Here is a 54,461-nt window from a genome sequence, read left to right as displayed (position 1 = left end):
ATTGTGGTGACTTCACCTTCGGCTAAGCTAATTGGATTACTTGCACGCTCACTCGCCACCTCTATGCTATCTACCGTGATAGTTGCATTGGCATTATTTGCCGTCGGTGTCACAGTTATCGTTTGTGTCGCATTGACTACCGACACACTATAAATCACCTCATTACTCCTAAAGGGTGGTGTTAATTCTCCTTCCGACACCGCTAAGTTAGCTAAGGTCGCATCACTGCTTGGTGCTCGGCTCACCGCTATCGTATAGGTATTGGTCGTGGTGTCTTGGGCGGTCACCACTATCGTTATTGTGGTGACTTCACCTTCGGCTAACGGAATGGCACTACTTGTGCTACCACTCACTACTGTCTCATTATCCACTGTGATAGTTGCATTGGCATTAGACGCTGTTGGCGTCACGGTTAGACTCGTAACATTATTTTCAACTGATACCGTATAGGTCGTTGTCGTGCTCATAAAGGGCTCGCTTAATTCTCCTTCCGACACCGCCAAGTTAGCTAAGGTCGCATCACTGCTCGGCGCTCGGCTCACTGCTATCGTATAGGTATTGGTCGTGGTGTCTTGAGCGGTGACGACTATCGTTATTGTGGTGACTTCACCTTCGGCTAAGCTAATTGGATTACTTGCACGCGCACTCGCCACCTCTATGCTATCCAATACGATAGTTGCATTGGCATTAGACGCCGTCGGCGTCACGGTTAGACTCGCAACATCATTTTCAACCGATACCGTATAGGTCCTTATCGTGCTCATAAAGGGCTCGCTTAATTCTCCCTCCGACACCGCCAAGTTAGCTAAGGTCGCATCACTACTCGGTGCTCGGCGCACTGCTATCGTATAGGTATTGGTCGTGCTGTCTTGGGCGGTCACCACTATCGTAATTGTGGTGACTTCACCTTCGGCTAATTCAATGGGTTGACTTGCACGCGCACTCGCCACCTCTATGCTATCCACTGCGATAGTTGCATTGGCATTAGACGCCGTCGGCGTCACGGTTAGTGCGTCAATGGCATTAACAACCGATACTGTATAGTTCAGTGTTGTGCTACCAAAGGTCTCGCTTAGTGTGCCTGGCGTTAGCATTAAATTACTCAAACTCGCATCGACACTTGGGTCACGGCTCACTGCTATCGTATAGGTATTGGTCGTGGTGTCTTGAGCGGTCACTACTATCGTAATTGTGGTGACTTCACCTTCGGCTAAGCTAATGGCACTACTTGCGCTACCACTCACTACTGTCTCATCATCTACTGTGATAGTTGCATTGGCATTATTTGCCGTCGGCGTCACGGTCATCGTTGCTGTCGCATTGACTACCGACACACTATAAATCACCTCATTACTCCTAAAGGGTGGTGTTAATTCTCCTTCCGACACCGCCAAGTTAGCTAAGGTTGCATCACTGCTTGGCGCACGGGGCACAACCACTGTGTAAGTCTCTGTCGTTTCTCTGTCTTGTGCAGTGACGACTATCGTAATTGTTGTCACTCCACCTTCGGTTAGCGTAATATCTCTACTCGGAGTACCACTGCTCTCTGTATTGCCATCCACTGTGATAGTCGCATTAGGGTGAGCCGCTGTTGGTATCACTCGCACTTGCGCTATCATATTAGCTACATTCGCTGTATAGGTCGTCGTTGTCGGCGCAAACATCTCATCCAGCTCAATTGGTGTGCTATCCGTTTGCGTTAGCACTAAATCACGCAAGCTCGCATCACTACTCGGCGCACGGGTCACAGCCACTGTGTAAGTCTCCGTCGTCTCTCTGTCTTGTGCAGTGACAGCAATCGTAATCATTGTCACTCCGTCTTCGGTTAGATCAATCTCTCCACTAGTCCCACCACTAGCTACTGTTTCACTACCTACTCGGATAGTTGCATTCTCATTCGTCACTGTGGGTATCACTCGCACTTGCACTACTCTATTCTCTACACGCGCGGTATAGGTCGTTGTTGTCGATGCAAAAGTCTCATCGAGCTGAATTGTTGTCCCATCGCTTTGCGTTAGCACTAAATCACGCAAGGTCGGATCACTACTCGGCGCACGGCTCACAGCCACTGTGTAAGTCTCTGTCGTCTCTCTGTCTTGTGCGGTGACGACAACCGTAATCGTTGTCACGCCACCTTCGGTTAGATCAATCTCTCTACTCTGACTATCGCTAGCCACCCTATCTTCACCTACTCGGATAGTCGCATTAGAGTTATTCAATGTGGGTATCACGCGCACTTGCGCTACTCTATTCTCGACACGCACCGTATAGGTCGTCGTTGTCGGCGCAAAATCCTCAGCCAGTGGAATAATCTCTATTCCATCTACTTGCGTTAGCACTAAATTACGCAAGCTCGCATCACTGCTGGGTTCGCGAGACACGGCTATTGCGTAAGTTTTATTCGTTCTGCCGTTTTGTGCGGTGACGACAATCGTAATCGTTGTCACGCCGCCTTCAGTTAGCATAATCTCTGTACTGCTCTCACCGCTAGCCACTGTTTCACTACCCACTCGGATAGTCGCACTGCGACGAGCCGCCGTTGGCATCACGCGCACTTGCGCTACCTCGTTTTCCACCTCCACCGTATAGGTCGTCGTTGTCGGGTCAAAATTCTCATCCAGCTCAATTGTTGTTCGATCTGCTTGCGTTAGCACTAAATCACCCAAGTTCGCATCACTACTCGGCGCACGGGTCACAGCCACTGTGTAAGTCTCTGTCGTCTCTCGGTCTTGTGCAGTGACGACAATCGTAATCGTTGTCACCGCGTTTTCGGTTAGCTCAATCTCGCCACTCGGATCACCACGCATCATCGTGTTACTATCCACTGCCAGCGCAATAGTCGCATTTGCGTTATTCGCGGTTGGCATCACTCGCACTTGCTCTATACTGTTCACTACCTGCGCGGTATAGGTCGTCGTTGTCGGTGCAAAAGTCTCAGTCAGTGGAATAATCGTTATTCGATCGCTTTGCGTTAGCACTAAATTACTTAAGCTCGCATCACTGCTCGGCGCGCGGCGAACAGTCACTGTATAGGTCTCAGTCGTAATCCGGTCTTCTGCGGTCACCTCAATGGTAATCGGCGTGAAACCGCCTTCGATTAAATCAATATCTCTACTACTATCCACTGGAACTAGAAAACCATTCACTCGGATAGTCGCACTCGGATCAGTCGCTGTCGGAATCACCCTCACTTGCGCGACCGTGTTGGCTACTTCTGCCGTATATATAGTCGTTATTGATGCAAAATTCTCAGCCAATCGAATTGGTGTGGTGTCGTCGGTTTGCCTCAGCACTAAATTACTTAAGCTCGCGTCATTGTTCGTAGCACTCCCTACACGAATCAAAAATACGCGATAAGTTATCTGCGTTATTTCATTCGGTGCCGTCACCACTATAGTTATCGTAGTTTGCTCACCGACTGCCTCTAGCGGCACAAACTCGGCAGTTGCCGAACCACTCGCTACGGTCTCTGTGTCAAAGTTCTCGGCACTCACCGTAATCGTTGACAGAACACCTTCGCTCGCCGTGGGCTTCACCCTCGTTTGCGTTAACCCATTTGGCACAGTTACTGTGTAGGTCGTCCTTGACTGTTGAAATATATTTATCACGGTCTGTTCATTATCATCTATCACATCTACCAGTTCCAAACCACTCAAGCTCGCATCACTGCTCGGCGGACGGGTCACAGCTATCGTGTAGTTCCTAGTGGTGACTTCGTCCTGCGCAGTGACTTCGATCATAATCGTTGTCACCGCGCCTGCAGTGAGCATAATATCCCCACTGCTCCCGCCACTCGCCACTGTTTGATTAGCCACTCGGATAGTCGCACCGCGATGAGCCGCGGTTGGCATCACTTGCAGTTGCGCTACTCCTTCATCAACACGCGCGGTATAAGCAGTCACCAGCGGCGCAAAAGTCTGATCCAGTGGCAGCGGTGTGCGGTCGGTTTGGGTTAGCTGCAAATTGCTTAAACGCGCATCACTACTGGGCGGCACTACGGTCAACCTATAGATCCCGGTCGACCTGCCATCTGCTTCAGACACCTCTATCGTAATCATAGTGCGGGCAGCGGCGGTTACAGGAATCTCCTGACTGAGGGTATTCGTGGTAACTTGCTCTCCTATGTCATCATTACGAATGGTAATAGTCTTATCGATCGCCATTGCTTGCAGTGTTATTAAAGTAACCCGGTTAGCAATCTCGACATCGTAGACCAATGTCTCTAGATTAAACTCAGGTGTCAATACACCACCGAACACTGTGAGATTATCTAAAAGACTCGGATATTGATTGGGCAATAAACTATCGCAGCTCGGTTGCCCAGCGATGCCGCAAGCCGGGTTTTCAGGATCGGAGCCGCTGGTATATTTCAGTGCTGGGTATTGTTGCGTATTACCGAAGTCCCAGTCTGCAGTATCCCAACTGCTATATATACCAGTTGCCGTAGTGGGTGACAGCAGTGCTTCAATGGACAGATAAAGACCGTTTGTAATAGTACCTCCTCTATTCTCGCCGACTAAACCACTTACAGGCCCCGCAGGTCTCTGCCCATTGACATTACCGGTTGCATGGCTGTTTGTTATGGTAGCGTTACCTGGACCAGCTCGAAATCTACCATTGAAGCCGACTAAAGCACCTACGAATCTATCTCCCACCACATCACCGGTCGCATAGCTGTTCGTTATATTAGCGTTAATTGTGCCAGATATCATGCCATTGAAACCGACTAAACCGCCTACACCAGTTGATCCCATCACACGCCCGGTCGCATAGCTGTTCGTTATACTACCTGTATTTTGGCCGACTAAACCGCCGACTCGTAAATTCCCATGCACATCACCCGTCACATAGCTGTTCGTTATACTACCCCTATTTTCGCCGACTAAACCGCCTACACTATTATTCCCATCAACATCACCCATCGCATAGTTGTTCGTTATACTACCCGTATTTCTACCGACTAAACCGCCTATACCGCCTCCGCCCATACCGCCTACCTCAATGAGCCCATCCACATTACCTGTCGCATAGCTGTTCGTTATACTACCCGTATTGTTGCCGACTAAACCGCCTATACCGCCTATACTGTTTACCACAATGACCCCATCCACATTACCTGTCGCATAGCTGTTTGTTATACTACCTCTATTGTCGCCGACTAAACTGCCCACATTATTATTTCCGGTGTTATCTACATTGAGCAGACCCACATTAGTTATATCAGAATTGGTGCCGGTTGCACCGAATAGACCTATCCTCTCACCATCAGATCTATCTATCCTTAAGTTAGATATCGTATGACCGTTGCCTTCAAATACTACATCAAATGGTTGCGTGCTAGTGCCGATCGGCAGCCATCCTGCATCCATCGTCCAGGTTGTATTGATGCGCCCAATGTCATAACTGCGAGCTTGTTCAAAATCTAAACTGCGAACCAACTCGTAGCCACGACAGCGATCCTCAGGACAACCTGTCGTTATAATGTCGGCATCTCTATCTGCGCGATAGCCACGCCCGTCGAGCTGATGGCGTATTGCATCCAATCCCTCTAAGCTACACAGTTCTATTAGACCATCCCCATCTTTATCTATATCTATCGCTGCTGGCACACCGTCGTCATCGGTGTCTGCTATGCTCTGAATACAAACGGGTAGATTTACTCGCTCAACGGTCAACCGGTAGATGTGGCCGTTTGCTGTTCTTGCATCAGACACTTCAATCGTAATCAGGATGTCACTATCTCTGCTTAGCAGAACCTCTTGACTCAGCGTATCAGCGGTTGTTTCGTCTATGCCATCACCACGAATGGTAATAACACTACCTGTAGCCATTGCTTGCAATGTTATTGAATTGACCGTCTCACTAACCACCAAATCGTAGACCAATCTCTGCGCATCGAACTCAGGCAACAATAAACTATTGAACACCGCAAGACTATCCAAAAAACTAGGAAATTGATCGGTTAATAACTGATCACAACTAGGTTGCCCAGCATCACCGCAGGTCGGGTTGTTAGGATCAGCTCCGCTGGTATATCTCAGTGCCGGGAATTGCGACTGCGTACCGAAATCCCAGTCTGCCGTATCCCATTGTTCATAGATATCAGTTGCCATAGTAGGTCTCTGCAGGTCTGCAATGGACAGATGCTTACTATTTGCCATACTCCCCTCATTGAAGCCGAGTAAAGTGCCTAACTGTCCATTGACATCACCGGTCGCATAGCTGTTCGTTACACTACTCCTATTGTTGCCGACTAAACTGCCTACTCTATCATTCCCCGTCACATTACCGGTCGCATAGCTGTTCGTTATACTACTCCTATTTTCAGCGACTAAACCGCCTACTCTATCATTCCCCGTCACATCACCAGTCGCATAGCTGTTCGTTATACGATTCCTGTTTACAGCGACTAAACCGCCTACTCTATTCGTCCCACTCACATCAACCGCCGCATAGCTGTTCGTTATACTACCTCTACTGACGCCGACTAAACCGCCTACATTATCATCCCCGGTCACCTCACCGGTCGCATAGCTGTTCGTTATACGACTCCTATTGTTGCCGACTAAACTACCTACCCGCCGATCTCCAGCGATATCTACATTGAACAGACCGACATTCGTTATTTTAGAATTGTTAGCGGTCGCACCGAATAAACCTATGTTATCAGCAAGTCTATCTATCATTAAGTTAGATATCGTATGGCCGTTGCCTTCAAATACCGCAGCGAATGGTTGATCACTAGTGCCGATTGGCAACCATCCTTCACCCATCGTCCAGGTCGTATCGATGCGCCCACTGTCATAGCTGTCGGCTGCTTCAAAGTCTATACTGCGCACCAACTCGTAGCCACGACAGCCATCGTCAGGACAACCTAATGTTATAGTGTCGATACTGCTACCTGCGCGATAGCCACGCCCGTCGAGCTGATAGCGTATCGCATCCAATCCTTCTACATCGCAGATTTCTATTAGACCATCATTATCCTTGTCTATATCTAGAACCGCTGGGAAACCGTCATCATCAGTATCCGCTAGGTCGCGAAGACAAGCAGATAAATTGATTGCTTCAACGGTCAACAGGTAGTCTGCTGTCCTTCTGCTATTGGGGGTAGACACGACAATCGTAATCGTGGTGACACCGCCTGCGGTAATAGGAACAACTTGACTGATGGTATTAAAGGTCGTTTGCTCTCCTATGCCAGCACTACGAATGGTAATAAACTGATCGTCAGCCATGGCTTGCAGTGTTATTGAATCGACAGTCCTACCAACGAACATCGTGTAGTCCGATGTCTGTGGATTAAACTCAGGTGTCAATAGACCGTTGGACACCGTGAGACTATCTAACAGATTAAATTGATCCGCCAATCGACTGCCGCAGCTGGGTTGCCCAGCGACACCGCATGCCGGGTTTTCGCTATCGGGACCTCTAGCATATCTCAGTATTGGAGCTTGTGTTTCAGTACCAAAATCCCAATCTGCCGTACTCCATTCTTCATATATACCCTCTGCCGTAGTGGGCATTTGCAGTTCTCTAATCGACAAAGCGCGACTGTTTGGAGTACTACTACCCTCATCGGTGCCGACTAAATCGCCTACATTATCACCAGTCCCGGTCACCTCACCGGCCGCATAGCTGTTCGTTATACTCCCATCATTGAAGCCGACTAAACCGCCTACCTCACTCGTTCCACGCACAGCACCGGTCGCATAGCTGTTCGTTATACTACGAATATTGAAGCCGACTAAACCACCTACCTGTGCACTCCCACGCACCTCACCGGTCGCATAGCTGTTCGTTATACTACCAGAAGAACTATTTTCGCCGACTAAACCGCCTACACTATCATCTCCATCTACATCACCGGTCGCATAGCTGTTCGTTATGGTACCCCCTTCACTCAAGCCGACTAAACCGCCTACCCTATCACCAGCACCAGTCACACCAGTCACATCACCGGTCGCATAGCTGTTTGTTATACGACCACTACTGCTATTGTTGCCGACTAAACCGCCTACCTGAAATGACCCTCTCACATCACCCATCGCATCGCTGTTCGTGACATTCCCATCATTGATGCCGACTAAACCGCCTACAATATCATTCCCACGCACCTCACCGGTCGCATAGCTGTTCGTTATATTAGGGTTATTTTGGCTGGCAAAACTGCCGTTGATGCCGACTAAACCGCCTATCCAAGTACTATCCCCAGTCACATCAACCATCGCATAGCTGTTCGCTATACTCCCATCATTCTCGCCAACTAAACCGCCTATCCGTGCATTCCCACGCACCTCACCAGTCGCATAGCTCGTTATACTACCGGTATTTTCGCCAACTAAACTGCCCACAAAATTCCCTCCTTTGATATCTACATTGAGCAGCCCGATATTCGTCATTATAGAATTGTTGCCTGTCGCACTGAATAGACCTATGCTATCCGTAGCAGGTCTATCTATCATTAGGTTAGATATCGTATGACCGTTGCCTTCAAATATTGCAGCGAATGGTTGCGCGCTCGTGCCGATCGGCAGCCATCCTTCCCCCGTCGTCCAGGTCGTATTGATGTTTCCACTGTCATAGCTGTCAGTCTCTGCAAAGTCTAAACTCTGCACCAACTCGTAGCCACGGCAGCTACGCTCAGTACAACCTACCGTTATCATGTCCGCACCGCTATCGGCGCGATAGCCACTACCGTCGAGCTGATGGCGTATCGCATCCAATCCCTCTAAGCTACACAGTTCTATTAGACCATCACCATCTTTATCTATATCTATCGCTGCTGGCACACGGTCGTCATCGGTGTCTGCTAGGTCTTGCGTACAAGCGGGTAGATTGATTCGCGCAACGGTCAACCTGTAGTTTCCTGTCCTTCTGCTATCTGGGGTAGACAATTCAATCGTAATCAGGGTGTCACTATCGCTGGCTAGAGGCACATCTTGACTAATCGTATCAGTGGTTGTTTGCTCGTCTATGCCATCACTACGAATGGTAATAACACTATTTGTAGTAGCCGTTGCTTGCAGTGTGATTGAATTGACCGTCTCACTAACTGCCACCTCGTAGACCAATCTCTGCGGATCAAACTCAGGCAACAATAGACCATTGAACACCACAAGACTATTCAAAAAACTAGGAAATTGATCGGTTAATAACTGACCGCAGCTAGGTTGCCCTGCGACACCGCAGGCCGGGTTGTCAGGATCGGCTCCACTGGTATATCTCAGCGCCGGGGATTGCGATTGATTACCGAAATCCCAGTCTGCCGTACTCCATTCGCTATATATGCCGGTTGCTGTCGTGGGCATCTGCAGTTCCATAATGGACAGATGCTTACTATTATCTGTTATACTACCCATATTGTTGCCGACTAAAGTGCCTGACTGTCCATTCACAGCACCGGTCGCATAGCTGTTCGTTATATTTACTCTATTGTCGCCGACTAAACCACCTACCTGTAAATTCCCAGTCACAGCACCGGTCGCATAGCTGTTCGTTATACTACCACCAGTATTATTTAAACCGACTAAGCCACCTACATCTCTAATCCCCGTCACATCACCGGTCGCATAGCTGTTCGTTATACGACCTCTATTCTCGCCGACTAAACCGCCTATATTATTCCGCACTCCCACATCAACTGCCGCATAGCTGTTCGTTATACTACCATCCTCATTGCGGCCGACTAAACCACCTGCAGACGTAACCCCATTCACAGCACCGGTCGCATAGCTGTTCGTTATAATAGAGTTATTGAAACCAACTAAACTGCCCACATGAGTACTTCCTATGTTATCTACATCTAGCATGCCGACATTCGTTATTCTAGAATTATTAGCTGTCTCACCGAATAAACCTATTTCATTACCAGTAGCAGGTCTATCTATCATTAAGTTAGATATCGTATGGCTGTTGCCTTCAAATACTGCAGCGAATGGTTGCGCGCTCGTGCCGATCGGTAGCCATCCCGCATCTGTCGTCCATGCCGTATTGATGTCTCCACTGTCATAGCTGTCCGCTTGTTCAAAGTCTATACTGCGCACCAACTCGTAGCCACGACAGCCCTCGTCAGGACAACCTACCGTTATCAGGTCGATACTGCTACCTGCGCGATAGCCACGCCCGTCGAGCTGATAGCGTATCGCATCCAATCCTTCTAAATCGCAGATCTCTATCAGACCATCATTATCCTTGTCTATATCTATCACCGCTAGGAAACGGTCGTCATCGGTATCCGCTAGGTCGCGAATACAAGCAGATAGATTGATTGATTCAACGGTCAACAGGTAGTTGCTTGTCCTTCTGCCATCTGCGGCAGACACGACAATCGTAATCGTGGTGCCACCGCCTGCAGTAATAGGAACAACTTGACTGATGGTATTAAAGGTGGTTTGCTCTCCTATGCCATCACTACGAATGGTAATAAACTGATTGTCAGCCATGGCTTGCAGTGTTATTGAATCGACAGTCCCTGAAGCCAACACAGTGTAGTCCGATGTCTGTGGATTAAACTCCGGTGTCAACAGACCATCGGACACCGTGAGACTATCCAATAGATTCAATTGATCCGCCAATGGGCTACCGCAGCTGGGTTGTCCAGCGACACCGCAGGCTGGGTTATCGGGATCGGGACCTCTAGCATATCTCAGTATTGGGGCTTGTGTTGCAGTACCAAAATCCCAGTCTGCCGTACTCCATTGTTCATAGATACCAGTTGCCGTAGTGGGCATCTGCAGTTCTGTAATCGACAAAGCGCGACTGTTTAGAGTAATACTACCCTCATTGGTGCCGACTAAAGTGCCTAACTGTCCATTCACAGCACCGCTCGCATAGCTGTTCGTTATACTACCAGCAGAACTATTTTCACCGACTAAACCGCCTAAGCTACCATCCCCATCCATATCACCAGTCCCTGTCACCGCACCGGTCGCATAGCTGTTCGTTATACTACCCGCATTGTTGCCGACTAAACCGCCTACCAGTTCATCCCCATCCACATTACCGGTCGCATAGCTGTTCGTTATACTACCCGCATTGTCGCCGACTAAACCGCCCACTTGATCATTGTTGCCAGTCACTGCACCGATCGCATAGCTGTTCGTTATACGACCATCATCACTATTTTCGCCGACTAAACCGCCTACACTATCATCTCCATCCATATCACCGGTCGCATAGCTGTTCGTTATGTCACCCCCTCTACTCCAGCCGACTAAACCGCCTACCCTAGTACGCCCAGTCACAGCACCCATCGCATAGCTGTTCGTTATACCACCGGTGTTTTCGCCGACTAAACTGCCCACATTATCATTTCCTATGTTATCTACATTGAGCAGCCCGACATTCGTCATACTAGAATGGATGCCTGTTGCACCGAATAGACCTATGCTATCCGTAGCAGGTCTATCTATCATTAAGTTAGATATCGTATGACCGTTGCCGTCAAATATTGCAGCGAATCGTTGCGCGCTCGTGCCGATTGGTAGCCATCCTGCAGCCATCGTCCAGGTCGTATTGATGCGCCCACTGTCATAACTGTCAGTCTCTGCAAAATCCAAACTGCGCACCAACTCGTAGCCACGACAGCCATCTACCGGACAACCTACCGTTATAAGGTCTGCATCGCTATCGGCGCGATAGCCAAGCCCGTCGAGCTGACGGCGTGTCGCATCCAACCCCTCTAAGCTACACAGTTCTATCAAACCATCACCATCTTTATCTATATCTATCGCTGCTGGCACACGGTCGTCATCGGTGTCTGCTAGGTCTTGCGTACAGGCGGGTAGAATTATTCGCTCAACGGTCAACCTGTAGATGTCGCCGTTTGCCGTTCTTAAATCAGACACTTCAATCGTAATCAGGGTGTCACTATCGCCGCTTAGAGGCACATCCTGACTGATAGTATCTGTGGTTGTTTGCTGGTCTATGCCATCACTACGAAGGGTAATCACACTATCTGGAGTAGCCGTTGCTTGCAGTGTTATTGAATCAACCGTCTCATCAACCGCCACAGTGTAGACCAATGTCTGCGGATCAAACTCAGGCAACAATAGACCGTCGGACACCACAAGACTATTCAAGAAACTAGGGAATTGATCAGTTAATAAACTGCCACAGTTAGGTTGTCCAGCATTACCACAGGTCGGATTATCAGGATCGGCGCCGCTGGTATATCTCAGCGCCGGGAATTGCGACTGATTACCGAAATCCCAGTCTGCAGTATCCCATTGTGCATATATATCGGTTGCCATGGTAGGTGACTGTAGTAGCTCTGCAATGGACAGATGCCGACTGTTTGTAATGCCATCACCATTCTCATTTGCGCCGACCAAAGCACCTAACCGTCCATTCACATCACCGGTCGCATAGCTGTTGATAATACGACCAGATGAGAAATTACGGCCGACTAAGCTACCTAAGTCTGCACTTCCACTCACATCACCGGTCGCATAGCTGTTCGTTATCTCCCTATTATTTCCGCCGACTAAACCGCCTACTCTGCGACCATCGCTGGTCACATCACCGGTCGCATAGCTGTTCGTTATACGACCCTCATTGAAGCCGGCTAAACCGCCTACATTATTCCCCTGCCCTGAAACATCATTCGTCGCATAGCTGTTCGTAATGCTACCGCCATTGGAACCGACTAAACTGCCTACAATATTCCGTCCACTCACCTCACCGGTCGCATAGCTGTTCGTTATACTACCACTGTTGATGGCGACTAAACTGCCTACCCACTGCTGTCCGATGATCACCACATTGAACAGACCCACATTAGTCATTTTAGCATCAGTGCCTGTTGCACCGAATAGACCTATTCTATCCGTAGCAGGTCTATCTATCATTAAGTTAGATATCGTATGACCGTTGCCTTCAAATACTGCAGCGAATGGTTGCGTACTCGTGCCAATCGGCAGCCATCCTTCACCTGTTGTCCATGCCGTATTGATGCGCCCACTGTCATAGCTGCCCGCTTGTTCAAAGTCTAAACTGCGCACCAACTCGTAGCCACGACAGCCTGTCATAGGACAACCTGTCGTTATCAAGGTTGCAGTGCTATTTGCTCGATAGCCACGCCCGTCGAGCTGATAGCGTATCGCATCCAATCCTTCTAAATCGCAGATTTCTATGAGACCATCATTATCCTTGTCTATATCTATTACCGCTGGGAAACGGTCATCATCGGTATCCGCTAGGTCGCGAATGCACGCAGATAAATTGATTGATTCAACGGTCAACATATAGTTGCTTGTCCTTCTGCCATCTGGGGCAGACACTTCAATCGTAATCGTGGTGCCACCGCCTGCAGTAATAGGAACAACTTGCGTGATGGTATCAGTGCTCACTTGCTCGTCTATGCCATCACTACGAATAGTAATAGAGCGGTTGTCAGCCGTTGCTTGCAGTGTTATTGAATCGACAATCCCATCAACCAGCACAGTGTAGTCCGATGTCCGCAGATTAAACTCGGGTGTCAATAAACCATCGGACACCGTGAGACTATCCAACAGATTAAATTGATCGGTCAATGGACTATCGCAGCTGGGTTGTCCAGCGACACCGCAGAACGGGTTGTTGGGATCGGAACCTGCCGTATATCTGAGTATCGGGGATTGAAATTGATTACCAAAGTCCCAATCTGCCGCACTCCATTGTTCATAGATATCAGTTGCCATAGTGGGTATCTGCAGTTCTCTAATCGACAAAGCGCGACTGCTTGGAGTACTAACCTCACTGGTGCCGACTAAATCGCCTACATTATCACCAGTCCCAGTCACCGCACCGGTCGCATAGCTGTTCGTTATACTACCAGAAGCACTATTTTCGCCAACTAAACCGCCTACAATATCATTCCCAGTCACCGCACCAGTCGCATAGCTGTTCGTTATACTACCCACATTGTCGCCGACTAAACCGCCTACATTACTCCCTCTCCCTTGTCCTGCCACATCACCGGTCGCATAGCTGTTCGTTATCATTGAGTTATTCAAGCCGACTAAACCGCCTAGCTGTTCATTCCCAGTCACTCCACCGGTCGCATAGCTGTTCCTTATATTAAAGTTATTTTCGCCAACTAAACCGCCTACCCGTTCATTCCCAGTCACCGCACCAGTCGCATAGCTGTTCGTTATACTAGATCTAGACCCTCCTTCGCCAACTAAACCGCCTACCTCAGATGATCCTCTCACATCAACCATCGCATAGCTGTTCGTTATAACAGCGTTATTCAAGCCGACTAAACCGCCTACCCAAGTATCATTCCCAGTCACCTCACCGATCGCATAGCTGTTCGTTATACGACCCTGATTGCTGCCGACTAAACCACCTACCCAACTACCATTCCCAGTCACATCAACCATCGCATAGCTGTTCGTTATACTACCGGTATTTAAGCCGACTAAACCACCTACCCAGCTACTATTCCTCGCCACATCACCCGTCACCTCACCGGTCACATAGCTGTTCGTTATTGTACCCCTATCATTGCTGCCGACTAAACCGCCGATTAAACTATTTCCTGTGTTATCTAAATCTAGCAGCCCGACATTAGCCATTGTAGAATTGTTGCCTGTCGCACCGAATAAACCTATCTCACTATCAGGTCTATCTATCATTAAGTTAGATATCGTATGACCGTTGCCTTCAAATACTGCAGCGAATCGTTGTGCGCTCGTGCCGATCGGCGTCCATCCTGCACCCGCCGTCCATTCCATATCAATGTTTCCACTGTCATAGCTGTCAGCATCGTCAAAGTCTAAACTTTGAACCAATTCGTAGCCACGACAGCCATCTACCGGACAACCTATCGTTATCATGTCCGCACCGCTATCTGCGCGATAGCCACGCCCGTCAAGCTGATGGCGTGTTGCATCCAGCCCCTCTAAGCTACACAGCTCTATCAGACCATCGCCATCTTTATCTATATCGACAATCGCTGGTGTAGCGTCGTCATCGGTATCCGCTAGGTCCTGCGTGCAGGCGGGTAAATCTATTGACACAACGGCCAACCTGTAGATGTAGTCGCTCACCGTTCTTCCATCAGAAACTTCTATCGTAATCAGGATGTCACTATCTCCAGTTAAAGGAACATCTTGACTGATAGTACCCGTGGTTGCTTGCTCGCCTATGCCATCACTACGAATGGTGATAACACTATCTGGAGTAGCTGTTGCTTGCAGTGTGATTGAATCAACCGTCTCACTAACCGCCAAATCGTAGATCAATCTCTGCGGATTAAACTCAGGCAACAATAGACCATTGAACACCACAAGACTATTCAAAAAACCGGGAAATTGATTGGTTAATAACTGACCACAGTTAGGTTGTCCAGCATTACCACAGGTCGGATTATCAGGATCGGCTCCGCTGGTATATCTCAGCGCCGGGAATTGCGACTGATTACCGAAATCCCAGTTGGCAGTACTCCATTCGCTATATATGCCGGTTGCTGCCGTGGGCATCTGTAGTTGTGCAATCGACCGATGCAGACTGTTTGGCAAACTACCGTCATTGCCGCCGACTAAAGTGCCTAACTGTCCATTCACCTCACCGGTCGCATAGCTGTTCATAATACTAGCAGATGAGAAATTGAAGCCGACTAGGCTACCTAAGTCTGCACTTCCAGTCACATCACCGGTCGCATAGCTGTTCGTTATATTTCTAATATTTCCGCCGACTAAACCGCCTACACTATCATTCCCACGCACATCACCGGTCGCATAACTGTTCGTTATACGACCCTCATTGAATCCGACTAAACCGCCTACATTACTGCTCTGCCCTGGCACATCACTGGTCGCATAGCTGTTCGTAATGCTACCGCCATTGGAACCGACTAAACCGCCTACACTATTATTCCCACTGACCTCACCGGTCGTATAGCTGTTCGTTATACTACCCGTATTGATGCCGACTAAACTGCCTACCTGCTGCTGTCCAGTTATATCTACATTGAACAGACCCACATTAGTCATTTTAGCATTGGTGCCTGTTGCACCGAATAAACCTATCCTATCATCAGCAAGTCTATTTATCATTAAGTTAGATATCGTATGGCCGTTGCCGTCAAATACTGCATCAAATGGTTGCGCACTAGTGCCAATCGGCAGCCATCCTGCACCCATCGTCCATTCCGTATTGATACGCCCACTGTCATAGCTGTCAGCGTCATAGCTGTCAGCCTCGGCAAAGTCTAAACTGCGCACCAACTCGTAGCCACGACAGCCATCTACCGGACAACCTACCGTTATCAGGTCGATACTCCTACCTGCTCGATAGCCACGCCCGTCGAGCTGATAGCGTATCGCATCCAATCCTTCTAAATCGCAGATTTCTATTAGACCATCATTATCCTTGTCTATATCTATCACCGCTGGAAAACGGTCGTCATCAGTATCCGCTAGGTCGCGAATACAAGCAGATAAATTGATTGATTCAACGGTCAACAGGTAGTTGCTTGCCCTTCTGCCATCTGGGGCAGACACGACAATCGTAATCGTGGTGACACCGCCTGCAGTAATAGGAACAACTTGCGTGATGGTATCAGTGCTCACTTGCTCGTCTATGCCAGTACTACGAATGATAATAGACCGGTCGTCAGCGATGGCTTGCAGTGTTATTGAGTCAACAGTCGCAGCCACCAACACAGTGTAGTCCGATGTCTGTGCGTTAAACTCAGATGTCAATAGACCGTTGGATACCGTGAGGCTATCCAACAGATTAAATTGATCCGTCAATGGACTACCGCAGCTGGGTTGTCCAGCGACACCGCAGGCTGGGTTGGCAGGATCGGAACCTCTAGCATATCTCAGTATTGGGGCTTGTGTTGCAGTACCGAAGTCCCAGTTGTCAGGACTCCATTGTTCGTATATATCAGTTGCCGTAGTGGGCATCTGCAGTTGCCTAATCGACAAAGCGCGACTGCTTGGAGTACTAACCTCATTGGTGCCGACTAAAGTGCCTAACTGTCCATTCACCTCACCGGTCGCATAGCTGTTCGTTATACTACCCTGATTCAAGCCGACTAAACCGCCTACTTCGAAACCTCTCGCCTCACCGGTCGCATAGCTGTTCGTTATACTACCAGAAGAACTATTTTGGCCGACTAAACCGCCTATCCATTGAACCCCAGCCACATCACCTCTAGCATAGCTGCTCGTTATCGTTCCATTATTTGAGCCGGCTAACCCCCCTGCAAAAGTGCTCCCACCCACACTACGCACATCACCGGTCGCATAGCTGTTCGTTATACTCCCTTCATTGAAGCCGACTAAACCGCCTGGATTCGTAGTTCCTAACACATTACCGGTCGCATAGCTATTTGTAATAGTACCCTCACTGCCATTGACACCCACTAAACCGCCTAGTAGATCATCACCGTTCATACGCTCAGTTACATTACCGGTCGCATGGCTGTTCGTTATACGCCCATCATTTCTGCCGACTAAACCACCTACTCGCCGATTCCCATTCACAGCACTCGTCGCATGGCTGCTCGTTATACTACCTGCATTTTCGCCGACTAAACCGCCTACCCGTATATTTCCCATCACATCACCGGTCGCATGGCTGTTCGTGACATTCCCATCATTTCTGCCGACTAAACTGCCGACAAAATCATTTCCTGTATTATCTACATTGAGCAGCCCGACATTCGTCATGTTAGAATTGGTGCCTGTTGCACCGAATAGACCTATCCTTTCATCATCAGGTCTATCTATCATTAAGTTAGATATCGTATGGCTGTTGCCGTCAAATACCGCATCAAATGGTTGCGCGCTCGTGCCGATCGGCAGCCATCCTGCATCCATCGTCCAGGTCGTATTGATGCTTCCACTGTCATAGCTAGCAGCTTCTGCAAAGTCTAAACTGCGAACCAACTCGTAGCCACGGCAGCCACCGTCAGGACAACCTACCGTTATAAGGTCCGCATCGCTATCTGCACGATAGCCACGCCCGTCGAGCTGATGGCGTATCGCATCCAATCCCTCTAAGCTACACAGTTCGATTAGACCATCCCCATCTTTATCTATATCTATCGCTGCTGATGCAGCGTCGTCATCGGTGTCTGCTAGGTCTTGCGTGCAGGCGGGTAGAATTATTCGCCTAACGGTCAACCGGTAGATGCCGTTTGCTGTTCTTCTATCAGACACTTCAATCGTAATCAGGGTGTCACTGTCTTCGCTTAGAGAGACATCTTGACTGATAGTACCCGTGGTGGTTTGCTCGTCTATGCCATCACTACGAATGGTAATAGATTTGTCCTCAGCCATTGCTTGCAGTGTTATTGAATCGACCGTCTCATCAACCGCCACATCGTAGACCAGTGTCTGCGGATCAAACTCAGGCAACAATAGACCATTGAACACCGCAAGACTATTCAAAAGACTGGGATATTGATCAGATAATAAACTGCCGCAGCTAGGTTGCCCAGCGACACCGCATGCCCTGCCATCGACGTCGCTGGTATATCTCAGCGCCGGGGATTGCGACTGATTACCGAAATCCCAGTTGGCAGTACTCCATTGGCTATATATGCCGATTGCTGCCGTGGGCATCTGCAGTTCTGCAATAGACAGATCGCGACTGTTTGTAGGACTACCGCCTTCATTCAAACCGACTAAATCGCCTACCCTTTCATTCCCTGTCACCTCACCGGTCGCATAGCTGTTCATAATACTAGCAGATGAGGAATTTCTGCCAACTAAACCGCCTACATTATTACCATTGTCACGCACAGCACTGGTCGCATAGCTGTTCGTTATACTCCCAACACTATTAAAGCCGACTAAACCACCCGCATTCAATTGCCCAGTCACAGCACCGGTCGCATAGCTGTTCGTTATACTACCTATACCTACACCACTATCACTCATGCGGCTATCACCATTGCGGCCGATTAAGCCACCTACCTGATTATGCCCGGTAACATCAACCGTCGCATAGCTGTTCGTAATGGTACCCCTTGTATTCCAGCCGACTAAACCGCCTATACTGCCACTTTGCGTGCCACTGCCGGTCACCGCACCGGTCGCATAGCTGTTCGTTATACGACCCTCATTGTCGCCGACTAAACCACCTACCCGCTGCTGTCCGATGATATCCACATTGAGCAGACCAATATTAGCAATTTTAGCATCGGTGTTTGTGCCACCGAATAAACCTACCCTACTACCAACAGGTTGATCTATCATTAAGTTAGATATCGTATGTCCGTTACCTTCAAATACTGCAGCGAATGGTTGTGTGCGAGTGCCGATCGGCAGCCATCCTGCATCCATCGTCCAGGTCGTATTGATACGCCCACTGTCATAGCTGTCCGCTTGTTCAAAGTCTAAACTGCGCACCAACTCGTAGCCACGACAGCCTCGCGTAGGACAACCTATCGTTATCAAGGTTGCAGTGCTATTTGCCCGGTAGCCAGTGCCGTCGAGCTGATAGCGTATCGCATCTAATCCTTCTAAATCACAGATTTCTATGAGACCATCATTATCCTTGTCTATATCTATAATCGCTGGCACACCGTCGTTATCCGTATCCGCTAGGTCGCGAATACAAGCAGATAAATTGGTTGATACAACGGTCAACATGTAGCGTCCTGCCGCTCTGCCATCTGGAGCAGACACTACAATCGTAATCGTGGTGACATCGCCTGCAGTAATAGGAATATTTTGACTGATGTCATTGGTGCCAGTTTGTTCGTCTATGCCAGCACTACGAATGGTAATAACACTACCTGCAGCCATGGCTTGCAGTGTTATTGAAGCGACAGACTCTTCAACCGCCACAATGTAGTCCGATATCTGTGGATTAAACTCAGGCGCCAATATACCACCGGACACCGTGAGACCATCCAAAGGACTAACGAATTGATCCGCTAAGGGGCTATCGCAGCTGGGTTGTCCAGCGACATCGCAAGCCCGGCTGTCGGGACCTCTGGTATATTTGAGTATTGGGGCTTGTAATGTATTACCAAAATCCCAGTTGTCAGTACTCCATTCGCTATATATGCCGGTTGCTGCCGTGGGCATCTGAAGTTCCCTAATCGACAGCCCCTTACTATTTGTAATACTACCAATATTATCCAAGCCGACTAAATCGCCTACATTGTTATTTCCTCTCACAGCACCGGTCGCATAGCTGTTCGTTATAAAACTCCTATCATTGCTGCCGACTAAACCGCCTACCTGATTAATCCCTGTAACATCACCGGTCGCATAGCTGTTCGTAATGCGGCTAGCAGAGACATTTAAGAGTGCATTTCTGCCGACTAAACCGCCTACACTAGACCGCCCTCCCACATCACCGGTCGCATAGCTGTTCGTTATACGACTCCTATTGATGCCAACTAAACCGCCTACACTACTACTATTACCCGTCCCAGTCACCTCACCGGTCGCATAGCTGTTCGTTATATTAGAATTACTTTGCCCGACTAATCCGCCTACCTCGCTATTTCCTCTCACAGCACCCATCGCATAGCTGTTCGTTATACGACCCACACTAAAGCCGACTAAACCGCCTACATTATTAGTAGTCCCAGTCACAGCACCGGTCGCGTGGCTGTTCGTTATATTAGAGTTATTTTGCCCGACTAATCCGCCTACTCTAGCACCAGTCCCAGTCACTTCACCGGTCGCATGGCTGTTCGTTATATTAGAGTTATTTTGCCCGACTAATCCGCCTACTCTATCACCACCAGTCCCAGTCACTTCACCGGTCGCATAGCTGCGCGTTATACGACTAGCATTGAAGCCGACTAAACCGCCTACCTCGTTATTTCCTCTCACAGCACCGGTCGCATGGCTGTTCGTAATATTTCCTCTATTGTCGCCGACTAAACCGCCCACAAGATTATTTCCCATGATAACCACATTGAGCAGCCCCACATTAATCATGCTAGCATTGGTGCCGGTTGCACCGAATAGACCTATCCTATCAGTAACAGGTCTAGCTATCATTAAGTTAGATATCGTATGGCTGTTGCCGTCAAATATTGCATTGAAACTGTTATTTACCCCTCCTATTGGTAGCCATCCTGCACCCATCGTCCATGCCGTATTAATGCTCCCACTGTCATAGCTAGCAGCTTCTTCAAAGTCTAAACTGCGCACTAACTCGTAGCCACGGCAGCCATCGTCAGGACAGCCTAATATTATAATGCCCGCGCTGCTATCTGCTCGATAGCCGGTGCCGTCTAGCTGATGGCGTATCGCATCCAATCCCTCTAAGCTACACAGTTCTATCAGACCATCACCATCTTTATCTATATCTATCACTGATGCATCGTCGCCATCGGTATCCGTTATGGCTTGCGTACAAGCGGGTAGATTGATTGACGCAGTTGACGCAACGGTCAACATGTAGATCGTCGTCCCTCTTCCCCCAGACACTTCAATCGTAACCGTGATAACACCCCCTTCGTTTAGAGGAATATTTTGACTGATGTCACTGGTGCCAGTTCGCGCTTCTATGCCATCACTACGAATGGTAATAGACTGGTTCGCCGCCATGGCTTGCAGTGTTATTGAAGTAACCATCTCATCCACCACCACAGTGTAGTCCAATGTCTGCGGATCAAACGCAGGCGTCAATTGACCATCGGACACGGTGAGATTATCCAAAAAAACAAGAAATTGATTGGGTAATAAACTATCACAGCTAGGTTGCCCAGCGACACCGCAAGCCGGGTTGTTGCCATCGGGTCCACGAGTATATTTCAGTGCTGGGGATTGCGATGCATTACCGAAGTCCCAGTTGTTAGTACTCCATTGGCTATATATGCCATCTGCTGCCGTGGGCATCTGCAGTCTCGCAATAGACAGAGCGAAACTGTTTCTAATATCATCATCTTCGTCATTGTCGCCGACGAAATCGCCTACCAGTTCATCCCCCATCACATTGCCCGTCGCATAGCTGTTCCTTATAATAGCAAAATTTTTGCCGACTAGACCGCCTACCCGATCATTTCCCATAACATCACCGGTCGCATAGCTGTTCGTTATATCATCAAGAGCTGTGCCGACTAAACCGCCTATCCTAGTACTACTACCAATCCCAGTTACAGCACCCGTCGCATAGCTGTTCGTTAGATCACCGTCAAAATTGAAGCCGACTAAACCGCCTACCTCGTTATTTCCTGTCACAGCACCGGTCGCATAGCTGTTCCTAATGTTGGCACTAACCAACAAACCATTGTTGCCGACTAAACCGCCTGACCTGGAAGATCCTATCACATTCCCTGTCGCATGGCTGTTTGTAATATTTACTCTATTGTCGCCGACTAAACCGCCTACCTCATTATTTCCTTCCACAGCACCGGTCGCATAGCTGTTCGTTATACTCCTTCTACTCCCCTGTTCACTGAAGCCGACTAAACCGCCTACCTCATTATTTCCTTCCACAGCACCGGTCGCATAGCTGTCCGTTATACGACCCACACTGAAGCCGACTAAACCGCCTATCTGATTACCACCATCACTAGTCACAGCACCGGTCGCATAGCTGTTTATTATAACATCACCGTTGTTGCCGACTAAACCGCCTACCCGTCCATTCCCAGTCACAGTACCGGTCGCATAGCTGTCCGTTATACTACCCAAAAAATTGTTGCCGACTAAACCACCTACCTCGTTATTTCCTGTCACAACACTGGTCGCATAGCTGTTCCTAATGTTGGCAGTATTAAAAAAACCATTGAAGCCAACTAAACCGCCTACCTGTAGATTCCCATGCACAGCACCGGTCGCATGGCTGTTCGTTATACTACCCTCTTCATTGAAGCCGACTAAACCGCCTACCCTGTTACTAGTCCCAGTCACATCACCGGTCGCATAGCTGTTCGTTATACGACCCTCACTGAAGCCGACTAAACCACCTACATTACCCCCTCCTCTGATATCTACATCTAACAGACCCACATTAGTCATTGTAGAATTGGTAGCTGTCACACCAAATAGACCTATCCTAACATTAGCAGGCCTATCTATCGTCAGATTAGATATCGTATGGTTGTTGCCGTCAAATATCGCATTGAAACCGTTATCTACCTCTCCTATCGGTAGCCATCCTTGACCTGTCGTCCATCCCGCATTAATGTTGCCACTGTCATAGCTACCCGTATCCTCAAAGTCTAAACCGCGCACCAACTCGTAGCCACGACAGCCACCGTCAGGACAACCTCTCGTTATCAAGGTTGCAGCACTATTTGCTCGATAGCCACTACCGTCCAACTGATAGCGCATAGCATTCAATCCTTCTAAGCTACACAGTTCTATCAGCCCATCTCCATCTTTATCTATATCTAGAACCGTTACACCGTCGTCATCCGTATCCATTATGACTTGCGTACAAGCGGGTATTCCTGAAAAAACGGTCAACCTATAGATCTTCGGCGTTCTTCCCTCAGACACTTCAATCGTAATCAGGGTGACAACACCGTCGGTTAGAGGAATATTTTCACTGATGTCACGGGTGCCAGTTCGCGCTTCTATGCCATCACTACGAATGGTAATAACACTACTTGTAGTAGCCGTCGCTTGCAGTGTTATTGAACTAGCCATCCCAGCAACTACCACATCGTAGACCAATCTCTGCGGGTTAAACTCCGGCGACAATAGACCGTCGGGCACCGTGAGATTATTCAAAAAAATAGCAAATTGATTCGCTAATAAACTGCCGCAGCTAGGTTGCCCAGCGACACCACATGCCGGGTTGTTGCCATCGGGGCCACGGGTATATTTCAGCGCCGGGGATTGCGATGCGCTACCGAAGTCCCAGTTGGCAGTACTCCATAGACTGTATATACCAGTTGCTGTCGTGGGCATCTGCAGTCTGGCAATGGTCTGTTGGCTACTATTCGTTATGCTGTCACGCTGATTGTTGCCGACTAAACCGCCTACATTATCACCACTACCAGTCACAGCACCGGCCGCATAGCTGTTTGTAATACTGCCATTGTTATCATTACTGCCGACTAAACTGCCTACATTATCCTGCCCACTCACAGCACCAGTCGCATAGCTGTTCGTAATACTACCAGCACCAAAAATTTCACCGACTAAACCGCCTACCCGATCACCAGTGCCAGTCACAGCACCAGTCGCATAGCTGTTCGTTATACGACTCCCACTCCCGAAATTGATGCCTACTAAACCGCCTACCTCACCTGCCCCGCTTACAGCACTGGTCGCATAGCTGTTTGCAATACTAGAAAGTCTACCAATGCGGCCGGCTAAACCGCCTACATTAAGGTTCCCAGTCACAGCACCGGTCACATAGCTATTCGTAATGGTACCCCCGGTATTGTCGCCGACTAAACCGCCTACCTGATTATCTCCGCTGATATCTACATCTAACAGACCCACATTAATCATTCTAGAATTTCTGGCTGAACTGAATAGACCTATGTTGTTATCAGCAGGTGTATTTCTATTTATCATTAAGTTAGATATCGTATGGCCGTTGCCTTCAAATACTGCCGCGAATGGTTGCGCGGCAGTGCCAATCGGCAACCATCCTGCATCCATCGTCCATGCTGTATCAATGCTGCCACTATCATAGCTACTGGTATCGTCAAAATCTAAACTGCGAACCAACTCGTAGCCACGACAGCTTCCCTCAGGACAACCTGATGTTATCAAGGTTGCAGTGCTAGCTACTCGATAGCCGGTGCCGTCCAGCTGATGGCGTATCGCATCCAATCCTTCTAAGCTACATAGTTCTATCAGCCCATCGCCGTCTTTATCTATATCTATACCCGCTAATACACCATCGTCATCGGTGTCTGCTAGGTTTTGCGTACAAGCGGGTAAATTGACTGGCTCAACGGTCAACAGGTAGTTCTCTGTTGTGCTTCCATCAGACACCTCAATCGTAATCACATCGCCGACGGTGATAAGAATATTTTGATCAATGGTATGGGTGCCTCGCTCTTCTATGCCAGCACTACGAATGGTAATAACACTATCTGTAGTAGCTGTCGCTTGCAGTGTTATTGCACTAGCGATCTCACCAACCGCCACAGTGTAGACGAATGTTTGTCGATCAAACTCAGGCATCAATAGACCATTGGCAACCGTGAGATTATCCAAAAGAATAGCAATTTGATTAGATAATAAACTGCCGCAGCTAGGTTGCCCAGCGACATCACATGCCGGGTTATTCGTGTCGGGGCCGATGGTATATTTCAGCGCCGGGAGTTGCGATTGATCACCGAAGTCCCAGTCTGCCGTGCTCCATAGTGAATATATGCCAGTTGCCGTAGTCGGTGACTGCAGTGCCTCAATGGTCTTTCGGCTACTATTCGTTACGCCAGCACTGCTTAAGCCGACTAAATTCATCCTATTAAGATTCGTAGACACAATACCGCTCGCATAGCTGTTCGCTATAAGAGCAGAAGCAGTATTTTGACCGACTAAATTACCTACACTACTCCCAGTCCCAGTCACAGCACCGGTCGCATAGCTGTTGGTTATACTGCCATTGCCACTATTTATGCCGACTAAACCGCCTACCCTATCATCAGTCCCAGTCACATCACCGGTCGCATAGATGTTCGTTATACGACCACTATTTTCGCCGACTAAACCACCTACCCTGTTACTAGTCCCAGTCACATCACCGGTCGCATAGCTATTCGTTATACTATCACTATTGAAGCCGACTAAACCGCCTACCCTATCACCATTCCCAGTCACATCAGCCGTCGCATAGCTGTTCGTTATACTGCCACTATTTTCGCCGACTAAACCGCCTACCCTATCACCACCAGTCCCAGTCTCATTACCAGTCCCAGTCACATTACCAGTCGCATAGCTGTTCGTTATACTGCCATTGTTACTATTTATGCCGACTAAACCGCCTATCCTATCACCAGACGCAGTCACATCAGCCGTCACATAGCTGTTCGTTATACGACCCTGATTATTCCAACCGACTAAACCGCCTACATTAATGCTCCCAGTCACAGCACCGGTCGCATAGCTGTTCGTAATGGTGCCATTTCTATTGAAGCCGACTAAACCGCCTACCTCACTATTTCCTTCGATATCTACATTTAACAGACCCACATTAGCCATGCTAGAATCGGCGGCTGCACCGAATAGACCTAGGTCATCAGTATCTCTAGCTATCATTAAGTTAGATATCGTATGGCGGTTGCCTTCAAATATTGCCGCGAATAGTTGAACGCCAGCGCCAATCGGCAACCATCCTGCACCCATCGTCCATGCCGTATTAACGCTGCCACTGTCATAGCTACCCGTATCGTCAAAATCTAAACTGCGCACCAACTCGTAGCCACGACAGCTACCCTCAGGGCAACCTAGAGTTATAAGGTCCGCACCACTAGCTGCTCGATAGCCACGCCCGTCCAACTGATAGCGTATCGCATCCAAACCTTCTAAGCTACATAGTTCTATCAGCCCATCGCCATCTTTATCTATATCTATGGCTGCTAACACACCGTCGTCATCGGTGTCTGCTAGGTTTTGCGTACAGGCGGGTAGATTGACTGACACAACAGTCAACAGGTAGTTCTCTGGCGTGCTTCCATCAGACACCTCAATCGTAATCACACCGTCGGCGGGTATAGGAATATTTTGATCAACGGTATGGGTGACTCGCTCTTCTATGCCAGCACCACGAATGGTAATCACACTATTTGTAGTAGCCGTCGTTTGCAGTGTTATTGCACGAGCGATCCCACCAACCGCCACAGTGTAGACAAATATCTGCGGATTAAACTCAGGCATCAATAGACCATTGGCAACCGTCAGATTATCTAAAAGAATAGCAATTTGATTAGCTAATAAATTGCCGCAGCTAGGCTGCCCAGCGACACCACACGCCGGGTTATTCAGGTCGGGGCCGATGGTATATTTCAGTGCCGGGGATTGCGATTGATTACCGAAGTACCAGTCTGCAGTATCCCATTGTTCATATATACCAGTTGCCGTAGTCGGTGACTGCAGTCTCTCAATGGTCTGCTCACTACTATTCGTTATACTGCCAAACTGTTCGAAGCCGACTAAACCGCCTATATTTGTATTCCCCATCACATCACCGGTCGCATAGCTGTTCGTAATGCTACTGGGATTTGTACTGATGAGACCACCTGTGGAACCGACTAAACTACCTACCCTTGCCCCCCCATTCACATCACCGGTTGCATAGCTGTTCGTAATGCTAATTCTATTCGAACCGAGTAAACCACCCATGTAACCGACTAAACCGCCGACATCATCCCCCTGTCCTCTCACATCACCGGTCGCATAGCTGTTTGTTATACGACCATTGTTCCAGCCGACTAAACCGCCTACCCGAGCAGTCCCAGTCACATCAGCCGTCGCATAGCTGTTCGTTATACGACCCTGATTATTCGAACCGACTAAACCGCCTATACCAATTACCCCATTCACAGCACCGGTCGCATAGCTGTTTGTAATACTACCGTTCTCATTCAAGCCGACTAAACCACCTACATCATCATTTCCTGTGATATCTACATTTAACAGACCCACATTAGTCATTGTAGAATTGATGACTGCACCGAATAGACCTATGCTATCAGCAGATCTATCTATCATTAAGTTAGATATCGTATGGCCGTTGCCTTGAAATACTGCCGCAAATCGTTGATCGGCAGTGCCAATCGGCAACCATCCTGCATCCATCGTCCATGCCGTATTAATGCTGCCACTGTCATAGCTACCAGTATGCTCAAAATCTAAACTGCGCACCAACTCGTAGCCACGACAGCTACCCTCAGGACAACCTGCCGTTATCAGAGTTGCGGTGGTACTCGCTCGATAGCCAGTGCCGTCCAACTGATGGCGTATCGCATCCAATCCTTCTAAGCTACACAGTTCGATCAGCCCATCTCCATCTTTATCTATATCTATACCCGCTACCAAACCGTCGTCATCCGTGTCTGGTATATCCTGGGTGCAAGCGGGTAAATTGACTGGCATAACGGTCAACCGGTAGTTCTTTGTAATTCCTCTATTAGACACCTCAATTGTAATCACATCGTCTGCGGTGATAGGAATATCTTGATTGATGGCATGGGTGGCAACTTGCTCTTCGGTGTCATTAATACGAATGGTAATAGACTTATCCATAGCTATTGCTTGCAGTGTTATTGCACTAGCGATATCACCAACCGCCACAGTGTAGTCCGATGTCTGCGGATTAAACTCAGGCATCAATAGCCCATTGGCAACCGTGAGATTATCCAAAAGACTAGCAAATTGATTAGCTAATAAACTGCCGCAGTCAGGTTGCCCAGCGACACCACACGCTGGGTTATCCATATCGGGGCCGCTGGTATATTTCAGTGCTGGGGATTGTAATGTATTACTGAAATCCCAGTTTGCCGTGCTCCATTCACTGTATATACCCGTTGCGGTAGTGGGTGACTGCAGTTCTACAATGGGCTGCTCGCTACTATTCGTTATACTGCCAAGCTGATTGTTGCCGACTAAATCGCCTACCTGTTGATTCCCAGTCACCGCACCGGTCGCATAGCTGTTCGTAATGGTACCTTCTCTAATGTCGCCAACTAAACCACCTACCCTTTGAATCCCAGTCACAGCACCTATCGCATAGCTGTTCGTTACACTACCTGACAAATTCCAGCCGACTAAACCGCCTACATCATCCTGTCCTCTCACAGCACCGGTCGCATAGCTGTTCGTTATGCTACTCCGATTTATACCGACTAAACCGCCTACATTATCCTGTCCTCTCACATCACCAGTCGCATAGCTGTTCGTTATACGACCACTACTGTCGCCGACTAATCCGCCTACCTCACTCGTTCCACTCACATCACCGGTCGCATAGCTGTTTGTAATACTACCGTTCTCATCCAAGCCGACTAAACCGCCTACATTATTGTTCCCAGTCCCAGTCACCTCACCGGTCGCATAGCTGTTTGTTATACTACCCCCCCTATTGTTGCCGACTAAACCGCCTACATTATCACCAGTCCCAGTCACAGCAACCATCGCATAGCTGTTCGTTATACTACCGTTCTCATTCAAGCCGACTAAACCGCCTACATTCTCACCATTACCAGTCACAGCACCGGTCGCATAGCTGTTTGTAATACTACCCCCCCTATTGTCGCCGACTAAACCGCCTACATCATTATTTCCTATGATAACCACATTTAACAGACCGATATTAGCAATTTCAGAATTAAAACCTGTCCCACCAAAATTAAAACTTATCCTACTAAATAAACCTATATTATCAATAGATCTATCTATCATCAGATTAGATATCGTATGTCCGTTGCCTTCAAATATCGCATTGAATAAAAATAACCCGCCTATCGGTAGCCATCCTGCTCCCGTCGTCCATGCCGTATTCACGCGCCCACTGTCATAACTACTAGCTTCTGCAAAATCTAGACTCTGAACCAACTCGTAGCCACGACAGCCATCCTCAGGACAACCGGTCGTTATCAGAGTTGCGGTGGTACTCGCCCGATAGCCACTGCCGTCGAGCTGATAGCGTATCGCATCCAAGCCTTCTAAACTACACAGTTCTATCAGCCCATCGCCATCTTTATCTATATCTATGGCTGCTAACACACCGTCGTCATCAGTGTCTGCTAGGTTTTGCGTACAAAAGGGTAAATTTAGTCGCTCAACGGTCAACAGGTATCTTCCTGTTGATCTTTCATCGGGTGCAGACACTTCAACCGTAATGACATCGTCTGCGCTTAGAGGAATATTTTGACTGATTTCATCGGTGCCAGTTCGCGCTTCTATGCCATCACTACGAATGGTAATCACACTACCCGTAGTAGCCGTTGCTTGCACTGTTATTGAAGTAGCGATTTCACCCACCAACACAGTGTAGTCGCGTATCTGTTGGTTAAACTCAGGCAACAATCGGCCATTAGACACCGTGAGAGTATCCAAAAGACTAGGAAATTGATTAGATAATAGACTGCCGCAGATAGGTTGCCCAGCGACACCGCAGGCCGGGTTATTGATATCGGGGCCGCGGGTATATTTCAGTGCCGGGAGTTGCGATTGATTACCGAAGCCCCAGTCTGCAGTATCCCATCCGCTATATATACCAGTTGCTGCCGTCGGCGACTGCAGTTCGCCAATAGACCAAGCGCGACTGTCTTCCATATTACCATCATTTATGCCGATTAAATCGCCTACCTGTTCATTGCCGGTCACCGCACCGGTCGCATAGCTGTTGGTAATCTGACCAGAAGAACTATTTTCGCCGACTAAACCGCCTATCCTACTACCAATCCCGGTCACAGCACCGGTCGCATAGCTGTTGGTAATATTGCCTCTATTGTCGCCGACTAAACCGCCTACTTCATAATTCCCGGTCACAGCACCGGTCGCATAGCTGTTGGTAATATCTCCTCTATTGTCGCCGACTAAACTGCCCACCTCAGTCTGCCCCTGCGTATCACCGACCGCATAACTGTTGGTAATGCTACCCCCTCTATTCCAGCCGACTAAACCGCCTACTTCATTTATGCCACTCACATCACCCTGCGCATAGCTGTTCGTTATACGACCGTCATTACTCCAACCGACTAAACCGCCTACCCTTCCACCATCGCCGGTCACATCACCGGTTGCATAGCTATTGGTAATGCTGCCCTCTCTATTCCAGCCGATTAAACCGCCTACCTGTTGGGTGCCAGTCGCATCACCGGTCGCATAGCTGTTCGTTATACGAGCCTCATTGCTGCCGACTAAACCGCCTACCTCATTTATTCCATTCACCTCACCGGTCGCATGGCTGTCGGTAATGTCACCAGAAGAACTATTTTCGCCGACTAAACCCCCTACATTATCGCCATTACCACGCACAGCACCGAGCGCATAGCTGTTCGTAATGCTATCGTCATTGGAACCGACTAAACCGCCTACATTTTCGTCCCCATCCACAGCACCGGTCGCATGGCTGTCGGTAATACCACCAGAAGAACTATTGTCGCCGACTAAACCGCCTACATTATCACCACTAGTAGTCACAGCACCGGTCGCATAGCTGTTCATAATGCCGCCAGAAGAACTATTGTCGCCGACTAAGCCGCCTACATTATCACCATTACCAGTCACAGCACCGGTCGCATAGCTGTCGGTAATGCTATCGCCATTGGAACCGACTAAACCACCTACACTTTCGTCCCCATCCACAGCACCGGTCGCATGGCTGTTCGTTATTTCACCCTCTAGATTCCAGCCGACTAAACCGCCTACACGATTACCAATCCCAGTCACTTCAACCATCGCGTGGCTGTTCGTTATTCTACTTCTATTGAAGCCGACTAAACCACCTACAGATCCCTCTCCTGTCACTTCACCGGTCGCATAGCTGTCGGTAATCGTATGCCCTCTACTCCAGCCGACTAAACCGCCTACCTCAGTTATTCCACGCACAGCAACCATCGCATAGCTGTTCGTTATACGACTACCACTGTTGCCGACTAAACCGCCTACACTACTACCAGTCCCAGTCACAGCACCGGTCGCATAGCTGTTGGTAATGGTGCCATCATTGAAACCGACCAAACCGCCGACATAAGTACCTCCGGTGTTATCTACATCTAGCAGACCGACATTAGTCATTGTAGAATTGTTAGCTGTCACACCAAATAAACCTATATTATTACTAGCTCTATCTATCATCAGATTAGATATCGTATGGTTGTTGCCGTCAAATATCGCATTGAATGACTGAACATCATCACCTACTGGTAGCCATCCTGTAGCCGTCGTCCATGCCGTGTCAATGCGCCCACTGTCATAACTGCCATCTTCTTCAAAGTCTAAACTGCGAGCCAACTCGTAGCCACGACAGCCACCCTCAGGACAACCCAGCGTTATCAAGGTTGCGGTGCTATTTGCTCGATAGCCGGTGCCGTCCAACTGATAGCGCATGGCATCCAATCCTTCTAAGCTACACAGTTCTATCAGCCCATCTCCATCTTTGTCTATATCTATCGCTGCTAACACACCGTCGTTATCAGTATCTGGTATGTCTTGCGTACAAGCAGGTAAATTTATTGGCACAATGGTCAACAGGTAATTTCCTGTTGGTTGTTCTCCTGGCGCAGACACTTCAATCGTAATCGTGATGACACCATCTTCGGTTAGCGGAATATTCTGACTGATGTCATGGGTGCCAGTTTGCGCTTCTATGCCAGCACTACGAATGGTAATAACACTTCCCAAGGTAGCCGTCGCTTGCAGTGTTATTGAAGTAACCATCTCACCAACCGCCACATCATAGAACCGTATCTGTTGGTTAAACTCAGGCACCAATAGACTATCGGACACAATGAGATCGTTCAAAATACCAGGAAATTGATTAGCTAATAAACTGCCACAGCTAGGTTGCCCAGCGACACCGCAGGCCGGGTTGTCGGGATCGAGACCTCTAGCATATCTCAGTATTGGAGCTTGTGTTTCAGTACCAAAGTCCCAGTCTGCCGTACTCCATTGTATATATATACCAGTTGCCGTAGTGGGCATCTGCAGTTGCCCAATGGACAGAGGCTCACTACCTAGCGTACTATCATTATCGAGGCCGACTAAATCGCCTACATTATCACCAGTCCCTGTCACCGCACCGGTCGCATAGCTGTTCGTTATATTACCAGAAGAACTATTGTCGCCGACTAAACCGCCTACCTCACTCGTTCCAGTCACAATACCAGTCGCATAGCTGTTCGTAATATTGCCACTATTGTCGCCGACTAGACCGCCTACCTCACTCGTTCCACTCACAGCACCCCTCGCATAGCTGTTCGTTATACGACCCTCATTATTCCAACCGACTAAACCGCCTACCCTTCCACCATCGCTGGTCACATCACTCACCGCATAGCTGTTCGTAATATCTCCTCTATTGTCGCCGACTAAACCGCCTACCTCACTCGTTCCATGCACAGCACCGCTCGAATAGCTGTTCGTTATACGACCCTCATTATTCCAACCGACTAAACCACCTACCCTTTCACCATCGCTGGTCACATCACCCACCGCATAGCTGTTCGTAATGGTAGCCCCTCTACTCCAGCCGACTAAACCGCCTACCTGCTCGGTGCCAGTCACATCACCGGTCATATAGCTGTTCGTTATACGACCATCATGGCTGCCGACTAAACCACCCACATTGTTATTTCCTGTGATATCTACATCGAGCAGACCGACATTAGTCATTGTAGAATTGTTAGCTGCTTCACCGAATAAACCTATACTATCCTCGTCAGGTCTGTCGATCATTAAGTTAGATATCGTATTTCCGTTGCCGTCAAATATCGCATCGAATCGTTGACTGCTAGTGCCTATCGGTAGCCATCCTGTACCCTCCGTCCATGCCGCATTAATGCTTCCACTATCATAATTGCTAGCCTCTGCAAAGTCTAAACTGCGCACCAACTCGTAGCCACGACAGCCGCCCTCAGGACAGCCTTCCTGTATCAGGTCGGCGATAACATTCGCTCGATAGCCGGTGCCGTCCAACTGATAGCGCATTGCATCCAATCCCTCTATATCGCAGATTTCTATTAGACCATCATTGTCTTTGTCGATATCCCTTTCTGCCGGCACACCGTCGTCATCAGTATCGTCTAGGTTCATAACACACGAGGAGAGTGTTATAACGAGTTCTATGCGAATAGATAAATTGTAGATACGCGTCTCTCTTCCACCTTCGGATACTGCAATCGTAATGATGGTGTCGTCAGGTCCGGTTAGCGGAATATCTTGACGGAGGTTATTGGTGCCGGTTTCTTCTCCTATCCTATCGCCACTCATGGTAATGGTCTGCCCGATCGACATTGCTTGCAGTGTTACTGAAGGGATTAATTCATTAATCACCACTTCATAATTAAATGTCTGCGGATCAAAATCAGGATTCAATTGCAGACCGTCGTTTAACACGGTTAGATTATCCAGTAAGGCTGGGGGAAATTGATTCGCCAATAAACTACCGCAGCTAGGTTGCCCGGCACCACCACAGGCTGGGGTCATGGGATCGGATCCCACGACATATCTGAGTCTCGGGTTTTGTGTTTCACTACCAAAATCCCAGTTTGCAGTATTCCATCCGCTATATATGTCAGTTGCCGTAGTAGGCGATCGCAGCTTGTCAATGGACAGACCGCTACTGTTTGTAGGACTACCGCCTTCATTGGAGCCGACTAAGCGGCCTACATTGCTATCACCAGTTGCATCACCAGTCGCATAGCTGTCCGTAATGCTACCAGATGAGAGATTTCTGCCAACTAAACCGCCTACATTATTACCAGTCACAGTCACAGCACCAGTCGCATAGCTGTTCGTTATACTCCCATCATTTCTGCCGACTAAACCACCTGCATTCAATTGCGCATTCACAGCACCGGTCGCATAGCTGTTCGTTATACTACCTGCACTACCATCACCATTGCGGCCGACTAAGCCGCCTACCTGATTATTCCCGGTAACATCAACCGCCGCATAGCTGTTCGTAATGGTACCCCCTCTATTCCAGCCGACTAAGCCGCCTATACTGCCACTGCTCGGGCCACTGCTCGTCACCGCACCGATCGCATAGCTGTTCGTTATACTACCACCCCTATTGTCGCCGACTAAACCACCTACCCAAAGCCGTCCGATGATAACCGCATTGAACAGAGCAATATTAGCAATTTTAGCATCGGTGCGTGTGTCACCGAATAAACCTACCCCACTACCAGCAGGTCGATCTATCATTAAGTTAGATATCGTATGTCCGTTACCTTCAAATACTGCATTGAATGTGCCTATCGGTAGCCACCCTTCACCTGTTGTCCATGCCGGATTAAGGCGCCGACTGTCATAACTATTCGTATCTCCAAAGTCTAAACTGCGAACCAACTCGTAGCCACGACAGCCATCCTCTGGACAGCCTTCCTGCATCAAGGGTGAGATGGTACTCGCTCGATAGCCGGTGCCGTCCAACTGATAGCGCATTGCATCCAATCCCTCTAAATCGCAGATTTCTATTAGACCGTCATTATCTTTGTCTACATCCCTATTTCTCGGCACACCGTCGTTATCATTATCGTCTAGAGCCAAAATACACGAGGAGGGTGATATAACGAGTTCTATGCGAACAGACAAATTATAGACACGCGTCTCCATTCTATCTGCGGATACTGTAATTGTAATGAGGATGTCGTCAGGTCCGGTTAGCGGAATATCTCGACGGATGTCACTGACGGCTGCTACCTCTCCTATGCCACCTCCACGAAGGGTAATAGACTGACCCGCCGCCATTGCTTGCAGTTCTACTGAAGTGACTGTCCTATCATCAATCACCACTTCATAATCAAATCTCTGGGAATTAAAATTAGGATTCAATTGAAGGCCGTTGAACACGGTGAGACTATCCAGAAAGACTGGGGGAAATTGATCACGCAATATACTACCGCAGCTAGGTTGCCCGGCGCGACCGCAGGCTGGGGTGCTGGAATCGGATCCTACGGCATATTTCAGTGCTGGGGATTGTGTTGCATTACCAAAATCCCAGTTTGTCGTGCTCCAGGCACTGTATATACCAGTTGCGCCAGTAGGCGACTGCAGTGCCCCAGTGGATAGACGCTGACTGCCGCCTCTAAGTTCACCAGCAATATTAACGCCGACTAATCCGCCGGAGGAGGTTCTCCCAGTTACACTACCTGTTGCATAGCTGGCCCTAATGGTGCCACTATTGTTGCCGACTAAGGCGCCTATATCTCGGTTCCCTTGCGCATTACCAGTCGCATAGCTGTTCTCAATGGTACCTTCATTGAAACCGGCTAATCCGCCTATAAATTCAATTATCCCACTCACATTACCGGTCGCATAGCTGTTCGTGATACTGCCCCTATTGTTGCCGACTAATCCGCCTATTCTTTGAGCGTTTCCTCCTACATCAACTGTCACATAACTGTTCGTAATACTACCATTATTGATGCCGGCTAAACCGCCTACATCACTACCTCGTGATGGCATACTACCGGTTGCATAGCTGTTCGTGATACTACCCCCATTGTTGCCGACTAAACTGCCCACCATACTCTGTGCTCTAATATTTACATTTAATAGACCAAAATTAGTGATTCTAGAATTGTTAGCTGTCGCACTGAATAAACCTCTATCATTACCAAAGTCTGCATTTATCATTAAGTTAGATATCGTATGTCCATTACCTTCAAATACCGCATTGAAGGTGCCTATTGATGGCCATCCTTGACCTGTCGACCATACCCTCCGACTAAAGTTAAAGCGGCTGTCATAACTGCGCGCATCTGCAAAGTCTAAACTGCGAACCAACTCGTAGCCACGACAGCCACCTTGTTGAGGACAACCTGCCATTGTAATAGCCCCACCGCTAGCTGCTCTATAGCCAGTACCATCCAACTGATGGCGTATCGCATTCACTCCCTCTAAGCTACACAGCTCTATTAGACCATCATTGTCTTTGTCTATGTCCGTAGCGGCTGACACACCGTCGTTATCAGTATCTGGTATGTTCTGGGTGCAAGCGGGTAACGAAGGTTGCGCAACCGCCGGTTGCCATAACACGGCAAGCATCAAAGTCAGTAGTAAAAAGGTACTAAAAAAGTTCAAACTTCTTTTAGTTTCTAGTCTATTATGCTCCTGTTGCACTATATAGTAAGTATCTATCAGATTTAATGTATAGCTATCAGCATATTATATAGTATATAGAACTTGATTGTACTGTACGATGCCACGCCATCTGGGATAGGTTAGGTGCATCTTGAACCTTTTGACCCCAATTATTGTGGTTCACTTAACGCCGAAATGAGTGCTTAACAGAGAAGTATAAAATATGCATAAAATGAGTTGACTTTTAATAAGGCATCATTTGGGACTCAGTCGAACCGGTGACCTTCTGTTATTTCCATATTGATATTTACATAAAAGATCGTTTTCTAATTCTAGTGAATAACTTTATCTTCGAGTATTCTTTTAATATATTGCATATTACCGTCTCTTTTTTTACCGTATAGAAAATTCGTCGTCAAAATATCACTTAATACATAATCATAGATGGCCATTAATCGATGCCGCCAAGGTATACTGTATGATTGATTTGTATACAAGATATCCGGTCTACCGCGTCTGTAAATTATTTGAATATGGGCATACTTTAAGATGTTTTTCTCTACGGCATAGAGCATTGCATTATCGACTTGTTCCCTGTTTTTGCACGAAACCAGAGCTTTTAATTCTGGAAAATTAAAATATTGATAGACGGTATAATCTTTTCTTAGAAAATCGAAATAATTTAAGTCTGCGGTATCCGACATAACATAGATTATTGATTTTTTAGGAAGTGCTTGCTCAACCATACGCTTAATATTAGATTTAGAAGCTGCATATTTAATGGTGGGCTTATAGTACATATCATTTTTTCTCATGTGCAGACAGGCATAGTAGATCGGGTGTTGTTGAGAAAATCTTATTCGGTAATTATTCAATATTTCCGTTGTCGCTGCTTGATAATAAAAAGCATAACGATTTTTCACTCTCTGCAGACTGGTGCCGATAGATTTTAGAACGATATCCACTAACTGTTCAACCTCAGATGAAGGATATAAAAGCACCGTTAATAAATCACGAGCAGCAGGCGTATAAGCGTATTTATAAGCATTCGTTCGTCGTACTATGACCTGATATTGATTATTTTGTTCTTTGCTGATAGGACGATTCGTTTCTGCAATGAGTACTTGATTATTGATCTCAGTAAATGTATTGGGAGGAAGATCTGTCACTAATCTATCGCTCTTAATAACAAGTTCCGGTTGATTAGTATACGCTTTCAAGTCAAAGTCTTTTTCGTCGATATAGCGAAACAACTCAGTTATTTCGACAATACCTCCATCATCTTCTAATTTATATACTCTGGTTTTCGCTAAATTAAGATAACTTTTAAAGTTTATTTTTTTTAGAGCATACTCAGGCAAGTAGTGCATATTTTCATTTTCAACTTTATCATTCTTGATCAGATCAGCCTTAAATTTTTCATCGTATGCATAGTTATGAATTGATGATATGGCGAATTTTCGTAGAACAAGAATCCTATTTAAGTAGATTGCTTCGCTAATAGCACACCTGAGTGTAGATAGTTTATGCTCCAATCCGGCAGGTTGAACATTAATAGTATCAAATATTAAATATTTATCTCTGGCATCCATAGTCAGCTATCAAAAATTAACTACTCAGTAGAGAGTCTTTGAATAAGGATTTGTACCAAGCCATAAATTTGTATTTTAAGGGGATCTTAATAGAACAATTAGTGTAGGTTATAGGAAATCCGCTCAGAGCTTGATAAGGAGCCATTTTGGCATCGGCATAGCATAGAATATTTTTTTCTACTGAGTAGAGCATTGCATTATTAACCACTCTGCCATTTTCGCCGGAAATGAGCGCTTTGAGTTCTGAGAAATCATGGTAATAATATGTTCTAAATTTTCCGACAGGTTGCAAACCGTCCAAATCAATTTCAGTTCGGCCAGCCAATATAACATAAAGTGCCAGCTTTTTTTTGGGCATCCACATACGAAGATACTTAAAGTTATTTTTTATTTGGCTAGCAGATGACGCATATATTTGAGCGGGTGTGGTTGCCTGCTTACCGTCTGCTACATATAGGCAGCCATAGGAAAAGGCACACGATGAACGCCGTCCGTGTACTGGGTAATCCATGTGTTGTTCCATGGTTAATTTCTTCTTAATGCTTCCCACGCTGGTATTCATAGCTTTGAGCACAATATTAGTTAGGCGTTCTACTTCAGTTGAAGGAGTAAAACGGACTAGTATGTCAGGATAATTGTCAACATATCCCTGAAAAGTTATTTGCCTTACTATCACTTGGTATCGATCGTTCTGTTCTGCGCTAATAGTTTGGTCGCTTTCTATCATTAGCACTTCTTTATTGGGATATCCTTTTAAGTCAAAATCCGTTGCCTCGATATAACGGAAAGGTTCCTCAATCGCTAAGATATCACCATTTTCTATACGACATATAAAAGTTTTACTCAAATCTACGAATTGACTGTAGCATGCATTCTCAAGCGTGTGCCCTAGGTTGCCAGCTGCTTCTATAGTAAAGGAATCCAAAATAAGCGTCCTATCTAGATACACTGCTTCTCTGATAGCAGGTCTTAGTATATTGAGCGCGTGCTCTATATCTTTAACAGAATTTGTTATAGAAAGTAATAAATATTTCACTCAATACCCATGTTGTTTATATCATGGCCTACGGTAACGTCGATCGCTCATTGACCACAACCCGCCGACTGCCATCAGCAGTGCACCTATCCAAATCCAGCGTATAAAGGGTTTATAGTAAACCCGCACGCCAAAACGTTCTCCTACCGGCTCAGCCAATGACACATAGAGATCGCGCAGCAAGGTTGCGTCTATTGCAGCCTCAGTCATCGGATTTTTCTGTACTCGATAGACGCGTTTTTGCGGATAGAGCGTTGCCACTTGCTGATCATTCTTATAAACATCGAGCTTGCCTTCCAGTGCCATATAGTTCACACCTTCTTTATCACGCACTCCGTTGAATACGAAGTGGTATCCTGCAAGGTATAGTGCTTCCCCTTCAGCGAGCAATGCATTTTTCTCTTCGCTATAAGCACCGCTGAAGGTGACACCCAAGACAAATATCCCCATCCCTATATGCGCTATATTCATCCCATAAAAAGAAGCGGGCAATGTGCGTAGCCGATTCCAACGGGTTGATTCTAGGAAGGACAGCTTACCCGATTCTAATAATGTACTCAGCATGGCAACGATAATCCATACCCCGGCAATGATGCCTATTAAAGCGGGTAGTGAAAAATCACCGCCGACTACAAACAGTAAAGCAACGCCAATGACGAGGGCCAAGCCGATTATGCCGCGCGTCGCTTGCCATAATCGGCTAAGGCTAGCCTGCTGCCACTGCATTTTCGGTCCCAGACCAGCTAGAAAAACCAACGGCAAAGTCAGTGGTACGAAAACCGCGGAAAAATAAGGTGCGCCGACCGATATTTTATCCAGCCCTAATACATCCATCGCCAACGGATAGAGCGTAGCAATCAAGATACAAGTCATTGCCACCACCAGCAAGACATTATTAATGAGCAACATGTGTTCGCGAGAGACCAATGCAAACATACCACCGCTTTTAATCTGCGGTGTGCGCACGATATAAAGTAGTAGCGCACTGCCTATCACCACCGCGAGAAACGCCAATATATAAACACCGCGTTCGGGGTCATTTGCGAAAGCGTGCACCGACACCAAAACGCCGGAGCGTACTAAAAAAGTACCCAGTAGACTTAACGAAAACGCAGAAATTGCAAGCAGCAGTGTCCAACTACGAAATGCATTGCGTTTCTCAGTCACCGCTAGCGAATGAATGAGTGCGGTGCCTACCAACCACGGCATAAAAGAGGCATTTTCAACTGGATCCCAAAACCACCAGCCACCCCATCCGAGTTCGTGATATGCCCACCAGCTGCCCAGGGTGATACCGATGGTTAAGAACACCCAAGCAGCTAACACCCACGGCCGTGACCAGCGCGCCCAAGCAGCGTCGAATTTACCACCCAGCAAGACAGCAATGGCAAAAGCAAAAGCAACCGAAAAGCCCACATAGCCCATGTAGAGCATCGGCGGATGAATGACTAAACCGGGATCCTGCAATAGTGGATTGAGATCTCTGCCGTCGGCCGGCGATGGAAATAATCGTTCAAAGGGATTAGAGGTTGCAAGTGTAAACAGCAAAAAACCAGTGATGATCAAACCCATGACACCTAACACCCTAACCGAGAAAGTATCCGGAAGTTTACGACTCAATAACGCCACCGCGAATATCCACACTCCCAGTATGAACACCCAGAGTAGCAAAGAACCTTCGTGCCCACCCCACACTGCCGATAACTTATAGTAAATCGGTAAACTGGTGTTGGAATGCCCGGCGACATATAGCACTGAGAAGTCGTCCGTCGCAAACGCATAACTCAATGCCAGATAAGACAGCAATAGCAATATAAATAGTGCACAACTGGCTGGGCGCGCAACTGCCATCAGTGTAGTATTCTGTAGATGTGCACCCGACAATGCTGTAACACCCAGCAATAGCGAAGTGCTCAGCGCCAGTACTAATAAAAAGTGTCCTAGTTCAACAATCACTGCTTCATGGGTATAGGCATATTAAGCGCTTCGGCAACATCCGGCGGCATATAATTCTCGTCGTGTTTAGCCAACACTGTATCGGCGACGAAAAAACCCTCGCCGTTCATACGACCAGTGGCTATCACGCCTTGTCCTTCACCAAATAAATCAGGCAAAATATCGCGATAAACCACCTTCACAGTTGCTTTATAGTCGGTGAGCGAAAAATAAACCGCTTCATCATGATAAACACTACCCTCGACGACCATTCCACCTAAATTAAACGCTCGTCCGTCGGGCGGTGCGTGTTCAGCCAGTTGGCTAGGTGTATAAAAATAGAGCAGATTTTCCTCTAATGCATATAGCACCAATACCGTTGCCACAGCAAAGCCGGTCAGCAAAATGCCAACAAAAGCTAGACGTTGTTTCTGTCTGCCTGTCATCTATGCCTCACCGCTGGTTTGAGTGCATCCATGCTACGCTTATGACGATAATACGGCGATATCGCACACCACAATAATATCAACAAACAGATTGCATACGAGGGCCAAACAAACCATGCGTAACCGCCCATTAAAAACCATTCCATCATTTTATTTCTCTGCTAAACCTTCATACTGCTTAAACCAGTATTGCTGTTGACAAGTCTCAACAATCGCTGCACGCACACGCGCGAATAATACAGTTATAAAGTATAACTTAAAAACCACTGCCATATAAAGTAACGGCAGTAATATTGTGCTATGGGCGGACGGCGCATCCAGTTTAGTAATCGTCGGGCCTTGATGCAGGGTATTCCACCAAATAACCGAATAATGAATAATCGGAATATTAACAATGCCGACTATTGCAAGTACTGCAGTCGCTCGCACTGATTTTCTAGGGTCAGTGATAGCACTACCCAGCACGATAATACCTAGGTACAAAAATAACAATATTAATTCCGAGGTCAGGCGCGCATCCCACACCCAAAAAGCACCCCACATGGGCTTACCCCAGAGCATTCCAGTTAGCAGAGTGATTGCGGTAAACGCTGCACCGATCACTGCACATTCTTTATGTATCAACTCAGCAAGCTTCACTCTCCAGACCAATAAAATTAGCCCGCAGGAAGCCATTACGATATAAACGAATAAAGACATCCACGCTGCCGGCACATGAATATAAATGATGCGGTATGCTTCTCCTTGCTTATAGTCGGGTGGTGCGATATACAGTCCCCAGTACAAACCGAATACGAATAAGACGGCAGTGAGCGCGTATAACCACGGCAACAAGCTATGAGTCCAACGATAAAAGAAAGGCAGTGAACCCCATCTATATAAAGTTTTCATCAGTCTCTTAATCCAATACAATCCGCAGCGCAGCGTAGACCGCTATCGGAATCAGCACTAGACTCATTATCAACATAGCACCTAAAAAGGCGAGCGGCGCATTTGTCGCTAATCCATTGGCTGCCAAGTCTATTGCATTACTACCGAATATCAGCAGCGGTACATAAAAGGGCATTATCAGCAAAGCCGACACCATGCCTCCCTGTCTCAGTGAGACGGTCAACGCGGCACCCAATGCCCCCAGGGCACTCAAGGTCGGCGTCCCTAATAATAAACCGAATATCACATTTGTCAAAGCATAAGTCGGAATACCCAACGCATAACCATAAATCGGAGCCAGCAATGTAAATAGCAATCCGGTCGTGCACCAATGTACGAAAACACGCGTCAGCACGATTGTGTAGATGTTGGAAGTGCTGAGCATTAACTGTTCCAAAACGCCGTTGTCGAAATCTTCTTTGAATACACGCTCCAACGACAACAAACCGGATAACAACGCAGCAACCCATATTGCCGCTGGCGCAAAAATGCGCAACACCGAACTTTGTGCATCGACAGCCAATGGGAAAAGACTAACAATAATAGTGAAGAATATAATCGCAATCAACCAGTCGCTGCGCACTCGCAACACCGAAAGTAAATCCCATTTAAGCAACGCAAACACGGTCTTAGAGATAATCATTTAGTCGTAAACAATGCGCATCCTGCAATGCTTGATGTTCAAACGGTTTGTGCGTCGCCACCACCGCAGTGCCACCATTACTTATGTGTTTAACTAAAAGGTCTTGGAAGCTATCGTGTCCTGGTCTATCCAAAGCACTGGTGGGTTCGTCAAGCAGCCATAGTCGAGCTTTTTCTAAGATCAGGCGACACAGCGCAACTCGTTGCTGCTGTCCGTGAGACAAAGCAGCATAAGGCCGCTGTGACAAGTCGCTGATTTTGAAATACTCCATCGCTTGGCCAAGGTTATAGCGACCATGCCGACCTGCCAAAGCACAATAAAATTCCAAATTCTCTGCAACGCTTAACCCACCTCTGAATCCGAATTTATGTCCTATATAGATAATAGAATGGTGATAGCTTAGGCGATGATAAGTAATAGGCGATCCTTGCCAACATACTCTACCAGCTAGCGGTTCGGATAAACCGCACAATACACGTAACAATGTGGTCTTGCCAGAACCGTTTTCTCCGGTCAACTTGCACCATTGCCCGGCAGACAATGCAAAACCGAGCGGCTGTTTGCCGGCACTCCCTCGTCCCAGCTGCAACTTTGTCACTTCAAATATCGCTGTGTTACCCATACTCTCTTTCGGTTAAACATGTTGCCACCATCTTCGCAATCTGAAAATTTTATTTTATTACCTTTAAAAATACAAATACGATGCTATAATTGTAAATGTTTTGCTGGCTTATCGATGAAGAACAAATTAATCATTTCAGTGGGCTTAGTGTTTGTTGCCGGAATAGTAACCACTGCCGCATTTACAACTACTCTGGAGGCAACCAACACCACTGAGTTTTGCACTTCTTGTCATTCTATGCAGTGGGTAACAGCGGAATGGAAGGAATCGGTACACTATTCAAACCTGCAAGGCATACGAGCACAGTGCCACGACTGCCATGTTCCCAAGCAATTTAACCTCAAAATGCACGCCAAGCTAATGGCGGCGAAAGATGTCTGGCACGAAATATTAGGTACCATAGATAGCGAGGAAAAATTTGAAGCACACCGCTGGACAATGGCTAATAAAGTATGGAATAGACTAGATTCTGCTTATTCAACAACCTGCCTTAGTTGCCATCAATTTGAAGCCATGGACCTTGATGAACAAGATCGGACGGCGAGTCGCAAACACACACGCGCGCATACTGAAGGTGAAAACTGCATCTCCTGCCATACTGGTGTTGCACACAAAAAACCCAAAAAACCAAAAGAACCATCATCTATAGCAGCGGGTAGATAGATAGCATCCGCCGATTGCAAAACATAACGCCATTGATGCGGTATAGCTAGCTATGCCTATAAGCCCTGCCTTTCGTGTTTTAGCAACTGAGCTTTTATGCTTAAATCTTGATTACCACCGGCACCAGTATAACCACACAACGCACCCGATTGAGCGATGACTCTGTGGCATGGAATAATAATTGGTATCGGGTTTGCAGCACATGCACCGCCAATAGCTCGCGGATGCGTGTTGAGAACTTGTGCTATTTTTTTATAGGTCGTCGTCGTGCCAATTTTAATCTCAGATAAGGCCTGCCATACCCGCTTCCTAAAAGGAGTCTGCTCGCAGTCATCGAGTGGTATCGTAAATCGATCGTGCGGTTTATCGAAATAATTCATCAACTGACTATGGGCTAGATGTTCTAATTTAGTTTTAGGATAAGACTTTATATCATACTGGCCTTTAACATACGATAGGCGACACAGACCTCGCTGTCGTGTTGCCAAAACCAAGCCACCTATGGGTGTCTCGAGATACAAAAAGTCTATTTCCGAGTTTTTCATCGCTTGTGCCCCATCACTACACTTGTGCTCCATCACTACAAAAGCTTACACTGAAAGCATGGTCGGGGCGAGAGGATTTGAACCTCCGACCACCGCAACCCCATTGCGGTGCGCTACCAGACTGCGCCACGCCCCGATCTTCACTCCATACTTTTTAATATATCCTGTAGTTCCCCTATCACCTCGTCAAGTATACGATTGTCATAGTGCACTTTGAAACTATGCTGGTACTCATCGTCATTTATTTTTCGCTTGGCGCCTTCTATCGTATACCCGTCAAGTTTGAGTAGAGTATAGATCTTTTTCACTATATACAGATCTTTTTTAGTATAAAAACGGCGCTTGCCTCGCCGCACGGGTTTTAGTTGTCTAAATACTTGTTCCCAATAACGCAATACATGCTGCTCTATTCCACACCATTCGCTGACCTCACCGATTGTGAAATAGTGTTTGTCCGGAAGCAACGCAAAATGCGATGCTTTTTTAGCTACTTCCGTCATCTGGAGCCATTCGGTCTTTGAGTTTCTGTCCAGCTCTGAATACCACAACACGACGGGCACTAATAACTGCCGGTTCTCCGGTTCTAGGATTACGACCAATGCGCTGCCGCTTGTCGTGTAGCATAAAATTTCCGAAGCCTGATATTTTGACATCGATACTTTTTTCCAAGTTACATACAATCTCTTCAAAAAGAAGCCTGACGAACTCGTTAGACTCGTGTTTATTAAAACCAAGTTTATCCACTAGATTCTTTGCTAGATCAGCTTTTGTTATCGTCATTGTAACTTGCTACCTGTTTTGCTATAATCACAGATGCTAATTATATTCACATACTATTCTAATAACAATAGACCGCAAACCACACTGATGCCTGACAAATACCCACACAGCAAACCGGAAGCCTCTACTGAGATAGATTTTAGCCAACGCAACCCGGCAAACGGTGTTGATCCGTTGTTTTATCAACGCTGGTCACCGCGCGCCTTCAACAAGAAACCTATTGACGAAGAAACTCTAAAAATTATCTTTGATGCAGCGCGATGGGCGCCTTCATGTTATAACGACCAGCCGTGGTTATTTATCACCTCAAGCGGTAACCACGATTTCGATTTCTTTCATAGCTTACTGGTTGAATTCAATCAGACCTGGGCACATCGCGCCTCTTTATTAGGTTTTATCATTGCCCGAAAACATTTTGAGCACAACGGTAAGCCGAACCAATCGGCAGTCTTTGACTGCGGAGCAGCGTGGCTGGCTATGACTTTACAAGCAAGACAACTGGGGCTATACACGCACGGTATGGGCGGCATCAAACGAGAAGAAATCTATCAAGCTTTTGATTTAGATGCTACCAAATTTGAGGTGATCTGCGGTTTTGCTCTGGGCTATCTAGACTCGCCTAATCAACTACCAGCCGACCTTGCCGAACAAGAAAAACCTTCGGCTAGAAAATCCTTAGCACAAATATGGCAGCGTGGTAAATAGCGGATAAATCGTACCTACAATCGTAGTTGCGCAGCAAATTTTCCGGTGATGCGCTCTACCAGTATCTGCATGAGTTCATCTACGGTGTCTTTTTGAAGCGTTTTTTCGCTATCTCTAAAAACAAAACCAATGCCAATATTCTTGACCGCTTCACCCAATTGCTGGTCTTCAAAAACATCAAATATAAAACGAGATTCTAGATACTTGATATGCAAACTATCGATATATTCAAGTAGCTCCGAAACGCCTATAGTCCTTGCCACTACCAAAGCCAGGTCGCGACGCACCGACGGATATGTCGAAATGGTCTGATAATGTGGCAACTGTGCATCTTCTAGCAAATCAACTTGTAGCTCAAATAAAAATACCTGCTCTGGTAATTTATACTGTGTTGCCAACGATGGGGCCAAAGCGCCCATACGCCCTACATATTTATCCGCTATATAGATATCGGCACATAGTCCAGCGTGCAATCCGCAGTGCTCGCTTGCCTTGAAGCGCAGTTGATGCTCAAAAGTATGTAGTAAATTTTCTATATCACCCTTGACATCGTAAAAATCATATCTTCTATCTTTAGCTGCCCACTGGTTTGGCATCACCGCACCGTAAACCAAGCCAGCCAATACTTTACGCTGTTCTATCTTGTTCTCGTTGAAATAAAACTCAGCACCTTGTTCAAAAATACAAACTTTATCCTGCTGTCTATTCAGATTGTATTTTAATATTTGCAATAAACCGGGCCACAAAGAAGTACGCATCACCGACATTTCAACCGAAACTGGATTAGTCAATTTTAGCATTTCAATATCGGCATCGGGAGTAAATGCAAGTAGCTGCTCGACAGAAATAAAACTATAAGTGATGACTTCAAAGTAACCGTGTGCAGTTAAGTACTCGCTCCAATGTAACAAGTTCTGCTTCACACTATCTATACTGAAATGGCTACTATGGCTAGCGATTTTCTCAGGAATGCGGTCATAGCCGTAGATTCTAGCCAGCTCTTCAATTAAGTCTTCTGCAATCATCAAATCAAAACGATAAGACGGCGGTGTACATTGCCAATTGCCAGCACCGGCTTCAACCTGACAGCCCAAATCAGTTAATGTTCTTTCTATGAAATTAGGGCTGAGCGACACACCTAAACAAGCCAATACTGTCTGCTTATTTAGAGTAATTGGTGCTCTGGTCGGCAAGTGTTCAACATCTGTTACTTCTACTGTAGGACCGGCTTCTCCACCTAAGATCTCAGTAATTAAATCGGTAGCGTATTCTATCGCCTGGTGTTGCAGATCAAAGTCTACACCGCGCTCGAAACGATGCGACGATTCAGTCTGTAGTCGATAATGTCTAGCACGCCCTAAGATAGCTTGGGGATTAAAGAAAGCACTCTCTAGAATAATATCAGTAGAGTTCTCTTTTACTGCGCTATGCTCCCCACCTATGATGCCAGCAATCGCTAACACACTTTGCGCATCTGCTATCACCAGAGTACGACTATCCAGTTTAACATTCTGCCCACCTAGAACCTTTAGTTGTTCGGTGGCATCAGCCCAGCGTATGCACAATGCACCTTTTACCGCAGTTCTATCAAAAGCGTGCATGGGCTGCCCTGATTCCAACATCACATAGTTGAGTATATCAACCACCGGATGAATCACTCGAATACCGCATCGTCTGAGTCGCTCTTTCATCCACAGCGGCGTAGTCTTGCGCAAATCTAACTGCTGTATCTGTTTAGCTAAATAAAGAGGGCAGGCGTCGGGTTGCAACAGTTGCACCTCAGGAGCGTTTTCGTGCATTGGCGGCGGCGAAAATCTCGGTAGTGGCGTAATCAGTTGCTGAAAAATCACCGAAAGCTCTCGCGCAATCCCGAGTATACTCAAACAATCCGCACGATTGGGTGTTAAATCTATATCGTAGACTAGATCGTCGAGAGACATATAATCAACGAGTGACTGTCCGAGATCCGCATTACTGTCCAACTCCAACAATCCTTCTTGCTCTTCGGCAATGCCGAGTTCGTATGCCGAGCAAAGCATTCCTTCCGAATCGTAGCCGCGTATGTTTTTCACCAAGACATCAGTGCCGTCTATATGCGCACCGGGCGGTGCATAAGCCACCAACATCTCACTCCGTACATTGCTAGCACCGCAAACAACCTGGTGTAATTGACCGTCGCCGCTATCCACTCTGCATAATTTAAGTCCAGTCGCATTGGGATGCTGGGCCACTGAGACAATCCGACCTACGACCACACCCGATAGTGGATGGCATACCTGTTCGACCGCATCCACTTCCAGACCCACCATCGTCAAATGTTCGCTCAAGTTTTCGGTGTCCAGACCTACCGGTAGCCACTGCTTCAACCATTCAAGATTACAACGCATTTTTCTATAGATAAAATTGCTTTAGGAAACGAAGATCATTTTCAAACAACAATCTCAAATCATCAATACAATAACGCAACATGGCTAGCCGTTCTATACCTAAGCCGAATGCATAGCCTCGGTATAAATCGGTATCGTAGCCGACCGCTTTGAACACTGCCGGATGCACCATCCCGCAACCCATGACTTCCAACCAATCCCGTCTTTTACCTTCTCGCCAAGCAATATCAACTTCTGCTGAGGGTTCGGTAAAAGGAAAATAGGATGGTCTAAAACGAATGGCTAGCGCTTCATCTTCAAAAAAAGTGCGCAAGAAATTTATCACCAATCCTTTTAAGTCGGCGAAACAAATATCAGCTCCGACCACCAACCCTTCTACTTGATGAAACATCGGACTATGGGTAATATCGAAATCTCGCCTATAGACCGGTCCCGGCGCAATGATGCGTATGGGTGGTTGACGCTGCTGCATCACCCTAATCTGCACGGGTGATGTATGGGTACGCAGTAAGTCGCCGTTTTTCATATAAAAAGTATCGTGCATGGCACGTGCCGGATGTGAAGGTGGAATATTCAAAGCTTCAAAATTATGAAAATCATCCTCTATCTCAGGACCTTCTGCGATATCAAAACCAAGGTTTGTGAAAAGTGTTTCGATTTGTCTCAGCGTGCGAGTTATCGGGTGCAGATTACCAACTTTAGATGTTCTGCCGGCTAATCCAACATCTATTTTTTCTTTTAGGATACGCTGTGCTATAACCCCTTCTTTCAGTGCTTGTTCGCGAGCTACCAAGGCTTTCGTAATTTCTTGCTTAGCGAGATTGGCTTGTTGTCCTATTGTCGGTCTTTGATCGGACGACAGAGTATTGAGTTCTTTGAGTTGCTGCGTTAATTTGCCTTTTTTACCTAAATAGGCAATGCGTAATTGCGCTAAGCTCTCTAGACTTTGTGCTTTTTCAATCTCGCTACACGCTTGGAGTTGCAGTTGGACAAAATCCACTATAAGAGGGTGTCATCAACGACGAAAAGTTGGCTAGGAATTCAACGCCGCTTTAGCTTTATCAACAATCCGTGCAAATGTATCGGCATCGTTAACTGCCAGTTCAGCTAACAGTTTGCGATCTATTTCTACATCCGCTTTAGAAAGCCCATTCATGAAACGGCTATACGACAAACCGAAGACTCGCGCTGCCGCGTTAATTCTGATAATCCACAGAGAACGAAATTGACGTTTGCGCTGACGACGGTCGCGATAGGCGTATTGACCGGCGCGTATCACTGCCTGCTTAGCAACGCGCAGAGTCCTGCTGCGCGCTCCGTAATAACCGCGTGCTTGTTTAAGAATCTTTTTATGCTTTGCGTGCGAGATTACACCTCTTTTAACTCTAGCCATTGTTCACTCCTATCAGGCATAAGGTAATAGCTTTCTAACTACCGCTTCGTCATGGTCGTGCACTAAGCTCGGAGCCCGTAGATTGCGTTTACGCTTACTATCTTTTTTAGTCAATATATGACGGGCGTGCGATTGCTTCTTGCGAAACCGCCCTGACGCGGTTTTGCTAAAACGTTTAGCAGCCCCTCTACATGTTTTTAATTTAGGCATTTTTCTAAAATCTAATTATGTTCTGCTTTAACTGCGTTTAGGAGCGTATACCATCACTACTTGACGACCTTCGGTTTTAGGTTGCTGTTCGACAACACCATATTCTTTCAAATCTTCCTCTATACGGTATAGCATCTGCATCCCCAGTTCACGGTGAACGAATTCTCGCCCCTTAAATCTCAAAACAACTTTTGTTTTGTCTCCATCTTGTAAAAATTTAATTAAACTGCGCAACTTAGTTTGGTAATCCATAGTCTCAGTGCTCGGCCTGAATTTAACTTCCTTTACTTGTATACGTTTTTGGTTTTTGCGTGACCGCTGTTTCTTTTTACGCTGTTCAAACTTAAACTTACCGTAATCAAGTATTCTACACACCGGCGGTTTTGCATTAGGCACCAATTCCACTAAATCCAAACTGTGTTCCGATGCATGGTTTCGCGCTTCCTTTATATCAACAACTCCTACATTGGTTCCATCGGCGGATATTAAATGCACTTTATCGCAGTCAATTTCGCCGTTGACTCTAATCTGCTTTTTTATCAAATTCTATTCCCATATTATAAATCACGCTTTACATTGTACCTTAGTTTGCAATTCACTCAACAACGCGGCGACCGGCATAGCACCTAAGTCAGCACCGTCTAGGGTTCGTACTGCGACAGAATTGTTTGCAACTTCCTTGTCGCCGATGATTATCATATAAGGTATCTTTTGCAAAGTTCCATTACGAATTTTATACCCTATTTTCTCATTTCTCAAGTCGATATCGGTACGAAATCCGTTTTTGTTGAGATGTTCGGTTACTTTTTGTGCATATTCGGCTTGGGCATCAGTGATATTCATCACTGCAATCTGCACAGGTGCAAGCCACAAAGGTAGCTTTCCAGCATAGTTTTCCAGCAATATCCCTATAAAACGCTCAAGCGATCCCAAGATCGCTCGGTGCACCATTACCGGCACTCGCTTATCTCCATTTTCCGATACATAGTTCGCACCAAGCTGTGCCGGCATAGAAAAGTCTAGTTGTATAGTGCCGCATTGCCACTTCCTATCCAAACTATCAGTCAAAGTAAACTCTATTTTAGGACCGTAAAAAGCACCCTCACCTTCTTGAACTGTATACGCTTCGCCGCGGCTATTCAGCACTTCTCTTAACGCCGCCTCCGCCTTGTCCCATAATGCGTCGTCTCCGACACGCTGTTGCGGACGGGTCGAAAAAGCGATAGCTATGTCGTCAAATCCGAAGTCGCTATACACTTGATATGTCTTTTCTATCAACATATCAATCTCTGTGCTCAGTTGCTCTTTGCGACAGAATATATGTGCGTCATCTTGAGTAAAACGACGCGCGCGCATCAAACCGTGTAATGTGCCCGACGGTTCGTTACGATGCACAACACCAAACTCGGCAATACGATAAGGTAGATCGCGATAACTGCGCAGAGTTTGATTATATATCTGTATATGCGCCGGACAATTCATAGGCTTGACAGCATAGTCGCGCTTCTCCGATTCGGTAGTGAAAATCATATCGCCGAATTTTTGCCAATGTCCAGACTGCTCCCACAAATTGCGGTCTATCAGCTGCGGCGTGTTGACTTCGTGATAGCGCTGCGCTTTGATAGTTTGGCGGATATGGTCTTCAACCAAACGATACAACAACCAACCTTTTTCGTGCCAAAACACCATGCCTGGGGATTCCTCTTGAAAATGAAATAGATCCATCTGTTTCCCCAGGCGACGATGGTCACGCTTGCTCGCTTCTTCGAGCTTAACTAAATATTCATCAAGTTGTTTTTTGTCAGCCCAAGCGGTACCGTAGATACGCTGTAACATCTCGTTGTTGTGGTCGCCGCGCCAATAGGCACCAGCCACATCCATCAGCTTAAACGCTTTCAAATAGCGAGTGTTGGGAACATGCGGGCCACGGCACATATCGATATATTCCTCGTGATGATATAGTGCGATAATCTCGCCGTTCGGTATCTGTTGCGCAATTTGTACCTTGTAGTCTTCGCCACGCTGCCTAAAAACTTCTATCGCACGCGCACGCGAAACCACTTCGCGCACTATCGTATAATTCTTTTGCGCCAACTCTTTCATGCGCTTTTCTATCAGAGTCAAATCCTCTTCCGTGAATGGGCGCTGGTAAGCGATGTCATAATAAAAGCCCTTATCTATCACCGGACCTATAGCCATTTGCGCATCGGGATACAACTGCTTCACCGCATGCCCCAACAAATGCGCACACGAATGTCGAATAATCTCAACACCCATATCATCTTTAGCGGTGATGATTTTGACATCGGCATCGCTGACGACTTCCACACAAGCATCTACGAACTTATTATTAACTTGCCCAGCTATAGTCGCTTTCAATAGACCGGGACCTATTGCCTCAGCAATCTGTAATACGCTCACTGGACTATCAAACTCTTTCTTTGAACCGTCTATTAAACTTATGGTTGGCATTTTTATATAACTGCTTTCGTTTATCTATTTTGGTAGGCGCGATTGGATTTGAACCAACGACCTCCACCATGTCAAGGTGGCACTCTAACCAACTGAGCTACGCGCCTATTACAAAAGGATACTGCCTGCCCATTTGCAAGCAAAGCTATATTATACAAAAACACCTCTATACTTGTAGATACTATATTTGAAAGTATCAAATCCTGCATCGCTTATAAAGATAATGCTTTGCTATCAACTGGTAATACAGAAAAGAAAACCGAACAAAACCAATACTGATTTAAGCAACGCTTATTCACTGGGATTAGCAAGATCACAACACCAAACTGTTGATCATTCAGCACAGGGTCAATGGTCTTGACAGTTTTGTATGATATTTTCCGGCTAAAACTCCATAGATTGAGTTCCTACAGGTTTAGCGTAGCGGTCCCTCTAGGAAGACCTTAATTCGGACACGGATACCGACAGCTGGGCGTTCCACGACCACTTCGTAGGTCTTTGTCGTATCTCTGTCTTGCGCAGTGACGATAATCGTAATCGTTGTCACGCCGCCTTCGGTTAGCTCAATGTTTCCACTCTGCTCACCGCTAACCACCGTATTATCATCCACTGTGATAGTCGCATTCGGGTGAGTCGCAGTTGAGCAAAATCCTCAGCCAGTGGAATTGGTGTGCCATTACTTTGTGTTAGCACTAAATTACTTAAACTGGCATCACTGCTTGGGTCACGAGCCACGGCTATTGCGTAGATTCTATTCGTTCTGCCGTCTTGTGCAGTGACGATAATTGTAATCGTTGCCACGCCGCCTTCGGTTAGCATAATATTGTTACTCGTAGTACCGCTAACCACCGTATTACTACCCACTTGGATAGTCGCATTCGGGTGAGTCGCAGTTGGCATTACCTGCACTTGCGCTACTGTGTTCTCTACATTTACCGTATAAGTCGTTGTTGTTGGAGCAAAATCCTCAGCCAGTGGAATTGGTGTGCCATTACTTTGTGTTAGCACTAAATTACTTAAACTGGCATCACGGCTTGGCGCACGGTCTACTGCTATCGTATAGGTTATCTCCATTTCGTCATCTTGTGCAGTGACGGCAATCGTAATCGTTGTCACTCCATCTTCGGTTAGCTCAATGTTTCCTCCATCGCTCACCATCGTGTTGCTACCCACTTGGATAGTCGCATTCGGGTGAGTCGCCGTTGGTATCACCCGCACTTGCGCCACTGTATTCTCTACACTTACCGTATAAGTGGTCGTTGTCGGAGCAAAATCCTCAGCCAGTGGAATTGGTGTGCCATTACTTTGTGTTAGCACTAAATTACTTAAGCTCGCATCACTACTCGCCGCACGGGTCACTGCTATCGTATAGGTTCTCTCCGCTTCGTCATCTTGTGCAGTGACGACAATCGCAATCGTTGTCACGCCCCCTTCGGTTAGATCAATGTTTCCTCCATCGCTCAC

The 54,461-nt window shown here is 47.1% G+C and carries 22 protein-coding genes, 2 tRNA genes and 54 pseudogenes; 2 read left to right on the top strand and 76 right to left on the bottom strand.

Going from position 1 to position 54,461, the window contains the following annotated elements; all coding sequences use genetic code 11:
• The 63 genes and pseudogenes from GDA45_04960 to ccmA form a co-directional block, all read right to left on the bottom strand.
• Window positions 1-353: cadherin-like beta sandwich domain-containing protein (locus GDA45_04960; GenBank protein MBC6414213.1), on the bottom strand; the 353-nt coding region annotated here is incomplete at its 3' end.
• Window positions 354-533: 180 nt separating this feature from the next.
• Window positions 534-764: pseudogene (locus GDA45_04955) on the bottom strand (cadherin-like beta sandwich domain-containing protein).
• Between the two features lie 66 nt (window positions 765-830).
• Window positions 831-1,094, bottom strand: a pseudogene (locus GDA45_04950) (cadherin-like beta sandwich domain-containing protein).
• A gap of 33 nt (window positions 1,095-1,127) precedes the next feature.
• A pseudogene (locus GDA45_04945) lies at window positions 1,128-1,520 on the bottom strand (cadherin-like beta sandwich domain-containing protein).
• A gap of 534 nt (window positions 1,521-2,054) precedes the next feature.
• Window positions 2,055-2,465: pseudogene (locus tag GDA45_04940) on the bottom strand (cadherin-like beta sandwich domain-containing protein).
• 222 nt (window positions 2,466-2,687) lie between these two features.
• Window positions 2,688-3,125, bottom strand: a pseudogene (locus GDA45_04935) (cadherin-like beta sandwich domain-containing protein).
• Between the two features lie 222 nt (window positions 3,126-3,347).
• A pseudogene (locus GDA45_04930) lies at window positions 3,348-3,770 on the bottom strand (cadherin-like beta sandwich domain-containing protein).
• 225 nt (window positions 3,771-3,995) lie between these two features.
• Window positions 3,996-4,754: pseudogene (locus GDA45_04925) on the bottom strand (cadherin-like beta sandwich domain-containing protein).
• Window positions 4,755-5,369 (bottom strand): annotated as a pseudogene (locus GDA45_04920) (peptidase A26). It lies immediately after the preceding pseudogene.
• Window positions 5,370-5,660: 291 nt separating this feature from the next.
• A pseudogene (locus tag GDA45_04915) lies at window positions 5,661-6,773 on the bottom strand (cadherin-like beta sandwich domain-containing protein).
• Window positions 6,774-7,070: 297 nt separating this feature from the next.
• A pseudogene (locus GDA45_04910) lies at window positions 7,071-7,526 on the bottom strand (cadherin-like beta sandwich domain-containing protein).
• A 249-nt stretch (window positions 7,527-7,775) separates the two neighbouring features.
• Window positions 7,776-7,907: pseudogene (locus GDA45_04905) on the bottom strand (hypothetical protein).
• 42 nt (window positions 7,908-7,949) lie between these two features.
• A pseudogene (locus tag GDA45_04900) lies at window positions 7,950-8,666 on the bottom strand (hypothetical protein).
• A 177-nt stretch (window positions 8,667-8,843) separates the two neighbouring features.
• Window positions 8,844-9,362: pseudogene (locus GDA45_04895) on the bottom strand (cadherin-like beta sandwich domain-containing protein).
• A gap of 192 nt (window positions 9,363-9,554) precedes the next feature.
• Window positions 9,555-9,893 (bottom strand): annotated as a pseudogene (locus GDA45_04890) (peptidase A26).
• Between the two features lie 381 nt (window positions 9,894-10,274).
• Window positions 10,275-10,904 (bottom strand): annotated as a pseudogene (locus GDA45_04885) (cadherin-like beta sandwich domain-containing protein).
• Between the two features lie 12 nt (window positions 10,905-10,916).
• Window positions 10,917-11,165 (bottom strand): annotated as a pseudogene (locus GDA45_04880) (peptidase A26).
• Window positions 11,166-11,504: pseudogene (locus tag GDA45_04875) on the bottom strand (peptidase A26).
• 291 nt (window positions 11,505-11,795) lie between these two features.
• Window positions 11,796-12,254 (bottom strand): annotated as a pseudogene (locus tag GDA45_04870) (cadherin-like beta sandwich domain-containing protein).
• 261 nt (window positions 12,255-12,515) lie between these two features.
• A pseudogene (locus GDA45_04865) lies at window positions 12,516-13,247 on the bottom strand (hypothetical protein).
• Window positions 13,233-13,985: pseudogene (locus GDA45_04860) on the bottom strand (cadherin-like beta sandwich domain-containing protein). Before GDA45_04860 ends, GDA45_04865 begins: the two co-directional pseudogenes overlap by 15 nt.
• Window positions 13,986-14,444: 459 nt before the next feature.
• Window positions 14,445-14,822: pseudogene (locus GDA45_04855) on the bottom strand (hypothetical protein).
• A 183-nt stretch (window positions 14,823-15,005) separates the two neighbouring features.
• A pseudogene (locus GDA45_04850) lies at window positions 15,006-15,575 on the bottom strand (cadherin-like beta sandwich domain-containing protein).
• 135 nt (window positions 15,576-15,710) lie between these two features.
• Window positions 15,711-16,130, bottom strand: a pseudogene (locus GDA45_04845) (peptidase A26).
• 309 nt (window positions 16,131-16,439) lie between these two features.
• Window positions 16,440-16,898: pseudogene (locus GDA45_04840) on the bottom strand (cadherin-like beta sandwich domain-containing protein).
• 78 nt (window positions 16,899-16,976) lie between these two features.
• Window positions 16,977-17,255, bottom strand: a pseudogene (locus tag GDA45_04835) (peptidase A26).
• Between the two features lie 141 nt (window positions 17,256-17,396).
• Window positions 17,397-17,816, bottom strand: a pseudogene (locus tag GDA45_04830) (peptidase A26).
• A gap of 291 nt (window positions 17,817-18,107) precedes the next feature.
• Window positions 18,108-18,680 (bottom strand): annotated as a pseudogene (locus GDA45_04825) (cadherin-like beta sandwich domain-containing protein).
• Between the two features lie 18 nt (window positions 18,681-18,698).
• A pseudogene (locus GDA45_04820) lies at window positions 18,699-19,595 on the bottom strand (hypothetical protein).
• Window positions 19,584-20,036, bottom strand: a pseudogene (locus tag GDA45_04815) (cadherin-like beta sandwich domain-containing protein). The pseudogenes GDA45_04820 and GDA45_04815 overlap by 12 nt, the downstream one beginning before the upstream one ends.
• Window positions 20,037-20,204: 168 nt before the next feature.
• Window positions 20,205-20,480 (bottom strand): annotated as a pseudogene (locus GDA45_04810) (peptidase A26).
• A 147-nt stretch (window positions 20,481-20,627) separates the two neighbouring features.
• A pseudogene (locus GDA45_04805) lies at window positions 20,628-21,368 on the bottom strand (hypothetical protein).
• A pseudogene (locus GDA45_04800) lies at window positions 21,357-21,902 on the bottom strand (cadherin-like beta sandwich domain-containing protein). The pseudogenes GDA45_04805 and GDA45_04800 overlap by 12 nt, the downstream one beginning before the upstream one ends.
• Window positions 21,903-21,980 (bottom strand): annotated as a pseudogene (locus GDA45_04795) (hypothetical protein). It abuts the pseudogene before it with no gap.
• Window positions 21,981-22,061 (bottom strand): annotated as a pseudogene (locus GDA45_04790) (hypothetical protein).
• 3 nt (window positions 22,062-22,064) lie between these two features.
• A pseudogene (locus GDA45_04785) lies at window positions 22,065-22,607 on the bottom strand (peptidase A26).
• 213 nt (window positions 22,608-22,820) lie between these two features.
• Window positions 22,821-23,342: pseudogene (locus GDA45_04780) on the bottom strand (hypothetical protein).
• Between the two features lie 33 nt (window positions 23,343-23,375).
• Window positions 23,376-23,831 (bottom strand): annotated as a pseudogene (locus GDA45_04775) (cadherin-like beta sandwich domain-containing protein).
• 999 nt (window positions 23,832-24,830) lie between these two features.
• Window positions 24,831-25,346, bottom strand: a pseudogene (locus GDA45_04770) (cadherin-like beta sandwich domain-containing protein).
• A gap of 102 nt (window positions 25,347-25,448) precedes the next feature.
• Window positions 25,449-25,568, bottom strand: a pseudogene (locus tag GDA45_04765) (hypothetical protein).
• A 48-nt stretch (window positions 25,569-25,616) separates the two neighbouring features.
• A pseudogene (locus tag GDA45_04760) lies at window positions 25,617-25,730 on the bottom strand (hypothetical protein).
• A 69-nt stretch (window positions 25,731-25,799) separates the two neighbouring features.
• Window positions 25,800-25,961 (bottom strand): annotated as a pseudogene (locus GDA45_04755) (hypothetical protein).
• 6 nt (window positions 25,962-25,967) lie between these two features.
• Window positions 25,968-27,224, bottom strand: a pseudogene (locus GDA45_04750) (cadherin-like beta sandwich domain-containing protein).
• Window positions 27,225-27,263: 39 nt separating this feature from the next.
• Window positions 27,264-27,977 (bottom strand): annotated as a pseudogene (locus tag GDA45_04745) (hypothetical protein).
• Window positions 27,978-28,319: pseudogene (locus GDA45_04740) on the bottom strand (cadherin-like beta sandwich domain-containing protein). It lies immediately after the preceding pseudogene.
• Window positions 28,320-28,916: 597 nt separating this feature from the next.
• Window positions 28,917-29,282, bottom strand: a pseudogene (locus tag GDA45_04735) (hypothetical protein).
• Between the two features lie 375 nt (window positions 29,283-29,657).
• Window positions 29,658-30,158 (bottom strand): annotated as a pseudogene (locus GDA45_04730) (cadherin-like beta sandwich domain-containing protein).
• Window positions 30,159-30,611: 453 nt separating this feature from the next.
• A pseudogene (locus tag GDA45_04725) lies at window positions 30,612-31,052 on the bottom strand (peptidase A26).
• A gap of 138 nt (window positions 31,053-31,190) precedes the next feature.
• Window positions 31,191-31,445, bottom strand: a pseudogene (locus GDA45_04720) (peptidase A26).
• Window positions 31,446-31,511: 66 nt separating this feature from the next.
• Window positions 31,512-31,937 (bottom strand): annotated as a pseudogene (locus GDA45_04715) (hypothetical protein).
• A gap of 132 nt (window positions 31,938-32,069) precedes the next feature.
• A pseudogene (locus GDA45_04710) lies at window positions 32,070-33,641 on the bottom strand (cadherin-like beta sandwich domain-containing protein).
• 33 nt (window positions 33,642-33,674) lie between these two features.
• Window positions 33,675-34,034: pseudogene (locus GDA45_04705) on the bottom strand (cadherin-like beta sandwich domain-containing protein).
• Between the two features lie 195 nt (window positions 34,035-34,229).
• Window positions 34,230-34,349, bottom strand: a pseudogene (locus tag GDA45_04700) (hypothetical protein).
• 45 nt (window positions 34,350-34,394) lie between these two features.
• Window positions 34,395-35,168 (bottom strand): annotated as a pseudogene (locus GDA45_04695) (hypothetical protein).
• 684 nt (window positions 35,169-35,852) lie between these two features.
• Window positions 35,853-36,602 (bottom strand): annotated as a pseudogene (locus GDA45_04690) (hypothetical protein).
• 368 nt (window positions 36,603-36,970) lie between these two features.
• Window positions 36,971-38,230, bottom strand: a complete 1,260-nt coding sequence (locus tag GDA45_04685; protein ID MBC6414212.1) for a hypothetical protein — start codon at window positions 38,228-38,230, stop codon at window positions 36,971-36,973.
• Window positions 38,231-38,246: 16 nt separating this feature from the next.
• Window positions 38,247-39,266, bottom strand: a complete 1,020-nt coding sequence (locus tag GDA45_04680; GenBank protein MBC6414211.1) for a hypothetical protein — start codon at window positions 39,264-39,266, stop codon at window positions 38,247-38,249.
• Between the two features lie 21 nt (window positions 39,267-39,287).
• The gene (locus tag GDA45_04675; protein MBC6414210.1) at window positions 39,288-41,222 is read right to left on the bottom strand and encodes a heme lyase CcmF/NrfE family subunit; all 1,935 of its coding nucleotides are present in this window, start codon (window positions 41,220-41,222) and stop codon (window positions 39,288-39,290) included.
• The gene (ccmE, locus tag GDA45_04670; protein MBC6414209.1) at window positions 41,219-41,647 is read right to left on the bottom strand and encodes a cytochrome c maturation protein CcmE; all 429 of its coding nucleotides are present in this window, start codon (window positions 41,645-41,647) and stop codon (window positions 41,219-41,221) included. Before ccmE ends, GDA45_04675 begins: the two co-directional genes overlap by 4 nt.
• Entirely contained in the window at window positions 41,644-41,796 is a 153-nt protein-coding gene (gene ccmD / locus GDA45_04665; GenBank protein ID MBC6414208.1) for a heme exporter protein CcmD, read from the bottom strand. The genes ccmE and ccmD overlap by 4 nt, the downstream gene beginning before the upstream one ends.
• Before the next feature lies 1 nt (window position 41,797).
• Window positions 41,798-42,538, bottom strand: coding sequence for a heme ABC transporter permease (locus tag GDA45_04660; protein ID MBC6414207.1), 741 nt, complete (start codon window positions 42,536-42,538; stop codon window positions 41,798-41,800).
• A gap of 7 nt (window positions 42,539-42,545) precedes the next feature.
• Entirely contained in the window at window positions 42,546-43,220 is a 675-nt protein-coding gene (gene ccmB, locus GDA45_04655; GenBank protein ID MBC6414206.1) for a heme exporter protein CcmB, read from the bottom strand.
• Window positions 43,207-43,842: a heme ABC exporter ATP-binding protein CcmA gene (gene ccmA, locus GDA45_04650; protein ID MBC6414205.1), complete on the bottom strand. Its 636-nt coding sequence runs from the start codon at window positions 43,840-43,842 to the stop codon at window positions 43,207-43,209. The genes ccmB and ccmA overlap by 14 nt, the downstream gene beginning before the upstream one ends.
• 114 nt (window positions 43,843-43,956) lie before the next feature.
• Between ccmA and GDA45_04645 the strand changes: the two genes are divergently transcribed.
• Complete coding sequence (locus tag GDA45_04645) at window positions 43,957-44,505, top strand: NapC/NirT family cytochrome c (GenBank protein ID MBC6414204.1); 549 nt, start codon at window positions 43,957-43,959, stop codon at window positions 44,503-44,505.
• Window positions 44,506-44,561: 56 nt separating this feature from the next.
• On the opposite strand, the gene GDA45_04640 is transcribed toward GDA45_04645, so the two are convergent.
• The 4 genes from GDA45_04640 to GDA45_04625 all read right to left on the bottom strand — a co-directional run bounded on the left by GDA45_04640 (window position 44,562) and on the right by GDA45_04625 (window position 45,830).
• Window positions 44,562-45,083 (bottom strand): methylated-DNA--[protein]-cysteine S-methyltransferase, encoded by a 522-nt coding sequence (locus tag GDA45_04640; protein ID MBC6414203.1) that lies wholly within the window; start codon window positions 45,081-45,083, stop codon window positions 44,562-44,564.
• Between the two features lie 26 nt (window positions 45,084-45,109).
• Window positions 45,110-45,186: transfer RNA gene (locus GDA45_04635), tRNA-Pro, on the bottom strand.
• Window positions 45,187-45,190: 4 nt separating this feature from the next.
• Window positions 45,191-45,550, bottom strand: a complete 360-nt coding sequence (locus GDA45_04630; protein ID MBC6414202.1) for a MerR family transcriptional regulator — start codon at window positions 45,548-45,550, stop codon at window positions 45,191-45,193.
• Window positions 45,534-45,830 (bottom strand): integration host factor subunit alpha, encoded by a 297-nt coding sequence (locus tag GDA45_04625; protein MBC6414201.1) that lies wholly within the window; start codon window positions 45,828-45,830, stop codon window positions 45,534-45,536. Before GDA45_04625 ends, GDA45_04630 begins: the two co-directional genes overlap by 17 nt.
• Window positions 45,831-45,917: 87 nt before the next feature.
• Between GDA45_04625 and GDA45_04620 the strand changes: the two genes are divergently transcribed.
• Window positions 45,918-46,535: a nitroreductase family protein gene (locus GDA45_04620; GenBank protein MBC6414200.1), complete on the top strand. Its 618-nt coding sequence runs from the start codon at window positions 45,918-45,920 to the stop codon at window positions 46,533-46,535.
• A gap of 14 nt (window positions 46,536-46,549) precedes the next feature.
• Here GDA45_04620 and pheT read toward each other — a convergent pair whose 3' ends face one another.
• From pheT to GDA45_04575, 9 genes are all read right to left on the bottom strand, one after another.
• A complete protein-coding gene (gene pheT, locus GDA45_04615) occupies window positions 46,550-48,922 on the bottom strand; it encodes a phenylalanine--tRNA ligase subunit beta (GenBank protein MBC6414199.1) in 2,373 nt (790 codons plus the stop codon).
• Between the two features lie 4 nt (window positions 48,923-48,926).
• Window positions 48,927-49,922: a phenylalanine--tRNA ligase subunit alpha gene (pheS, locus tag GDA45_04610; GenBank protein ID MBC6414198.1), complete on the bottom strand. Its 996-nt coding sequence runs from the start codon at window positions 49,920-49,922 to the stop codon at window positions 48,927-48,929.
• Between the two features lie 33 nt (window positions 49,923-49,955).
• Window positions 49,956-50,315 (bottom strand): 50S ribosomal protein L20, encoded by a 360-nt coding sequence (rplT, locus tag GDA45_04605; protein MBC6414197.1) that lies wholly within the window; start codon window positions 50,313-50,315, stop codon window positions 49,956-49,958.
• 12 nt (window positions 50,316-50,327) lie between these two features.
• A complete protein-coding gene (gene rpmI, locus GDA45_04600; protein MBC6414196.1) occupies window positions 50,328-50,525 on the bottom strand; it encodes a 50S ribosomal protein L35 in 198 nt (65 codons plus the stop codon).
• 27 nt (window positions 50,526-50,552) lie between these two features.
• Window positions 50,553-51,068, bottom strand: a complete 516-nt coding sequence (gene infC, locus GDA45_04595) for a translation initiation factor IF-3 (GenBank protein ID MBC6414195.1) — start codon at window positions 51,066-51,068, stop codon at window positions 50,553-50,555.
• A gap of 21 nt (window positions 51,069-51,089) precedes the next feature.
• Window positions 51,090-52,997, bottom strand: a complete 1,908-nt coding sequence (thrS, locus tag GDA45_04590; GenBank protein MBC6414194.1) for a threonine--tRNA ligase — start codon at window positions 52,995-52,997, stop codon at window positions 51,090-51,092.
• Between the two features lie 30 nt (window positions 52,998-53,027).
• Window positions 53,028-53,104: transfer RNA gene (locus GDA45_04585), tRNA-Val, on the bottom strand.
• Window positions 53,105-53,412: 308 nt separating this feature from the next.
• Window positions 53,413-53,607 (bottom strand): cadherin-like beta sandwich domain-containing protein, encoded by a 195-nt coding sequence (locus GDA45_04580; protein ID MBC6414193.1) that lies wholly within the window; start codon window positions 53,605-53,607, stop codon window positions 53,413-53,415.
• Window positions 53,556-54,461 (bottom strand): cadherin-like beta sandwich domain-containing protein (locus GDA45_04575; protein MBC6414192.1); only part of this gene is annotated, 906 nt, incomplete at its 5' end. The genes GDA45_04575 and GDA45_04580, both read right to left, overlap by 52 nt.

It is taken from the genome of Chromatiales bacterium (assembly GCA_014323925.1).
Taxonomy (GTDB): domain Bacteria; phylum Pseudomonadota; class Gammaproteobacteria; order Poriferisulfidales; family Oxydemutatoraceae; genus SP5GCR1.
Note: the sequence above shows the minus strand (reverse complement) of the source record. Positions and strands in the feature narration are given on the sequence as shown.

Coding starts and splice junctions, on each gene's coding strand:
- GDA45_04685 (MBC6414212.1), bottom strand. CDS start 38,230: ATGGATGCCAGAGATAAATATTTAATATTTGATACTATTAATGTTCAA.
- ccmE (MBC6414209.1), bottom strand. CDS start 41,647: ATGACAGGCAGACAGAAACAACGTCTAGCTTTTGTTGGCATTTTGCTG.
- ccmD (MBC6414208.1), bottom strand. CDS start 41,796: ATGATGGAATGGTTTTTAATGGGCGGTTACGCATGGTTTGTTTGGCCC.
- GDA45_04660 (MBC6414207.1), bottom strand. CDS start 42,538: ATGAAAACTTTATATAGATGGGGTTCACTGCCTTTCTTTTATCGTTGG.
- ccmB (MBC6414206.1), bottom strand. CDS start 43,220: ATGATTATCTCTAAGACCGTGTTTGCGTTGCTTAAATGGGATTTACTT.
- ccmA (MBC6414205.1), bottom strand. CDS start 43,842: ATGGGTAACACAGCGATATTTGAAGTGACAAAGTTGCAGCTGGGACGA.
- GDA45_04645 (MBC6414204.1), top strand. CDS start 43,957: ATGAAGAACAAATTAATCATTTCAGTGGGCTTAGTGTTTGTTGCCGGA.
- GDA45_04640 (MBC6414203.1), bottom strand. CDS start 45,083: ATGGAGCACAAGTGTAGTGATGGGGCACAAGCGATGAAAAACTCGGAA.
- GDA45_04630 (MBC6414202.1), bottom strand. CDS start 45,550: ATGACGGAAGTAGCTAAAAAAGCATCGCATTTTGCGTTGCTTCCGGAC.
- GDA45_04625 (MBC6414201.1), bottom strand. CDS start 45,830: ATGACGATAACAAAAGCTGATCTAGCAAAGAATCTAGTGGATAAACTT.
- GDA45_04620 (MBC6414200.1), top strand. CDS start 45,918: ATGCCTGACAAATACCCACACAGCAAACCGGAAGCCTCTACTGAGATA.
- pheT (MBC6414199.1), bottom strand. CDS start 48,922: ATGCGTTGTAATCTTGAATGGTTGAAGCAGTGGCTACCGGTAGGTCTG.
- rplT (MBC6414197.1), bottom strand. CDS start 50,315: ATGGCTAGAGTTAAAAGAGGTGTAATCTCGCACGCAAAGCATAAAAAG.
- rpmI (MBC6414196.1), bottom strand. CDS start 50,525: ATGCCTAAATTAAAAACATGTAGAGGGGCTGCTAAACGTTTTAGCAAA.
- thrS (MBC6414194.1), bottom strand. CDS start 52,997: ATGCCAACCATAAGTTTAATAGACGGTTCAAAGAAAGAGTTTGATAGT.